This window comes from Microbacterium sp. BLY (assembly GCF_017939615.1).
Taxonomy (GTDB): Bacteria; Actinomycetota; Actinomycetes; order Actinomycetales; family Microbacteriaceae; genus Microbacterium.
Map to the genome: position 1 here is coordinate 1,165,824 of NZ_JAGKSR010000001.1, position 56,423 is coordinate 1,222,246.

Annotated in this window: 54 protein-coding genes (2 of these 54 cut by a window edge); 35 read left to right on the plus strand and 19 right to left on the minus strand. The window is 71.4% G+C overall.

Features of this window, described 5'->3' with window-relative positions; translation table 11 throughout:
- The 12 genes from KAF39_RS05915 to KAF39_RS05970 form a co-directional block, all read left to right on the plus strand.
- Positions 1 to 898, plus strand: the 3' portion of a protein-coding gene (locus tag KAF39_RS05915; protein ID WP_246878244.1) for a DUF998 domain-containing protein. Its footprint begins 191 nt before the window's first position; only the last 898 of its 1,089 coding nucleotides appear in the window; its start codon lies beyond the left edge, outside the window; the stop codon is at positions 896 to 898.
- A 145-nt stretch (positions 899 to 1,043) separates the two neighbouring features.
- Positions 1,044 to 1,271: a hypothetical protein gene (locus tag KAF39_RS05920; RefSeq protein ID WP_210676394.1), complete on the plus strand. Its 228-nt coding sequence runs from the start codon at positions 1,044 to 1,046 to the stop codon at positions 1,269 to 1,271.
- A gap of 68 nt (positions 1,272 to 1,339) precedes the next feature.
- A complete protein-coding gene (locus KAF39_RS16120; RefSeq protein WP_210676395.1) occupies positions 1,340 to 4,207 on the plus strand; it encodes a helix-turn-helix transcriptional regulator in 2,868 nt (955 codons plus the stop codon).
- Positions 4,208 to 4,281: 74 nt separating this feature from the next.
- Positions 4,282 to 4,485: a cold-shock protein gene (locus KAF39_RS05930; protein WP_025104028.1), complete on the plus strand. Its 204-nt coding sequence runs from the start codon at positions 4,282 to 4,284 to the stop codon at positions 4,483 to 4,485.
- Positions 4,486 to 4,718: 233 nt separating this feature from the next.
- Complete coding sequence (locus KAF39_RS05935) at positions 4,719 to 5,744, plus strand: iron-siderophore ABC transporter substrate-binding protein (RefSeq protein WP_210676396.1); 1,026 nt, start codon at positions 4,719 to 4,721, stop codon at positions 5,742 to 5,744.
- A 32-nt stretch (positions 5,745 to 5,776) separates the two neighbouring features.
- Positions 5,777 to 6,820: an iron ABC transporter permease gene (locus KAF39_RS05940; RefSeq protein WP_210676397.1), complete on the plus strand. Its 1,044-nt coding sequence runs from the start codon at positions 5,777 to 5,779 to the stop codon at positions 6,818 to 6,820.
- Positions 6,817 to 7,890, plus strand: a complete 1,074-nt coding sequence (locus KAF39_RS05945) for an iron chelate uptake ABC transporter family permease subunit (protein WP_210676398.1) — start codon at positions 6,817 to 6,819, stop codon at positions 7,888 to 7,890. Before KAF39_RS05940 ends, KAF39_RS05945 begins: the two co-directional genes overlap by 4 nt.
- A complete protein-coding gene (locus KAF39_RS05950) occupies positions 7,887 to 8,687 on the plus strand; it encodes an ABC transporter ATP-binding protein (RefSeq protein WP_210676399.1) in 801 nt (266 codons plus the stop codon). Before KAF39_RS05945 ends, KAF39_RS05950 begins: the two co-directional genes overlap by 4 nt.
- The gene (locus KAF39_RS05955) at positions 8,677 to 9,633 is read left to right on the plus strand and encodes a siderophore-interacting protein (protein ID WP_210676400.1); all 957 of its coding nucleotides are present in this window, start codon (positions 8,677 to 8,679) and stop codon (positions 9,631 to 9,633) included. The genes KAF39_RS05950 and KAF39_RS05955 overlap by 11 nt, the downstream gene beginning before the upstream one ends.
- A 1-nt stretch (position 9,634) precedes the next feature.
- Positions 9,635 to 10,474, plus strand: coding sequence for an ABC transporter ATP-binding protein (locus KAF39_RS05960; protein WP_210676401.1), 840 nt, complete (start codon positions 9,635 to 9,637; stop codon positions 10,472 to 10,474).
- 25 nt (positions 10,475 to 10,499) lie between these two features.
- Positions 10,500 to 11,531: an iron-siderophore ABC transporter substrate-binding protein gene (locus tag KAF39_RS05965; RefSeq protein ID WP_210676402.1), complete on the plus strand. Its 1,032-nt coding sequence runs from the start codon at positions 10,500 to 10,502 to the stop codon at positions 11,529 to 11,531.
- Positions 11,528 to 13,603: an iron ABC transporter permease gene (locus tag KAF39_RS05970; protein ID WP_210676403.1), complete on the plus strand. Its 2,076-nt coding sequence runs from the start codon at positions 11,528 to 11,530 to the stop codon at positions 13,601 to 13,603. The genes KAF39_RS05965 and KAF39_RS05970 overlap by 4 nt, the downstream gene beginning before the upstream one ends.
- A gap of 69 nt (positions 13,604 to 13,672) precedes the next feature.
- Here KAF39_RS05970 and KAF39_RS05975 read toward each other — a convergent pair whose 3' ends face one another.
- Positions 13,673 to 14,515, minus strand: coding sequence for an alpha/beta fold hydrolase (locus tag KAF39_RS05975; protein ID WP_210676404.1), 843 nt, complete (start codon positions 14,513 to 14,515; stop codon positions 13,673 to 13,675).
- Between the two features lie 95 nt (positions 14,516 to 14,610).
- Here KAF39_RS05975 and KAF39_RS05980 point away from each other — a divergent pair, with 95 nt between their 5' ends.
- Both KAF39_RS05980 and KAF39_RS05985 read left to right on the plus strand, forming a co-directional pair.
- Positions 14,611 to 15,186, plus strand: coding sequence for a TetR/AcrR family transcriptional regulator (locus KAF39_RS05980; RefSeq protein ID WP_210676405.1), 576 nt, complete (start codon positions 14,611 to 14,613; stop codon positions 15,184 to 15,186).
- Positions 15,187 to 15,252: 66 nt separating this feature from the next.
- Complete coding sequence (locus KAF39_RS05985) at positions 15,253 to 16,068, plus strand: TspO/MBR family protein (protein ID WP_210676406.1); 816 nt, start codon at positions 15,253 to 15,255, stop codon at positions 16,066 to 16,068.
- Here KAF39_RS05985 and KAF39_RS05990 read toward each other — a convergent pair.
- The 6 genes from KAF39_RS05990 to KAF39_RS06015 are packed head-to-tail and all read right to left on the minus strand — an operon-like array spanning position 16,065 to position 23,922.
- Entirely contained in the window at positions 16,065 to 16,736 is a 672-nt protein-coding gene (locus KAF39_RS05990; protein ID WP_210676407.1) for a response regulator, read from the minus strand. The two genes, KAF39_RS05985 and KAF39_RS05990, sit on opposite strands and share 4 nt — an antisense overlap.
- On the minus strand, positions 16,733 to 19,294 hold the full coding sequence (locus KAF39_RS05995) for an ATP-binding protein (RefSeq protein WP_210676408.1): 2,562 nt from the start codon (positions 19,292 to 19,294) through the stop codon (positions 16,733 to 16,735). The genes KAF39_RS05990 and KAF39_RS05995 overlap by 4 nt, the downstream gene beginning before the upstream one ends.
- Positions 19,291 to 19,896 (minus strand): potassium-transporting ATPase subunit KdpC, encoded by a 606-nt coding sequence (gene kdpC, locus KAF39_RS06000; RefSeq protein ID WP_210676409.1) that lies wholly within the window; start codon positions 19,894 to 19,896, stop codon positions 19,291 to 19,293. The genes KAF39_RS05995 and kdpC overlap by 4 nt, the downstream gene beginning before the upstream one ends.
- A gap of 20 nt (positions 19,897 to 19,916) precedes the next feature.
- Positions 19,917 to 22,154, minus strand: a complete 2,238-nt coding sequence (gene kdpB, locus KAF39_RS06005; protein WP_210676410.1) for a potassium-transporting ATPase subunit KdpB — start codon at positions 22,152 to 22,154, stop codon at positions 19,917 to 19,919.
- A gap of 2 nt (positions 22,155 to 22,156) precedes the next feature.
- Entirely contained in the window at positions 22,157 to 23,824 is a 1,668-nt protein-coding gene (gene kdpA, locus KAF39_RS06010; RefSeq protein ID WP_374093869.1) for a potassium-transporting ATPase subunit KdpA, read from the minus strand.
- Positions 23,825 to 23,832: 8 nt separating this feature from the next.
- Positions 23,833 to 23,922: a potassium-transporting ATPase subunit F gene (locus KAF39_RS06015; RefSeq protein WP_036292752.1), complete on the minus strand. Its 90-nt coding sequence runs from the start codon at positions 23,920 to 23,922 to the stop codon at positions 23,833 to 23,835.
- Positions 23,923 to 24,201: 279 nt separating this feature from the next.
- Here KAF39_RS06015 and KAF39_RS06020 point away from each other — a divergent pair, with 279 nt between their 5' ends.
- On the plus strand, positions 24,202 to 25,356 hold the full coding sequence (locus KAF39_RS06020; protein WP_210677969.1) for an SLC13 family permease: 1,155 nt from the start codon (positions 24,202 to 24,204) through the stop codon (positions 25,354 to 25,356).
- A 12-nt stretch (positions 25,357 to 25,368) separates the two neighbouring features.
- Here KAF39_RS06020 and KAF39_RS06025 read toward each other — a convergent pair whose 3' ends face one another.
- Positions 25,369 to 25,962 (minus strand): FMN-binding negative transcriptional regulator, encoded by a 594-nt coding sequence (locus KAF39_RS06025; protein ID WP_210676412.1) that lies wholly within the window; start codon positions 25,960 to 25,962, stop codon positions 25,369 to 25,371.
- Complete coding sequence (locus KAF39_RS06030; RefSeq protein ID WP_210676413.1) at positions 25,935 to 26,912, minus strand: DMT family transporter; 978 nt, start codon at positions 26,910 to 26,912, stop codon at positions 25,935 to 25,937. Before KAF39_RS06030 ends, KAF39_RS06025 begins: the two co-directional genes overlap by 28 nt.
- Between KAF39_RS06030 and KAF39_RS06035 the strand changes: the two genes are divergently transcribed.
- On the plus strand, positions 26,911 to 28,317 hold the full coding sequence (locus KAF39_RS06035; protein ID WP_210676414.1) for a PLP-dependent aminotransferase family protein: 1,407 nt from the start codon (positions 26,911 to 26,913) through the stop codon (positions 28,315 to 28,317). The two genes, KAF39_RS06030 and KAF39_RS06035, sit on opposite strands and share 2 nt — an antisense overlap.
- Before the next feature lie 6 nt (positions 28,318 to 28,323).
- Here KAF39_RS06035 and KAF39_RS06040 read toward each other — a convergent pair whose 3' ends face one another.
- Complete coding sequence (locus tag KAF39_RS06040) at positions 28,324 to 30,396, minus strand: APC family permease (RefSeq protein ID WP_210677970.1); 2,073 nt, start codon at positions 30,394 to 30,396, stop codon at positions 28,324 to 28,326.
- 101 nt (positions 30,397 to 30,497) lie between these two features.
- On the opposite strand from KAF39_RS06040, the gene KAF39_RS06045 reads away from it, so the two are divergent.
- The 4 genes from KAF39_RS06045 to KAF39_RS06060 are packed head-to-tail and all read left to right on the plus strand — an operon-like array spanning position 30,498 to position 32,873.
- Positions 30,498 to 31,559 (plus strand): VanZ family protein, encoded by a 1,062-nt coding sequence (locus KAF39_RS06045; RefSeq protein ID WP_210676415.1) that lies wholly within the window; start codon positions 30,498 to 30,500, stop codon positions 31,557 to 31,559.
- Between the two features lie 35 nt (positions 31,560 to 31,594).
- Positions 31,595 to 31,855, plus strand: coding sequence for a type II toxin-antitoxin system prevent-host-death family antitoxin (locus tag KAF39_RS06050; protein WP_210676416.1), 261 nt, complete (start codon positions 31,595 to 31,597; stop codon positions 31,853 to 31,855).
- The gene (locus tag KAF39_RS06055; RefSeq protein WP_210676417.1) at positions 31,852 to 32,115 is read left to right on the plus strand and encodes a type II toxin-antitoxin system RelE/ParE family toxin; all 264 of its coding nucleotides are present in this window, start codon (positions 31,852 to 31,854) and stop codon (positions 32,113 to 32,115) included. Before KAF39_RS06050 ends, KAF39_RS06055 begins: the two co-directional genes overlap by 4 nt.
- A 53-nt stretch (positions 32,116 to 32,168) precedes the next feature.
- On the plus strand, positions 32,169 to 32,873 hold the full coding sequence (locus KAF39_RS06060) for a GTP pyrophosphokinase family protein (protein ID WP_210676418.1): 705 nt from the start codon (positions 32,169 to 32,171) through the stop codon (positions 32,871 to 32,873).
- A 15-nt stretch (positions 32,874 to 32,888) separates the two neighbouring features.
- On the opposite strand, the gene KAF39_RS06065 is transcribed toward KAF39_RS06060, so the two are convergent.
- Positions 32,889 to 34,166 (minus strand): amidohydrolase, encoded by a 1,278-nt coding sequence (locus KAF39_RS06065; RefSeq protein WP_210676419.1) that lies wholly within the window; start codon positions 34,164 to 34,166, stop codon positions 32,889 to 32,891.
- A gap of 21 nt (positions 34,167 to 34,187) precedes the next feature.
- Positions 34,188 to 34,850 (minus strand): TetR/AcrR family transcriptional regulator, encoded by a 663-nt coding sequence (locus tag KAF39_RS06070; RefSeq protein ID WP_246878245.1) that lies wholly within the window; start codon positions 34,848 to 34,850, stop codon positions 34,188 to 34,190.
- A gap of 135 nt (positions 34,851 to 34,985) precedes the next feature.
- Between KAF39_RS06070 and KAF39_RS06075 the strand changes: the two genes are divergently transcribed.
- From KAF39_RS06075 to KAF39_RS06120, 10 genes are all read left to right on the plus strand, one after another.
- A complete protein-coding gene (locus KAF39_RS06075; RefSeq protein ID WP_210676420.1) occupies positions 34,986 to 36,647 on the plus strand; it encodes an ABC transporter substrate-binding protein in 1,662 nt (553 codons plus the stop codon).
- Between the two features lie 103 nt (positions 36,648 to 36,750).
- The gene (locus KAF39_RS06080; protein WP_210676421.1) at positions 36,751 to 37,575 is read left to right on the plus strand and encodes an ABC transporter ATP-binding protein; all 825 of its coding nucleotides are present in this window, start codon (positions 36,751 to 36,753) and stop codon (positions 37,573 to 37,575) included.
- Positions 37,572 to 38,378, plus strand: a complete 807-nt coding sequence (locus tag KAF39_RS06085) for an ABC transporter ATP-binding protein (RefSeq protein WP_210676422.1) — start codon at positions 37,572 to 37,574, stop codon at positions 38,376 to 38,378. The genes KAF39_RS06080 and KAF39_RS06085 overlap by 4 nt, the downstream gene beginning before the upstream one ends.
- The gene (locus KAF39_RS06090; RefSeq protein WP_210676423.1) at positions 38,375 to 39,463 is read left to right on the plus strand and encodes an ABC transporter permease; all 1,089 of its coding nucleotides are present in this window, start codon (positions 38,375 to 38,377) and stop codon (positions 39,461 to 39,463) included. The genes KAF39_RS06085 and KAF39_RS06090 overlap by 4 nt, the downstream gene beginning before the upstream one ends.
- Before the next feature lies 1 nt (position 39,464).
- On the plus strand, positions 39,465 to 40,604 hold the full coding sequence (locus KAF39_RS06095) for an ABC transporter permease (RefSeq protein ID WP_210676424.1): 1,140 nt from the start codon (positions 39,465 to 39,467) through the stop codon (positions 40,602 to 40,604).
- The gene (locus KAF39_RS06100) at positions 40,604 to 42,856 is read left to right on the plus strand and encodes a glycoside hydrolase family 3 N-terminal domain-containing protein (protein WP_210676425.1); all 2,253 of its coding nucleotides are present in this window, start codon (positions 40,604 to 40,606) and stop codon (positions 42,854 to 42,856) included. Before KAF39_RS06095 ends, KAF39_RS06100 begins: the two co-directional genes overlap by 1 nt.
- Positions 42,857 to 42,974: 118 nt before the next feature.
- Complete coding sequence (gene fdxA, locus KAF39_RS06105) at positions 42,975 to 43,301, plus strand: ferredoxin (protein WP_210676426.1); 327 nt, start codon at positions 42,975 to 42,977, stop codon at positions 43,299 to 43,301.
- Positions 43,298 to 43,504 (plus strand): hypothetical protein, encoded by a 207-nt coding sequence (locus tag KAF39_RS06110; protein WP_210676427.1) that lies wholly within the window; start codon positions 43,298 to 43,300, stop codon positions 43,502 to 43,504. Before fdxA ends, KAF39_RS06110 begins: the two co-directional genes overlap by 4 nt.
- Positions 43,501 to 44,037, plus strand: coding sequence for a flavin reductase family protein (locus KAF39_RS06115; RefSeq protein WP_174521465.1), 537 nt, complete (start codon positions 43,501 to 43,503; stop codon positions 44,035 to 44,037). Before KAF39_RS06110 ends, KAF39_RS06115 begins: the two co-directional genes overlap by 4 nt.
- 24 nt (positions 44,038 to 44,061) lie before the next feature.
- The gene (locus tag KAF39_RS06120; RefSeq protein WP_210676428.1) at positions 44,062 to 44,688 is read left to right on the plus strand and encodes a superoxide dismutase; all 627 of its coding nucleotides are present in this window, start codon (positions 44,062 to 44,064) and stop codon (positions 44,686 to 44,688) included.
- A 107-nt stretch (positions 44,689 to 44,795) separates the two neighbouring features.
- Here KAF39_RS06120 and KAF39_RS06125 read toward each other — a convergent pair whose 3' ends face one another.
- Positions 44,796 to 45,062, minus strand: coding sequence for a metal-sensitive transcriptional regulator (locus KAF39_RS06125; RefSeq protein WP_210676429.1), 267 nt, complete (start codon positions 45,060 to 45,062; stop codon positions 44,796 to 44,798).
- A 93-nt stretch (positions 45,063 to 45,155) separates the two neighbouring features.
- Here KAF39_RS06125 and KAF39_RS06130 point away from each other — a divergent pair, with 93 nt between their 5' ends.
- Positions 45,156 to 45,320, plus strand: a complete 165-nt coding sequence (locus KAF39_RS06130) for a hypothetical protein (protein WP_210676430.1) — start codon at positions 45,156 to 45,158, stop codon at positions 45,318 to 45,320.
- Complete coding sequence (locus KAF39_RS06135) at positions 45,317 to 46,951, plus strand: FAD-dependent oxidoreductase (RefSeq protein ID WP_210676431.1); 1,635 nt, start codon at positions 45,317 to 45,319, stop codon at positions 46,949 to 46,951. The genes KAF39_RS06130 and KAF39_RS06135 overlap by 4 nt, the downstream gene beginning before the upstream one ends.
- Before the next feature lie 104 nt (positions 46,952 to 47,055).
- On the opposite strand, the gene KAF39_RS06140 is transcribed toward KAF39_RS06135, so the two are convergent.
- The 3 genes from KAF39_RS06140 to KAF39_RS06150 form a co-directional block, all read right to left on the minus strand.
- Positions 47,056 to 48,063, minus strand: a complete 1,008-nt coding sequence (locus KAF39_RS06140) for a LacI family DNA-binding transcriptional regulator (RefSeq protein ID WP_210676432.1) — start codon at positions 48,061 to 48,063, stop codon at positions 47,056 to 47,058.
- 68 nt (positions 48,064 to 48,131) lie between these two features.
- Positions 48,132 to 49,793 carry a glycoside hydrolase family 13 protein gene (locus KAF39_RS06145; protein WP_210676433.1) on the minus strand — a complete coding sequence of 554 codons (1,662 nt, stop codon included), beginning with the start codon at positions 49,791 to 49,793 and terminating at the stop codon, positions 48,132 to 48,134.
- Between the two features lie 135 nt (positions 49,794 to 49,928).
- Entirely contained in the window at positions 49,929 to 50,825 is an 897-nt protein-coding gene (locus KAF39_RS06150) for an SDR family oxidoreductase (RefSeq protein ID WP_210676434.1), read from the minus strand.
- A 213-nt stretch (positions 50,826 to 51,038) separates the two neighbouring features.
- Between KAF39_RS06150 and KAF39_RS06155 the strand changes: the two genes are divergently transcribed.
- Entirely contained in the window at positions 51,039 to 52,295 is a 1,257-nt protein-coding gene (locus tag KAF39_RS06155) for a hypothetical protein (protein WP_210676435.1), read from the plus strand.
- 96 nt (positions 52,296 to 52,391) lie between these two features.
- Here the strand turns inward: KAF39_RS06155 and purQ are convergent, their stop codons facing one another.
- The 3 genes from purQ to KAF39_RS06170 form a co-directional block, all read right to left on the minus strand.
- Positions 52,392 to 53,099, minus strand: a complete 708-nt coding sequence (gene purQ, locus KAF39_RS06160; protein WP_210676436.1) for a phosphoribosylformylglycinamidine synthase subunit PurQ — start codon at positions 53,097 to 53,099, stop codon at positions 52,392 to 52,394.
- Positions 53,096 to 53,344 carry a phosphoribosylformylglycinamidine synthase subunit PurS gene (purS, locus tag KAF39_RS06165; protein WP_050304938.1) on the minus strand — a complete coding sequence of 83 codons (249 nt, stop codon included), beginning with the start codon at positions 53,342 to 53,344 and terminating at the stop codon, positions 53,096 to 53,098. Before purS ends, purQ begins: the two co-directional genes overlap by 4 nt.
- Before the next feature lie 146 nt (positions 53,345 to 53,490).
- Positions 53,491 to 54,021 carry an adenine phosphoribosyltransferase gene (locus tag KAF39_RS06170; RefSeq protein ID WP_210676437.1) on the minus strand — a complete coding sequence of 177 codons (531 nt, stop codon included), beginning with the start codon at positions 54,019 to 54,021 and terminating at the stop codon, positions 53,491 to 53,493.
- A 231-nt stretch (positions 54,022 to 54,252) separates the two neighbouring features.
- Here KAF39_RS06170 and KAF39_RS06175 point away from each other — a divergent pair, with 231 nt between their 5' ends.
- Both KAF39_RS06175 and KAF39_RS06180 read left to right on the plus strand, forming a co-directional pair.
- Positions 54,253 to 55,563 carry an ABC transporter substrate-binding protein gene (locus tag KAF39_RS06175; protein WP_210676438.1) on the plus strand — a complete coding sequence of 437 codons (1,311 nt, stop codon included), beginning with the start codon at positions 54,253 to 54,255 and terminating at the stop codon, positions 55,561 to 55,563.
- A gap of 79 nt (positions 55,564 to 55,642) precedes the next feature.
- Positions 55,643 to 56,423 carry the 5' portion of a carbohydrate ABC transporter permease gene (locus tag KAF39_RS06180; RefSeq protein ID WP_210676439.1) on the plus strand. The gene runs 260 nt beyond the window's last position, so only the first 781 of its 1,041 coding nucleotides appear in the window; it begins with the start codon at positions 55,643 to 55,645; the stop codon falls past the right edge of the window.

Here is a 56,423-nt window from a genome sequence, read left to right on the forward strand (position 1 = left end):
CACCAGCCGGCACCGGCGAGGGGAGACGGCGCAGATGCCGCGGTGGCAGCGCATCGTGTCGCACCTGTCCGCCGCCGCGCTCACCGTCGCGTTCGGCGCGGTCACGGCACTGGGCGTGCTGCTGACGACCGAGGTGCTCGCGGTCGGGCTGCAGGGACTCGCGCTCGGCGCGATCGGCGGCGGGCTGCTCACGGGCGTCGCGTCCGCGGTCGGCGGACGGCTCGCGTTCGGCGCGGGCATCGGCCTGCGCACGGCCGACCTCGCCGCGCTCCTGTTCGCCTTCCTCGTGATCGGCACCCTGTTCGCGATGGTGACGGCGGCGGACCCGCGGTGGTGGGAGCAGAACTTCTCGCAGCTCGGCGTCGGGTGGGCCTTCAACGGCACCCTCGTCGTGGCGGGGCTGCTGGTGGCCACCGTCGGGGCCTACATCGGTCGCGACCTGCACCGGCTGCGCGGGGACGCCGCTCTGCCCCGCATCGCGACGGTGGTCCTGCTGTGGGCGGCCGCCGGTCTCGCACTCGCCGCGGTCGGGCTCCTTCCGTTGTCGCGCGGACCCGTGCCGCACGACATCGCGGCCGTCGCGGCGCTGCTCCTGTTCCTCGCGGCCGCCGGTGCGACGACCCTCGCCGTCCCGGGGCGCCCCCCCGCTCTCGTGGCGACCTCCGTCGCCGTGGGGGTGCTGGTGGTCGTGGCCGTGCTGCTGTGGTGGCCCCTCGGGTTCTTCCCGGTCACCGCGGTGGAGGCGGTCGTCGTCGGGCTCGGTCTGCTCTGGATGACGACGCTCGTGCGGGTGCTCGCGATCCTCTCGCCGGACCGGTCCCGTCCCTCCGCGCGGAGCTCGCTGTGGCCGGGCAGGCGGTCGCGCGCGCTCAGGCCGGTTCGCGGCGCAGGAGCCTGAATCGGCGCGGGAGCCTGAACCGGCGCGCGGGCGTGTGGAGGTAGGGAGTCGAACGGGAGGGGGATGCGGAAGATAGGGCATCCGTCCGATGTCGAGGGGGCACCTCAGAGCGGAGTGTAGGGATACGAGCCGTCGAGGAGACATCATGTTCGAGCACCCCTATCTCACCCCGCAGATCACCGCCTTCGAGCAGGAGCGGATCGAGCGCGAAGCCGCCCGGCGGCGCCTGCTCATCGAGAGGGCCGATCAGATCGTGCCGCGCCCGGCGGGACCGCTCCGCCGGCTGCTGCAGCGGCTCGCCCGGCAGGGAGCGCGGCACGCGGCGCGTCCCGCGGCCGCCTCGGGCGCCGGCGAGCCCGTCGGCGCCCGATGACCGATGGTGTGATGCTGCCGTTCCCGGCCGGCCGTCCGGATGTCGGCGGCGAGTGGCACCATGGATCCATGGCTCCCGCCCCCAGTGCCGCGATGGTCGGGCGCGCTGCCGAGCTCGCCCAGCTGCATCGCCTGTTCGACGACGCGCGGGCGGGCGTGCCCGCCGCGCTGCTCGTCGAGGGCGAGGCCGGGATCGGCAAGTCGCGGCTGGTGCGCGAGTTCGGACTCGAGGTCGCGAACGCCGCCGACGTGCACGGCGGCTGGTGCCTCGACCTCGGGTCCTCCCGTGCCCCGTTCGGCCCGCTCCCCGGCATTCTCCGATCGATCGTGGGACGGCTGGGGGCCGAACGCGTGCGTGACGCGGTCGGCGTGGGGGTCGAGGCGCTCGGGGTGCTGCTGCCCGAGCTCGTCGACGCGCCCGCGGCCAGGGACCGCACCAGCCCGGAGCGCCTGCGCGACGCGATCGCCTCGCTCATCGAGGCGGCCACGGAACTGGCGCCGCAGGTCATCCTCATCGAAGACCTGCACTGGGCCGACGATTCGACTCTCGCGATCCTGTCCTTCCTGCTCCGCACCCTCGACCGCGGGCGGCTGCTGCTGCTCCTCACCTGCCGCACCGACGACGTGCGCCGAGGCGACGCGGTGAGCCGGTTCATCGGCGAGGCGACGCGCGCCCGGCTGCTCGAGCGGATGACCGTGTCGCGCCTCGACGACGACGCGGTCGGTGAGCTCGTCACGCAGATCACCGGGCGGGCGCCGACCGCGACGGCGCTGGCGCGGCTGCAGGTGCGTGCGGAAGGCGTGCCGTTCTTCGTCGAGGAGATTGCCGGCTGCGACCAGGGGCCGCTCCCGGAGAGCCTGCGCGACCTGCTGCTCGCCCGGTTCGACCGCCTCGGCGACGACGCACGGCGAGTGGTGCAGGTCGTGTCCGGTGCCGAGCGTCCGCTGACGGATCCCCTCCTCCGCCACCTCGTCCCGCTCTCGCAGGACCGCATCGAGGACGCGGTCCGCGAGGCCGTCCGCAGCGGCATCATCGTCGTGGGCGAGGACGACTACCGCTTCCGGCACGCGCTGCTGCGCGAGGCCGTGCACGACGACCTGCTGCCAGGGGAGCGGGCGCGACTGCACCGCGCCTACGCCGAGGCCCTGGAGGAGGCCGGGGGCGACGACGCCGCGGCGCTGGCGCACCACTGGCAGCTCGCGCAGGACGACCGCCGGGCCCTCACCGCCGCGGCGGATGCCATGCGGCAGGCCAAGGCCCAGTACGCGTTCGCGAGTGCCGCCCGCTTCGGTGAGCTCGTCCTCGAACTGTGGCCCCTCGTGCCGGACGCCGCGGAGGCGACGGGCTTCGCGCGCCTCGACCTCCTCCACCTGCTCGGCTCCGTCCTGCGCAACGCCGGGGACGGGGAGCGCGCGCTCGCCGTCGCCAACGTCGCCCTCAGCGAGGTCGATCCGGCGACGGTGGACCCGCGGCTGCACGCCCGGCTCCTGCGCAACAAGGCCCTGTACCTCGTCAATCTCGGGCGTCTGGGGGCGATCCCGCTGCTGCAGGAGGCGCTCGCGCTCGCGGAGCGCGTCGACGACGACGTCTTCCGGGCGGAGCTGCTGAACCAGCTCGCGAGCCGTCGCATGATCGCGGGGGATCGCGAGGAGGCGATCCGGCTGACGGACGAGGCGGAGCGCCGGGCGACGGGCGCCCCCACGACGGATCAGCTGTCGATCGCCGCGAACGTGCGCGGCGGATCGCTGGCGCACCTCGGCCGGGTCTCCGAGGGGGTGCGCGAGTACGCCCGCGCGCGCGACCTGGCGGAGGGGGCGACCGCGGAGATGCGGTACCGCGTGAACTACTCCGATCTGCTGACGCTGCTCGGCCGCTACCGGGAGGCGGTGGCCGTCGCGGAGGAGGGCCTGCGGCGGGCCCGCGAGCTGCGGGTCGAGCGCACGTCGGGTTCGATCATGGCGCAGAACATGATCGTGCCGCTGCTCGAGCTCGGGGAGATCGACCAGGTGGAGGACATGCTCTCCCGCGACTTCCTGCAGGGCACGCTGCGCGTCTTCCGGATGTACATGAGCATGACCCGGGTGCGCGTGCTCGCCTGGCGGGGCCGGGCGGCGGAGGCGGCGGAGACCCTGCGGGAGTGGCTGCCCGCGTTCGAGGAGACCGGGGGCTCGGAGCGGCAGATCTGGTACGACCGGATCACGATGCAGGTCGCCGTGGCCGAGAGCCGGGGCGAGCTCCGCGCGGCGCTCGACGCGATCCGGGAGATGGTGGAGGACGAGCGCCCGGCGCTCCTGCACCAGCGCCGGCTGCTGCTGGAGGGCGGAGCCCTCGTGTCCGTGCTGCGCGCGGACGGCGCCGATGCGGAGGGCGTGACGGAAGTGCTGCGGGCGTCCTGGGAGGCGCAGCCGGCGGAGTTGCAGGACGACGCCTGGTCGACCGTGCTGCATGCGCTGCTCGACCCGGACCCCGCGGCGGTCGACGCGGCCCTGCGGCAGGCCGATGGCGACGATGTGCCGGTGACCCTCCGGGTGGTTCTGCGGCTCGAACGGGCCCGACTCCACGTGGCCGACGGCGAGCGTGCGGAGGCGGCGAGCGTCCTCGCGGCGGCGACCGCCATCGCCGACCGCCTGGGGCATGTGCCGCTGCAGCACGCGCTCACGCGGTTCGGCGAGGCGGCCGGGCTGCGGCCCTCCGCCCCGCGCGGAGGGGCGGAGGGGGAGCAGCTCACCGCGCGCGAGAGGCAGGTGCTCGCGCTCATCGCCGAGGGGCTGAGCAACCGTCAGATCGGGGAGCGCCTGTTCATCAGCGTGAAGACGGTGAGCGTGCACGTCTCGGCGGTGCTGCGCAAGCTCGGGGTGAGCACCCGCACCGAGGCCGCTGTGGTCCATCGCGCCGACGGCGACGGGGCGTCCCGTCAGCCGGCCGTGGTAGCGTGACCGAGCATGCATGTCGGATCATCGGCATGATGCAGGCCGCGCGAGCGGCCGGTTCAACAGAAAGTAGAAAACACATGGCCACTGGCACTGTGAAATGGTTCAACGCGGAGAAGGGTTTCGGCTTCATCGCTCCTGATGACGGCACCGAAGACCTCTTCGCCCACTACTCGGCTATCGCCGGCTCCGGTTTCAAGGAGCTCCGCGAGAACCAGAAGGTCGAATTCGACGCTGAGCGTGGCCCCAAGGGCATGCAGGCGGCGAACATCCGCGCTCTCTGAGCGTGCGCTGACTTCCTGAAGCCGGTCGGATCCGTACGGATCCGGCCGGCTTTTCGCATGCCCGCCCGCTTCGAATCGCGCAACGGGCGGCATCCGGGCGCCGACTGGGACAAGGTGAGTGACTCGAGACGGGAGTGAGGTCGCCCTAACCTCCGTGTTAGATTAGGCGAGGCTTACCAAAGGCCTGATGCTCTCGCGTCGACACCCCATCTCCCACCCCGAAGGGAACGCCTGTGCGCACCTCTCGACTTCTCGCCCTCGGCGCGGCCGCCGCGCTCGCCGTGACGCTCTCCGCCTGCTCGTCCTCCGCGCCGGAGTCGACCGCGACCACCGGAGCCAACCCGGCCTCCGACGACGCGTTCCCCGTCACCATCGAGCACGTCTACGGCGAGACCACCATCGACGAGAAGCCCGAGCGCGTGGCCACCGTCGCGTGGGCCAACCACGAGGTGCCGCTGGCCCTCGGCATCGTGCCGGTCGGCATGAGCAAGGCGACCTGGGGCGACGACGACGACAACGGCATCCTGCCCTGGGTCGAGGAGAAGCTCGACGAGCTCGGCGGCGAGGCCCCGGTGCTCTTCGACGAGACCGACGGCATCGACTACGAGGCCGTGGCCGACACCGAGCCCGACGTCATCCTCGCCGCGTACTCCGGCCTCACGCAGGAGGAGTACGACACGCTCTCCAAGATCGCGCCGGTCGTCGCCTACCCCGACGTCGCCTGGGGCACGTCCGTCGACGACATGGTCGAGATGAACTCCAAGGCCCTGGGTCTCGAGGCCGAGGGCGAGGCGCTGATCGACGACCTCCACGCCGACGCCGACGCCGCCCTGGAGAAGTACAGCATCCTGAAGGACAAGAAGGTCCTCTTCACGTACTTCGACCCGAGCGACCTGAGCCAGATCGGCTACTACACCGCGGCCGACACCCGTCCCGGCTACCTGCACGACCTCGGCCTGCCGCTCCCCGCGATCGTGGAGGAGAACGAGGACAGCGATCAGTTCTTCCTGGAGGTGAGCGCGGAGCAGGCGCAGAAGTTCGACGACGTCGACGTGCTCGTCACCTACGGCGACGACTCCACGCTCGCCACGCTGCAGGCCGACCCGCTGCTGTCGAAGATCCCCGCCATCGCGGAGGGCCGCGTCGCGATCCTGCCCGACGCCACGCCCATCGCCGCGTCGGCGAACCCGTCGGCGCTGTCGATCCCGTGGGGTCTCGAGGACTACCTGGCCATCCTCGCCGCGCCGCTCGAGAAGTAAGCTCCGCGTCCGCCCCCCAGCGGAGACTCGTCGTGATCTCAGCACCCGTCCTCGCGCCGGACGCCGCCACCCTGCGGCGTCCGGCGGTGGTGCGCACCCTCTGGCTGCTCGCCGGGGTCGGGGTGATCCTCGTCCTCGTCGTGCTCTCCGTGTCGTTCGGGGTGCGTGCGGTCACGATCGATGACATCCTCGCCGGGCTCGCGGGTCACACGGACACGATCTCCGAGGCCGCGGTCGTCAAGCGCATCCCCCGCACGGTGCTCGCGCTCCTCGTGGGGGCGGCGCTCGCCCTCGCCGGGGCGACCATGCAGGCCGTCACCCGCAACCCCGTCGCCGACCCCGGCATCCTCGGGGTCTCGAACGGCGCCTCCTTCGCGGTCGTGCTCGGCATCGCGTTCTTCGGGTTGAGCAACCCCTACGGGCAGATGGCGTTCGCGATCGTCGGCGCCGCGGTGGCCGCCGTGTTCGTCTACACCGTCGGCTCGCTCGGCCGCGGCGGGGCCACCCCGCTCAAGCTGGCCCTCGCGGGGGCGGCGACCTCCGCCGCGTTCGCCTCGCTCATCAGCGCGGTCATGCTGCCGCGGGTCGACCTGCTGCAGACGTTCCAGTCGTGGCAGATCGGCGGCGTCGGCGGGGCGGAGTGGCCGCGCATCGCGATCACCGCTCCCGTCCTCGCGGTCGGCGCCCTCATCTGCTTCCTGTGCGCGCGGGGCATGAACTCCCTCGCCCTCGGCGACGACATGGCCACCGGGCTCGGCGAGCATGTGCTGCGCACCCGGATGCTGTCGGCCCTGGGCGCGGTCATCCTCGCCGGCGCGGCGACCGCGATCGCGGGGCCGATCGGGTTCGTCGGCCTCATCGTCCCGCACATGTGCCGGATGCTCGTGGGAACGGACCACCGCTGGCTGCTGCCGTTCTCGGCCCTGGCCGGCGCCGCGCTGCTCACCGCCAGCGACATCGTCGGGCGCGTGATCTCGCCATCCTCCGAGGAGATCCAGGTGGGCATCATCACCGCGATCATCGGGGCGCCGTTCTTCATCTGGATCGTCCGCCGACAGAAGGTGAGGGAGCTGTGAGCACGACGGAGCACACCCTCGTCCGCGGCGACGAGTCGGCCGCCGCCCGCATCGCACGGGTCATCGCCGGGCGCCGGGCGCGGCACCGCCGTCACGCGCTGGTCACCGTCGCCCTCGGCGTCGTGGTGGTCGTGCTGTTCGTGGTGGCGCTCATGGTCGGCAACACGTTCTACCCGCTGGACGAGGTCATCCGCGTGATCCTCGGCGAGACGGTGCCCGGGGCCTCGTTCACGGTCGGCGACCTCCGGCTCCCGCGCGCGGTCCTCGCCGTCCTCACCGGTCTCGCGTTCGGCATGGCGGGCGTCACCTTCCAGACCATGCTGCGCAATCCGCTGGCCTCCCCCGACATCATCGGCATCTCGAACGGCGCCGGGGCGGCCGCGGTCTTCGGGATCGTCGTGCTCTCGCTCAACGGCCCCGCCGTCTCGCTGCTCGCGCTCGTCGGCGCCCTCGTGACGGCGCTGGCGATCTACCTCCTCGCCATCAAGGGCGGCTTCGCGGGCACCCGCCTCATCCTCATCGGGATCGGCGTCGCGGCCATGCTGCAGAGCGTCATCTCGTACCTGCTCTCCCGGGCCGCGAACTGGGACATCCAGACCGCGATGCAGTGGCTCACCGGCAGCCTCAACAACGCCTCGTGGGAGCGGGTGCTGCCGATGGCCATCGCCGCGGCGATCCTCGTGCCGCTGCTGCTGTCGCAGGGGCGGGCGCTGGGGGCGCTCCAGCTCGGGGACGACTCCGCCGCGGGGCTCGGCGTGCGGGTCACCGCCACACGCCTCGTCTTCATCCTCGGCGCCGTGGCCCTCCTCGCGTTCGCGACCGCCGCCACCGGGCCGATCGCCTTCGTCGCCTTCATGGCCGGACCCATCGCCGCGCGACTCACCGGTCCCGGCGCCACGCTGCTGCTGCCCAGCGGTCTCGTCGGTGCGGTGCTCGTGCTCGGCGGCGACCTCATCGCCCAGTTCGCACTCGGCGCGCGCTACCCGGTCGGCGTCGTCACCGGCGTCGTGGGTGCGCCGTACCTGATCTACCTGCTCATCCGCACCAACCGCACCGGAGGCTCGCTGTGACCGCCGCCCACCGCCTGTCCGCCGAGGGGATCACCCTCTCGTACGGCGACCGCACCGTGGTCGAGGGGCTCGACCTGCAGATCGCGCCCGGGAAGATCACCACGATCGTCGGCGCGAACGGCTGCGGCAAGTCGACGCTGCTGCGTGCCCTCGCGCGGCTGCTGTCCCCGGCGAACGGCGAGGTGGTCCTCGACGGGAAGTCCATCCACGCCCGTCCGACGAAGGAGGTCGCCCGCATCCTCGGTCTGCTGCCGCAGTCGCCCGTGGCCCCCGAGGGCATCGCCGTCGCCGACCTCGTCGGCCGCGGGCGCCACCCCCACCAGCGGGCGCTGTCGCGGTGGAGCGCGCACGACTACGAGGTCGTCGCCGACGCCCTCGACGCGACCGGCATCAGCGACCTCGCCGACCGCAGCGTCGACGAGCTCTCCGGCGGTCAGCGGCAGCGGGTCTGGATCGCGATGGCGCTCGCGCAGGAGACCGACATCCTGCTGCTGGACGAGCCGACGACCTTCCTCGACGTCGCCCACCAGGTCGAGGTGCTCGACCTGCTCACCGACCTCAGCGTCGCCCGCGGCACCACGATCGTGATGGTGCTGCACGACCTCAACCTCGCCGCGCGCTACGCCGACGAGCTGGTCGCCATGAAGGACGGCCGCGTGCATGCGACCGGCGCCCCGCAGGAGATCGTCACCGCCGAACTCGTGCAGGAGGTCTTCGGCCTCCCCAACCAGATCACCATCGACCCGGTCTCCGGCAAGCCGCTGGTCACCCCCATCGGGAGGCATCATGTCCGCTGAGTCCACCACGACGGAGCGCCCCACCTACATCCTCACCCGCGCCGAGGTGCGCGCCGTCGAGCGCGTCTCCCCGTCGTTCGTGCGGGTGACCCTCGGCGGCGACGAGCTCAGCGACCTGGGAACGCCCGGCGAGGTGTACGACAGCCGCATCAAGCTCGTCTTCCCGCCCGCGTCCGGCGTGCTCGCCGAGATCGACCGGTCCACGGACGACTGGTGGGGCTCGTACCTGGCCGTCCCGGAGGAGGAGCGCGGCTCGATGCGCACCTACTCCATCCGCGCGCTGCGGATCGCCGACGACGGCCGCACGGAGGTCGACGTCGACTTCGTGCTGCACCTCGAGCCCGGCCTCACCGGTCCGGCCTCGCGCTGGGCGAGCACGGCCGCGGTGGGGCAGGAGCTGTGGCTCGTCGGTCCGCGGCGGGGTGTCCTGGCGCACGGCGGAGCGGAGTATCAGCCGGGGGCGGCGACCTCGGTCGTCCTCGTCGGCGACGAGACGGCGGCCCCCGCCATCGCCCGCATCCTGGAGGACGCCCCGCGCGACCTCCGCGGGGTCGCGTTCATCGAGGTGCCGTCGCCCGCCGACGTGCTGGCGATCGACGTGCCGGCCGGGGTGGACGTGCACTGGCTGCCCCGGGACGCCGGGGACCCCCACGGCCTGCGCCTCATCCCCGCGGTGCTCGAGTACCTGGGTGACGACGACGCCGCGGACGAGATCCGGGTCGCCGACATCGAGGGGGAGGACCTGCTCTGGGAGACGCCGGCGTACTCGGGACTCGGGGAGGAGATCGCCCGGGAGGACGACCCCGCCGGTCGCTACTTCTGGATCGCGGGCGAGAGCGGTGTCGTGACGACGCTGCGCCGGCACCTCGTGAAGGACCTCGGGGTCGACCGCGCGCAGGTCGCGTTCATGGGCTACTGGCGCCGCGGCGTCGCGATGCGGGGCTGAGATGACCGACACCATCGATCGCCACGGCCTGGCGGGGGAATCCCTCGTCCTCGCCTACGGCCGCACGCGCGTCGTGCACGACGTCTCCCTGCGCCTCGCGCCGGGGCGGGTGACCGCGCTGATCGGACCGAACGGCAGCGGCAAGTCGACCGTCCTGCGGGCCCTCGCGCGACTGCACCGCATCGAGGCGGGAACCGTGCGGATCGGCGGCGCGGAGTCTCGCGACGCCGCCGCCCTCTCCGCCAAGGAGTTCGCGAAGACGGTCGCGATGCTGTCGCAGTCCCGGCCGCACCCGTCCGGGATCGAGGTCGCCGATGTCGTCGCCTACGGCCGGCACCCGCACCGCGGACGCTTCTCCGGCGTGAGCGACGCCGACCGGGCCGCCGTGGCGCGCGCCCTCGCCCTCACCGGTCTGTCGGCCATGGCCGCCCGCCCGGTGGACCAGCTCTCGGGCGGCGAGCTGCAGCGCGTCTGGCTGGCGACCGCGCTCGCTCAGGACACCGGGGTGCTGCTGCTGGATGAGCCGACCAACCACCTCGACCTGCGGTACCAGGTGGAGACCCTCGACCTGGTGCGCGAGCTCGCCGACGACCACGGCACCGCGCTCGGCGTCGTGCTGCACGATCTCGATCACGCCGCCTCGGTCGCCGACGACGTCGTGCTGATGCACCGCGGGCGGGTGCACGCGGCGGGGGCTCCCGCCGAGGTGCTCACCGGCGAGAACCTGTCGCACGTGTACGGCCTGCGCATCGACACCGCCCTCGACGAGGAGACCGGACTGGTGCGGGTGCGTCCGCGCGGCCGCCATCACGGTCGCCTCCGCACTCCCTCCGCCTCCTGACCCCGACCCCCAGAAGGACCCCCCGATGAAGAAGACCCCCCTCGCCGCCCTCGCCCTCGGCGGTGCCCTCACCCTCGCGCTCGCCGGCTGCGGCACCACGCAGACGCCGTCCGCCGAGGGGTCGGACGCCCCGACCTCGACGAGCGCGGGCTGCGCCGACGACACCACGAGCACCTCGACCGGGGCGGTCTCCGTCACCGACGACCTCGGCCGCACGGTCGAGCTCGACAAGCCGGCCGAACGCATCGCGGTGCTCGAGTGGCAGCAGATCGAGGACGCGCTGTCGCTGTGCGTGACGCCGGTCGCGGTGGCCGATGCCGAGGGCTACAGCACCTGGGTCACGGCCGAGGAGCTGCCGGAGGGCGTCGTCGACGTGGGCACCCGTCAGGAGCCGAACCTGGAGACGCTGTTCGGGACCGACCCCGACCTCGTGATCGTCGAGGTCAGCGCCGCGGACGACCCCATCGTCGCGCAGCTCGAGGCCTACGACGTGCCCGTGCTCGCGACGGTCGGCGCCGATGCGAAGGACCCGATCGCCAAGATGCTGAACACGTTCGACCTCATCGCGCAGGTGACCGGCCGCGAGGAGCGCGCCGACGTCGTCACCGCGGAGTTCCAGGAGCACCTCGACACCGCGAAGGCCGAGCTCGCCGACCGCGATCTCGCGACCACCGACTTCGTGTTCTTCGACGGCTGGGTCGACGGCGGCAACGTGGCGCTGCGTCCGTTCGGCCAGGGCTCGCTCGTCGGTGAGGTGGGCGAGGAGCTCGGGCTGACGAACGCCTGGACCGGCGAGGTCGACCCCGTGTACGGCCTCGGCCAGACCGATGTCGAAGGCATGACGACGGTCGGCGACGCGAACCTCTTCTACACGGGCACCGAGGCCCCGGACTCCGAGAGCTTCGTCGACGCCCTCGCGGACAACCCCGCCTGGACGTCGCTCCCCGCGGTGGCGGAGGACCGGCTGACCGCATTCCCGGCCGGCATCTGGACCTTCGGCGGCCCGCGCTCGACCGGGCAGATCATCGACGGGTACCTCGAGGTGCTCGCGAAGTGACGGAGACCCTCCGCCTCGACACGACGGCGACCGCGGAGCCCGCCGGCCCGGCGTCCGCCGTCCCCGCGGAGGCGGAGGGGCAGAAGCCCGCGCTGTGGACGGGCGTCGGCGTGCTCGTCGCTCTCGCCGCGGTGCTGGTGGCGGTCGCCTGCTGGCACCTCACGCAGGGCACGAGCGGCGCGGTGTTCGCCGACACCGACGTCCTCTGGGGATCGCGGGTGCCGCGGCTCGCCGCCGGCGTCGCGGTGGGCGTCGCGCTCGGCGTCGCCGGCATGCTGCTGCAGTCCCTCGCCCGCAACGCCCTCGCGTCGCCGGACACGCTGGGTGTGACCGCCGGGGCCTACCTCGCCGTCACGGCGCTCGCCGCGTTCGGGATCGCCGTGCCGGTGTGGGCCTCCGGGGCGGTGGCGTTCGCGGGCGGCATCGTCGCCGCGGGCATCGTGCTCGGGCTGGCCGGCGGCGCAGGGTCGTCCACGACCCGCCTCATCCTCGCCGGCACCGCGCTGGCGCTCGCCTTCCAGGCCGCGACCTCGACCCTCCTCATCCTGTTCGACGAGGAGACCAAGGGACTGCTGGCGTGGGGGAGCGGGAGTCTGTCGCAGCTCGGACTCACCGCGTTCCTGCAGGCGGCGCCGGTCGTCGTGGTCGTCACGGTGCTCGCACTCCTGCTCGCGCGGCGCCTCGACATCCTGTCGCTGGGGGACGACACCGCGTCGTCGCTCGGGGTGCCGATCCGGTCGACCAGGGCCATCGGGATCCTCCTCGCGGTCACCCTGACGGCGGTCGCGGTGACCCTCGCCGGGCCGATGGGCTTCGTCGGGCTGTGCGCGCCGGTGCTCGCGCGCCTGCTGACCCGGGTGGTGCCGAGCCTGAACCGCCACGTGCTGCTGCTCCCGGCGGCGGGCCTGCTCGGTGCGCTCGTCGTCATCCTCGCCGACGCGCTCCTGCGTGCCCTCATCGGCGCCGAGGCCGCGATCCTCATCCCCACCGGGGTCGCGACGACGCTGCTCGGCGCGATCGTGCTCGTGCTCATGGCCCGGCGGCTCCGCGACGCCGGACCCACGCGCGAGCCTCCGCGGGTGCGCTTCGGAGTCCGCAGCCGTCGGCGCTTCCGGATCACCCTCGCCCTCGTCGCCCTCGGCCTGATCGGGGTGCTGCTGCTCGGACTGCTCGCCGGCCACACCTGGCTGCTCACCGGCGACATCGCGCTGTGGCTGCAGGGACAGGCTCCCGCGCCCATCGCCTTCGCGCTCGACGAGCGGGCGCCGCGGATCGTGGCCGCCGTGGTCGCCGGCGCCGCGCTCGCCCTCTCCGGCACCGTGATCCAGGGCGTGAGCCGCAACCCGCTCGCGGACCCGAGCATCCTCGGCGTCACCGGCGGCGGCGGGCTCGGCGCGGTGCTGGTGCTCACGAGCATCACGTCGTCGACGGGTGGGCTGATCGCGGGGGCGGTGACGGGCTCGCTGCTCGCCTTCGCCCTGGTCTATCTGCTCTCGTGGCGGGGCGGCCTGAACGCGGACCGGTTCCTGCTGATCGGCATCGGGGTGTCGTACTTCACGGTCTCCCTCACGACCTTCTTCCTGCTGCGCTCGAATCCGTGGGACACCCCGAAGATCTACACCTGGCTCTCCGGGACGACGTACGGCCGGGTGTGGGAGCAGATCGTCCCCCTGGCGATCGTGCTCGTGATCGCGGTGCCGTTCGTGGCGATGAGCCGCCGGGAGCTCGACGTGCTGTCGCTCGATGAGGACACCCCGCGACTGGTCGGCATCCGGCTGGAGCCGGTCCGGTTGACGCTGTTGCTGGTGGCGGCCGTCCTCGCGGCGCTGAGCGTGACGGCGATCGGGGTCATCGGCTTCGTGGGGCTCGTGGCCCCGCACGCCGCCCGGGCGCTGGTGGGGGCGCGGCATTCGCGGGTGATCCCGACGGCGGTGCTCCTCGGCGGGCTGCTCGTGGGCATCGCGGACACCATCGGCCGGACGGTGATCGCCCCCGCGCAGCTTCCGGCGGGTCTCGTGGTCGCCCTGATCGGCGCCCCGTACTTCGTCTGGCTGCTCTGGCGCTCCCGCTGACCCGCTGCGCATTGCGCGAATGGCTCCATCTCCGGGGGAGATGGAGCCATTCAGGCGATTCGAACGGGGTTACCGCGCCAGGAACTGCGTCAGGGCGGCGTTGACCTCGTCGGCGTGCGTCCAGAGGAGGCCGTGCGGGGCGCCCTCGACCTCGACGTACTCGGCCTCCGGGACGGCCTGGCGGAAGCGGCGGGCGGTCGCGTCGATCGGCAGGATGTTGTCCTTGGTGCCGTGCAGGATCAGGGTGGGCTTGGCGGCGGCGGCCACGGCCTTCACGTCGTCGCGGAAGTCCTCGATCCAGGTCGGCACCACGGCGTACGCGGCGACCGGGGCGCTGGTGACCGAGAGGTTCCAGTTCGCGTCGACGACCTGCTGGCTGATGCGCGTGCCGAGGTTCTCGTCGAGGTTGTAGAAGTCCTGGTAGAACTGCGTGAACCAGGCATACCGGTCGCCCTTGGCGGCGGCCTCGATCCCGTCGAACACCTCCTGCGGCACCCCCTCGGGGTTGTCGTCGCGCTGCACGAGGAACGGCTCGAGCGAGGCGAGGAAGGCGAGCTTCGCGACGCGCTCGTGCCCGTAGCGGCCGACGTAGCGGGCGAGCTCCCCGGTGCCCATGGAGAAGCCGACGAGCACGACGTCGCGGAGGTCGAGGGTCTCGAGCACCGTGTTCAGGTCGGCGGCGAAGGTGTCGTAGTCGTAGCCGGAGCCGACCTTGGACGACTGCCCGAACCCGCGGCGGTCGTAGGTGATGACGCGGTAGCCCTGGGCGAGGAGTTCGCGGGTCTGGCGCTCCCAGCTGTGGCCGTTGAGCGGATAGCCGTGGATCAGGACGACGGGCTGACCGCTGCCCTGGTCTTCGTAGTAGAGCTCGATCGGGGTGGTGTTCTCGGTGCCGACGGTGATGTAACCCATGATGTGTTCCTTTCGGTGTCGGTGAGAACGATCGTTCTCGCCTGATGTGATCAATCTAGAGAACGTTCGTTCTCGTGTCAAGTAGACTTCTGGACATGACCGAAGACGAGGCCCGCGAACGCATCCTCTCCGCCGCGGAGGAGCTCTACTACCGCAAGGGGTACGCCGCGGTCGGCATGGACGAGCTGCGGTCGGCGGCCGGCGTCTCGCTCCGCCGCGTGTACTCGCTGTTCCCGGCGAAGACCGACATCGTCGCGGCCGTGCTCACCCGCAAGCACGCGGAATGGGAGCAGGGCCTCACGGCGGCGGTGGCCGAGAGCGGCGACGATCCCCGCGCCCGGCTCCTCGCGGTCTACGGCTACCTGGAGGACTGGTTCTGCAGCGAGGGCTTCCGGGGCTGTGCGTTCATCAACGCGTTCGGCGAGCTGGGGGGCACGAGTCCCGAGGTGGCCGACATCGTCCGCGCGCACAAGGCGTCGTTCCAGCGGTACATGGCGGACCTCGTCGCGGCGACGGGGGCGCCGATCGGCCTCGCCGCACAGCTCTCCCTCCTCGCTGAGGGGGCGCAGAGCACGGCGGCGATCGGGGCTGATCCGGATGCCGCGGTCCACGCGCGGCAGGCGGCCGAGGTGCTGATCGATGCCGCGCTCGCTCGCGTTTCGCTAACCTAGTTAGCCAAACGCGCGCGCACTGTCAAGGCCATCCCCGTCCGCGCGGCCCGCCCGTATGGTGCAGGCATGGAGACCTCGACGAAGGGCATCGCCCGCCAGAGCATCGTGATCGCCGCCGCCGTGTTCATGCTGATCGCGGCGACCGTCGGCGCCGGAGCGTTCGGCGGCGAATCCGTCGACGAGCTGCAGAACGGTGCCCTCTCGGCCCAGGGCTCGTACCTCGCCCCCGCCGGACCGGCCTTCTCGATCTGGTCGCTCATCTACGCGGGACTGCTCGCCTACACCGTGTGGCAGGCGCTCCCCGCCCAGCGGCAGGACGAACGCCAGCAGGCGGTCGGCGGCTGGATCGCCGTCTCGATGGTGCTGAACGGCCTCTGGCTGGTGACCGCGCGGTACCTGACGCTCTGGCTCACGGTGCTCGTGATCGCCCTCCTGCTGGCCACCCTCGCCCGCATCATCGTGCTGCTGGGGCGCTTCCCCGCCCGCACCCTCGCCGACCGCCTCCTCACCGACGGAGCGAACGGCCTCCACTTCGGCTGGGTGACGATCGCGACGGTCGCGAACACCGCCGCCTGGCTCACCCAGACCGCCCCGGGGATCGGCGCGGGCGCCCCCGAGGCGTGGGCCGTGGCCGTCCTCGTGGTCGTGCTGGTGATCGGCGCCGCCTCGGCCTGGTTCACGGGGCGGGTCGTCCCCGCGCTCGCGACCGCCTGGGGCCTGAGCTGGCTCGCGGTCGGACGTCTCACGGGTGAGCCGGAGAGCACCCCGACCGCGATCACCGCGATCGTCGTCGCGGTCCTGCTCGTCGTCGTCGGCACCGTCGCGGTGCTCCGTCGCCGTCGCGTCGCCGGCACACGCGACCGCGCGCCGCTCGGCCGCTAGAGGACCAGCCGGTACCCCATGCCCGACTCGGTGAGCAGGTGCGCGGGGGCGGAGGGCTCGCGCTCGAGCTTCTTGCGCAGCTGCGACATGTACAGCCGCAGGTAGCCGGAGTCCGACACCTGCGCGCTGCCCCAGATCTCCTTGAGGAGGTCCTGCCGCGTCACCAGTGCACCGGGATGCCGGGCCAGGTGCTCCAGCATCCGCCACTCCGTCGGGGTCAGGTGCACCCGGGTCCCCGCGCGGGTGACGGTCTTCGTGGCGAGATCCACCACGACGTCCCCGAAGGCGACGACCGACTCGCCGTTCGCCGCGACCGCCCGACGGGACAGCGCGCGCAGCCGGGCGAGCAGCTCGTCCACCTGGAAGGGTTTGGTGACGAAGTCGTCGGCGCCCGCATCCAGGGCCTCGACCTTGTCGGCCGAGCCCGTCCGCCCCGACACGACGATGATGGGCACGTTCGTCCAGCCGCGGAGGGCCTGGATGACCTCGATGCCGTCGAGCCGGGGCATGCCGAGGTCGAGCATGATGAGGTCGGGATGCGCCTGCGCGGCCGCGGCGATCGCGGCGGCGCCGTCCGCGGCCACGACGACCTCGTAGCCGTGGGCCGCCAGCGTGATCCGCAGCGCCCGCACCATCTGGGGGTCGTCGTCGGCGATGAGGAGCTTCACTCCGTCCCCTCCGTGTCGGAAGATCCTGCGGCGAGCGGCAGGGAGATGACCATGGTGAGTCCGCCCCCGGGGGTGTCCTCCGGTGTCAGGCTACCGCCCATGCCCTCGGTGAAACCGCGCGACAGCGCGAGTCCGAGTCCGAGCCCGGTCGAGTTGTCCGTGTCGCCGAAGCGCTGGAACGGCTGGAAGACACGATCGCGCCGCTCCGGGGCGATGCCCTCGCCGCGGTCGATGACGCGCAGCTCAGCCCGGTCGCCCAGGCGGCTGGTCGACACGAGGACGCGGCTGCCCTCCGGCGCGTGCCGGTGCGCGTTGGCGAGCACGTTCACCAGCACGCGCTGCAGCAGCACCGGGTCGGCGTGCAACGGCGGCAGATCGGGGTCGAGTGCCAGCTCGACGTCGCCGGGGCCGAGGCCGAGCTCGTCCACCGCTGCCAGCACGGGCCCGGCGGCATCGATGCGCGCGGCCGAGACGGCGAGCACGCCCGCCTCCACCCGGCTCACGTCGAGGAGGTCGGTGACGAGCGTCGAGAGCGTCGCCAGGCTCTCGTCCGCCGTCGCCAGCAGCTCGGCGCGGTCGGCGTCGGACAGACCGTGGGCGCCGCGGAGCCCGCCGATCGCCGCCACCGCCGAGGCCAGCGGACGCCGCAGGTCGTGACTCACGGCGGAGAGCAGCGCGCTGCGCACCTGGTCGGTCTCCGCGAGCGACTCCGCCTCGCGCGCCGTCGCCCGGAGGTCGGTGTGCTCGATGGCCGCGGCGAGCTGCGCGACGATCGCGTCGAGCAGCCGACGCTCGGGGCCGGCGATCGGCTCGCCGTTGAGTTCGAGCATCGCGCGCGGCCCGCCGCCGGGCACCGTCCCGACCGGGATGGTCGTGGCGCGGCCGTCCGGCACCGGCTCGCCGTCGCTCGCCAGCACCTCGCCGGCGGGCGTGAGCAGCCGCACCCCGCTGAGCCCGAACGCCTCCCTGGTGCGGCTGACGAGGGCGAGCACGGCGTTGTCGCCGCGGAGCACGTTGCCCGCGACGGCCGCGAGCAGCTCGGCCTCGGCCGTCGCGCGCTGCGCGGTCCGTGCGCGGCGGGCGGCCTGGTCGACGATGACGCTCACGAGGATCGCGATGATGACGTACAGGGTGAGGGCGAGCACGTGCAGCGGATGCGCGATCGTGATCGTGAACAGCGGGGCGACGAAGAGGAAGTCGAGGGTGATGCCGGAGAGCACGGCCGCGAACACCGCCGGGCGGATGCCGCCGATCAGGGAGACGACGACCACGAGGAGCTGGTAGGCGAGCACCTCGGCCGTGATCGACTCCGGGCTGCGGAACGTGAACATGAGCCAGGACAGCAGCGGGCCGAACACCAGGGCGACGCCGAAGCCCAGCGCCTGCCGTCGCCAGCCGAGCGCCCCGCCGGTGATGCGGGGCAGCGCGAGCCGGCCACCGGCGGCGGCATGGGTGACGATGTGCACGTCGATGTCGCCCGAGCGGCGGATGACCTCGGCGCCGATCCCCGGTCCGGTGAGCGCGGCGGCGAGGCGGCCGCGGCGGCTCACGCCGATCACGAGCTGGGTGGCGTCGGCGCCCTGGGCGAATTCGACGAGCGTCGCCGGGATGTCGTCGCCGACCACCTGGTGGTAGGTGCCCCCGAGGGACTCGACGAGGGAGCGCTGGGCGGCGAGCGCGCCGGGGGTCTCGCCGCGCAGACCGTCCTGGGCGGTGACGTGCACCGCGAGCAGCTCGCCGCCGGCGGACCGGGCGGCGATGCGGGCCCCGCGGCGCAGCAGCGTCTCGCCCTCCGGCCCGCCGGTGAGGGCGACGACCACGCGTTCGCGGGCCTGCCACGCTCCGGCGATGCCCTGTTCGGCGCGGTAGGTGCGCAGCGCGCTGTCCACCTCGTCCGCGAGCCACAGCAGCGCGAGCTCCCGCAGGGCCGTGAGGTTGCCCAGCCGGAAGTAGTGCGAGAGCGCGGCGTCGATGCGCTCCGCGGGGTAGACGAGACCCGCGGCGAGGCGGTCGCGGAGCGTCTGCGGGGCGAGGTCGACGACCTCGATCTCGTCCGCGGCGCGGACCACCGCGTCCGGGATGGTCTCGCGCTGGGCGATGCCGGTGATCTTCTCCACGACCGCGTTCAGCGACTCGATGTGCTGCACGTTCACGGTGGTGACGACATCGATCCCCGCGTCCAGCAGCTCCTCCACGTCCTGCCAGCGCTGGCGGTTGCGGGAGCCGGGCGCGTTCGTGTGGGCGAACTCGTCGACGAGGGCGATCTCCGGAGCGCGGGCGAGCACCGCGTCGAGGTCGAGTTCGGAGAGCGTCACCCCGCGATGCGCGTCCTCCCGGCGCGGCACTTCGGGCAGCCCCGCCGTGAGTGCCGCGGTGGCGGCGCGGCCGTGGGTCTCGACGATGGCGATGACCACGTCGCGGCCCTCGTCGCGCAGCCGCCGGCCCTCCGCGAGCATCTCGAAGGTCTTCCCGACGCCGGGTGCGGCACCGAGGAGCACGCGCAGTCGCCCGCGCCGGGTCCTGTCCGTCGCGGGGCGCGGCGGCGGCTCTGCGCTCATGCACCCTCCCGGTCGTCGAGTGCGAGATTCAGCTCCGCGACGTTGATGCGCTCCTCGCCGAGGAACCCCAGGTCCCGCCCTTGAATCCTAGACTCCACCAGCGTCAGGACCTCGTCTTCGGGCAGGCCGCGGGCGGCCGCCACCCGCGGCACCTGGAGCAGGGCGTAGGCGACGCTGATGTGCGGGTCGAGACCGGAGCCGGACGCGGTCACGGCATCCGCGGGCACCCGGGAGGGGGCCACCCCCTCCCGGGCGGCGATCTCGGCCTTCCGTGCGGCGATCGCGGCGACGAGGTCGGGATTCTCCGGACCGAGGTTGCTGCCGCCCGAGGCCGCCCCGTCGTACCCGTCGCCGGCCACCGACGGGCGGGACTGGAAGTACTCCGGCAGGGCGTCGCCCTCGGCGTCCGTGAAGGACTGTCCGATGAGCGCGCTGCCGCGGTCGCCGGGGAGCATCGAGCCGTTCGCCTGTGCGGGGAGGAGGAGCTGGCCGATGCCGGTGACGAGCAGCGTGTACCCCACGCCGAGGACGAGGGTGAGGACGAGCATCGCGCGGACGGCGACACCGGCGGTGCGCATCGTGGTGCGGGTGGTGGACGACATGGCGTTCCTTTCGCGCCCGGTCAGAAGCCGGGGAGGAGGCTGACGAGGAGGTCGATGAGCTTGATGCCCACGAACGGGGCGATGACCCCGCCGAGGCCGTAGACGAGAAGGTTCCGCTGCAGGATCTGCGAGGCGCTCGCCGGCCGGTACGTCACGCCGCGCAGCGCGAGCGGGATGAGGAACACGATCACGAGGGCGTTGAAGATGATCGCGCTCGTGACCGCGGAGGCCGGGGAGTGCAAATGCATGATGTTCAGCGCCGCGAGGCCCGGGAACACGCCCATGAACATCGCCGGGATGATGGCGAAGTACTTCGCGATGTCGTTCGCGAGCGAGAACGTCGTCAGGGCGCCGCGGGTGATGAGCAGCTGCTTGCCGATGCGGACGATGTCGATGAGCTTGGTCGGGTCGGAGTCGAGGTCGACCATGTTGCCGGCCTCCTTGGCCGCCGACGTGCCCGTGTTCATCGCGACGCCGACGTCGGCCTGGGCGAGCGCGGGGGCGTCGTTCGTGCCGTCGCCGGTCATCGCGACGAGGCGCCCGCCCTCCTGCTCGCGGCGGATGAGCGCGAGCTTGTCCTCCGGGGTGGCCTCGGCGAGGTAGTCGTCGACGCCCGCCTCGGCCGCGATCGCCTTCGCGGTGAGCGGGTTGTCGCCGGTGATCATGACGGTGCGGATGCCCATGCTGCGCAGCTCGTCGAACCGTTCGCGCAGGCCGTCCTTGACGATGTCCTTGAGGTGCACGACCCCGAGGATCCGCGCTTCGACCGCCGGGGTCCCCGAGTCGGGGTGGGTCCCTGAGTCGGGGTGGGTCCCTGAGCCTGTCGAAGGGCCCTGCACCGCGACGACGAGAGGCGTGCCGCCGCCCGAGGCGACCCCGTCGACGAGGGCCGTGAGCTCGTCGCCGGGGGCTCGCCCGAGCCAGGCCGCGACGGCCGAGGCGGCGCCCTTGCGGATCTGGGTGCCGTCGGCGAGGTCGAGCCCGCTCATGCGCGTCTGCGCCGTGAACGGGACGACGACGGCATCCGCGGGGGCTGCCACCCGGATTCCGCGGGAGGCGGCGAGCTGGACGATCGACGCCCCCTCCGGGGTCGGGTCGGCGAGGGAGGACAGGGCGGCGGTGCGCAGCAGATCGTCCGCCTCCACGCCGGTCAGCGGCAGCACCGCATGGGCGCGACGGTTGCCGTGGGTGATGGTGCCGGTCTTGTCGAGGAGCAGCGTGGTGACGTCGCCGGCGGCCTCGACCGCGCGCCCCGACATCGCCAGCACGTTGCGCTGCACGAGCCGGTCCATGCCCGCGATGCCGATGGCCGAGAGGAGGGCGCCGATGGTGGTCGGGATGAGGCAGACGAGCAGGGCGATGAGGACGGGGATGCTCACCGGCGAGGCCGCGTACGACGCGATCGGGTTCAGCGCGAGCACCACCACGACGAACACGATCGACAGGCTCGCGAGGAGGATGTTCAGGGCGATCTCGTTCGGGGTGCGCTGCCGGCTGGCGCCTTCGACGAGGGCGATCATGCGGTCGACGAACGTCTCCCCGGGCTTCGATGTGATGCGCACGACGATCCGGTCGGACAGCACCCGGGTGCCGCCGGTGACGGCACTGCGGTCGCCGCCGGATTCGCGGACCACCGGGGCGCTCTCGCCGGTGATGGCCGATTCGTCGACGGTCGCGATGCCCGCGACGATGTCGCCGTCGCCCGGGATCAGCTCGCCCGCGGAGACGATCACGAGGTCGTCGCGCTGCAGTTCCGCCGACGACACCCTCTCCGTCCGCGCTTCGACAAGCTCAGTGACCCACGCGGACTCCTGGGTCCCTGAGCCCGCGCCCTGGGTCCCTGAGCCTGTCGAAGGGGCCATCACCCGCCGCGCCATCGTCTGGGTGCGGGTGTTCCGCAGGCTCGCGGCCTGCGCCTTGCCCCGCCCCTCCGCCACCGACTCCGCGACGTTCGCGAAGAGCACGGTCAGCCACAGCCAGATCGCGATGCCCCAGGTGAACGCCGCAGGGACGGGGGTGCCGCCGGAGGAGGCGGGCCCGCCGAGGAAGGGCTCGGCGATCGCGAGGACGGTCGTGAACGCGGCGCCGACCCAGACGAGGAGCATCACGGGGTTGCGTACGAGGGCGGCCGGGTTGAGCTTGCGCAGCGCCCCCGGGAGCGCCTGCACGAGCTGCGCACCCCCGAAGGAGCGCGGCGGCCGGGGTGTGGCGGACGCCGGGGCGTCCTGCTGTTCGGGAGGCGTGGTCAGGAGGGTCATGGTCAGAGTCCTTCGGCGAGCGGTCCCAGTGCGAGCACGGGGAAGTAGGTGAGGGCCGTCACGACGACGGTCACGGTGAGGAGCAGGCCGACGAACTGCGGCCGGTGGGTGGGGAGTGTCCCCGTGGTGGCGGGCACCCGTTCCTGCGCGGCGAACGACCCGGCGAGGGCCAGCACGAACACGATCGGGAGGAAGCGCCCGAGCAGCATCGCCACCCCCAGGGCGGTGTTGAACCACGGGGTGTTCGCGGTCAGACCGGCGAACGCCGAGCCGTTGTTGTTCGCGGCGGAGGTGAACGCGTAGAGCACCTCGCTCATGCCGTGCACGCCCGGGTTGAGGATGCTCGTGGACTCCACGTCCTCGCGGATCCCGGGGATCGCGAAGCTCAGGGCCGTGCCGCCGAGGACGAGCACGGGGACGACGAGAATGGAGAGGCTCGCGAGGGTCATCTCGCGTGGCCCGATCCGCTTGCCGAGCCACTCCGGGGTGCGGCCGACGAGGAGCCCGCCGACGAAGACCGCGACGATCGCGAGGACGAGCATGCCGTACAGGCCCGAGCCCACACCGCCCGGAGCGACCTCGCCGAGCATCATGTTGAGCATCGGCATCATGCCGCCGAGCGCGGTGTAGGAGTCGTGCATCGAGTTCACGGCCCCGGTCGAGGTCAGGGTGCTCGCGCTGCCGAACAGGGTCGAGCCGAGGATGCCGAAGCGCTGCTCCTTGCCCTCCATCGCCGCGCCGGCGAGTTCGGGGGCGGCACCGCGTCCGGCGAGCTCCAGGGCGGAGAGCGCGGCGAGCGAGGCGAGGAACAGGGTGCCCATGACCGCGACGATCGCGTACCCCTGCCGGTGGTCGCCGACCAGTCGCCCGAACGTGCGGGGGAGGGCGAACGGGATCACGAGGATCAGCAGCACCTCGAGGAGGTTGGCCCACCCGGTCGGGTTCTCGAAGGGGTGGGCGGAGTTGGCGTTGAAGAACCCGCCGCCGTTGGTGCCGAGCAGCTTGATGGCCTCCTGCGACGCGACCGGGCCGCCGGGGATCGTCTGCGTGCCGCCGGAGACCGTGGTGACGTCGGTGAAGCCGTTCACGTTCTGGATCACACCGCCCGCGAGCAGCGCCACCGCGCCGATCAGGGCGAGCGGGAGGAGCAGCCGCCCCAGGCCGCGGGTGAGGTCGACCCAGAAGTTGCCGATCGTCGCGGAGCCGCGACGCGCGAGCCCGCGGATGAGGGCGATGGCGATGGTGAGGCCGACGGCGGCGGAGACGAAGTTCTGCACCGTGAGGCCCGCGAGCTGCACCGTGTAGCCCATGGTCTGCTCGGGCGAGTACGACTGCCAGTTGGTGTTCGCGACGAACGACGCGGCCGTGTTGAACGCGAGTCCCTCGGGTACGGCGGGCAGGCCGAGCGACGCGGGCAGGAAGCCCTGGAGCCGCTGCAGCCCGTAGACGAGGACCAGTCCGACGGCGGAGAACAGCAGGACGCTGCGGGCGTAGGCGCGCCAGGTCTGCTCGGAGCGGGGGTCGACGCCGATCACCCGATAGAGCCCGCGCTCGACGCGCAGGTCGCGGCCGGAGGTGTAGACGTGCGCGATGTAGTCGCCGAGGGGGCGGTAGAGGAGTACGAGCACGACCACGACGGCCGTGATCTGGAGGACGCCGTACAGGACCATCGCGTCCATCAGAAGCGCTCCGGGGCGACGAGCGCGACGACCAGGTAGACGACCGCGGCGACGGCGAGGACGGCGGCGAGGATCTCGAAGACGATCATGCGCGGTCCACCGCCTTGGCGATGAGGGACACGAGGGCGAACAGCGCCAGGGTCAGCGCGAGGGAGATGATGTCGAGCACGTCACCGATCCAACTGCGCCGTCCCCGCGCCGCCGTCGATCCTCACGGTTCCCCTACGCCGTCGCGCCCGATGCATGCGGATTGCTCACGGACGGCCCTCGAACCGCGCATCTGGTCCCACACCCGCGGCCGAGGGAGCCGGATGCGCGATTCGAAAGGGCGCCGCCGGCCCTATGCTCACGAGGTGGGAATCAGAAGGATGCGGATCGGCGTCGGGGCGTGGATCGTCGCCGGGCTCGTGGTGGTCGCGCTCGTGTGCGTGCTCACGGGGTTCCTGCCGCGGGCGGACGCCGGTGCCCTCGGCGAGCGGATCGCCCCCGTGCTGGGATTCGTCGTCGCGATCACGATCGTCGCCGAGCTCGCCCGCGACGCGGCGGTGTTCGACGTCGTCTCCCAGCGCCTCGCGCGCTGGGGAGGCGGCCGCGTGCTGGTGCTGTGGGCGCTGGTGGTCGTGCTCGCCGTGGTGAGCACGGTGTTCCTCTCGCTCGACACGACCGCCGTGATCGTCACCCCGGTCGTCGTCGTCCTGGCGCAGAGCATCGGGGTCCCGCCCTTGCCGTTCGCCCTCGCCACCGTCTGGCTCGCCAACACCGCGTCGCTCGCGCTGCCGGTCTCGAACCTCACCAACCTGCTCGCCGCGCCCGCGATGGGGGAAGGCCCCGGGGCGTTCATCGCGCTGAGCTGGGCGCCCACCCTCGTGGGCATCCTGGTGCCCGTCGCGATCCTCACCGTCGTGCATCGGCGCACGGTCTTCGGCGCATACGAGCCGCCGGTGGCTCGCCGACCCGCCGACCCGATGTTGTTCTGGAGCGCGACCGGCGTCCTCCTCGTGCTGATGCCGCTGCTCGCGCTCATCCACGACGTGTGGGTCCCCGCCACGCTCGCCGCCCTCGCATTGGTCGTGCTGTTCGCCGTCCGTCGTCGCCACGCCCTGCGACTGTCGCTCGTGCCGTGGCAGGCGCTCGCGCTCGCCGCGTCGCTGTTCGTGCTCGTCGAGACCGCGCACGCGCAGGGGCTCTTCGACTTCCTGACCTCGCCGACCGCGACCGGCGACTCTCCCGGCGACCTGTTCCGGCTCGCGGCGCTCGGGGCCGTGAGCGCGAACGCGATCAACAACCTCCCCGCCTACCTGGTGCTCGAGCCGGCGGCAGGGGGCCCGGTCGCCCTGATGGCCCTGCTGATCGGCGTGAACCTCGGTCCGCTCATCACGCCGTGGGCGTCGCTGGCGACGCTCCTCTGGCACCATCGCGTGACGGCGCTCGGGGTGGAGATCCGCTGGGGTCGCTTCGCTCTCTGGGGGGTCGTCGCCGCGGTGCCCACCGTCGTCCTCGCGACTCTGGTCCTGGCCCTCTGATTCGAACCGGGGTCAGACCCGGCGCATCTCAGCCGCCAGGGCGGGGTGGACGGCGTCGAAGCGGGCGGCGATGCGCTCGCGCACCTCCGGCGCCTTGTTCTGGCTGAGCTTGGCGCGCGCGTCGAACCGGGCGACCCGCAGACGCAACCCCACCGTGCCCTTCGCGGCGCGGCGGGTGCCCGCTTCGTCCTCCGCGAGGCTCCGCCCGTGCGGGTGCTCGCTCTCGAAGTGGTCGGTGAGCCGGGTGAGCATGGCGTAGTTCTCCTCCGCGGTCAGGATCTCGGGGGTGCCGGAGAGGTGCGCGGTGACATGGTTCCATGTCGGGACGAGGTCTCCCGGCGCGTAGAGGCTCGAGGACACATAATCGTGCGGCCCCTGGATGATCACCAGGATCTCGTGGCGTCCGAGCTCGTGCAGCTCGTCGTCCGGACGCCCGAAGTGGCTGAGGAGCACGATGTCGTCCTCGTCCTCGTCGAGCAGCACCGGGTAGTGCGAGGCGACGAGTCCGGTGGAGGCCGGCGAGACGAACGTCGCCCACGGGTGGGCGCGGATGAGGCGCTTCACCTCGTCGGGGTCGGTCATGAGGTAGCGGGGGGTGTGACGCATGGCGCTTCCTGTCGGGTGGGGGTGGTGGTGGGGGTGGGACGAGAACTGCGGGTGCGGACGGCGAGCCCGGCGCACACGACGACGGCGAGCCCGCCGAGCACCGTGGCCGCACCGACGTCCTCGTGGAAGAGGAACCCGGCCCAGGTGATGCCCATGACGGGCTGCACGAGCTGGATCTGACTCACCTGTGCCATCGGCCCGATCGCGAGGCCGCGGTACCAGGCGAAGAACCCGAGGAACATGCTGACCGCGGAGAGATAGCCGAACGCGAGCCAGGCCGTGGGCGTCGCGACGGGTGGGACGGCGACCGCGGAAGAGGAGGCCACCGCGAGCATGACGGGAGCGGCGAGCACGAGGGCCCAGGAGATCGTCTGCCAGGCGCCGAGCTCCCGCGCGAGCAGGCCCCCCTCCGCGTAGCCGGCGGCTGCTGCGAGCACGGCGGCGAAGAGCAGGAGGTCGGCGGGGCGCAGCACGGGTGCGCCGTTCTGCAGGATCGCGAAGAGGACCGCCGCTGCCGCGCCGAGGAGCGCGAAGACCCAGAACGAGAGGGTCGGGCGCTCGCGGGTGCGGAGCACGACGGCTACCGCGGTCGCCGCGGGGAGGAGACCGATGACGACGGCGCCGTGGCTCGCGGGGGTCGTGGTCAGGGCGTACGAGGTCAGCAGCGGGAAGCCGGCGACCACGCCGAGCGCCACCACCGCCAATCGGGCCCACTGCACCCGGCTCGGCGGCCGTTGCCGGGTGGCGGCGAGGACGATCGCGGCGAGGGCCGCGGCGACGACCGCGCGGGCGGAGCCGATGAACAGCGGCGAGAGTCCGCCGCCGAGGGCGACGCGCGTGAACGGGAGTGTGAACGAGAAGGCGACGACTCCCAGCAGCCCCCACCCCGGACCGGCGGCCGGGGATAGCAGTGTCCGGCTCGAACGGATAACGCTACTCTGTTCTCTCATGAGTCAGGATAGCAGCGAGCGGATCGTCGCCGGTCTTCGTCACTGGATCGCGACCGCCGCACCCGGCGCCCGCCTTCCGTCGAACCGCGCCCTGACCGCGGAGTACACGGCGAGCCCCGTCACGGTGCAGAAGGCGATCCAGCAGCTCGCGCGCCTCGGGCTCGTCGAGGCGCGCCCCGGCGTCGGCACCTTCGTCCGCGCGGCGCGCACGGTCCTGCCGGCGGATTACGGGTGGCAGGCCGGCGCGCTCGGCACACCCGCCGTCCGCCTCGACGGCCTCTCCTCGGCGCAGCGCCCGTCGTCGCCGGACGCGATCGGCCTGCACTCCGGGTATCCGGCTCCGGACCTCCTCCCCGAGCGGCTCGTCCGGCAGGCCCTCGTGCGCGCCTCGCGGACGCCCGCCGCCCTCACCCGATCGCCCGCTGCCGGCGAGCCCGGGCTGCAGGAGTGGTTCGCGGCGGAGCTGGCCGCGTCGGCCCCGGCCGGGATCACCGTGCCGACCGCCCGCGACGCCGTCGTCATCTCCGGCAGCCAGAGCGGTCTGAGCTCGATCTTCCGCGCGGTCGTCGGCGTGGGGCGGCCGCTGCTCATCGAGTCGCCGACCTACTGGGGTGCCCTCCTCGCGGCGGAGCAGGCGGGCGTGGTGCTCGTGCCCGTCCCCTCGGGCCCGCAGGGCCCGGATCCCGAGGCGGTCGAGCGCGCACTCGCCGAGACCGGGGCCCGGGCGTTCTATGCGCAGCCCACGTTCGCGAATCCCACCGGCGCCCAGTGGCCGACGGCGACCGGGGAGGCCGTGCTCGATGCGGTCCGTCGGCACGGGGCCTTCCTCATCGAGGACGACTGGGCGCACGACCTGGGCATCGATGCCGACCCGCACCCGGTGGCCGCCGCCGATCACGACGGTCACGTGGTGTACCTCCGCTCGCTCACCAAGAGCGTGTCGCCCGCGCTGCGGGTGGCGGCGGTGATCGCCCGCGGACCGGCGCGCGAGCGCATCCTCGCCGATCGTGCCGCGGAGTCGATGTACGTCAGCGGGGTGCTGCAGTCGGCGGCGCTCGACGTGGTGACGCAGCCGGCCTGGCGCACGCACCTGCGGGGATTCCGGGAGCAGCTGCGCTCGCGGCGCGACCTGCTGCTATCGTGCCTGGCGGCGGAGGCGCCCACGGCACTGGTCGAGTCGGTGCCGGTCGGCGGGCTGAATCTGTGGCTGCGGCTGCCGGACGGGACGGACGTCTCCGCGGTGGTCCGCGAGTGCGCGGCGCGCGGCCTCGTGATCGCGCCGGGGAGCGAGTGGTTCCCCGCGGAGCCCTCCGGGTCCTACGTGCGGCTCAACTACGCGAGCGCCGACCCGTCCCGCTTCCCGGAGGCCGCGACGATCCTCGGCGCGGTCCTCTCCGGATCCTGACCGCCGTCAGGACTCGGACGGCGGCCCGGCGGGGCGGTGCGCCCGGCGACCGGCGACGACCACCGGCCGACCCGCGCGTTCCTGACCGGGGAGCGGCCGCGAGCGTCGGCCGTAGATGAGCTCGGACGAGTCGAGCAGCCACGGCACGAGCGTGATCGACACCCCGTGCACGAGCATGAGCTGGTTGGCGAGCCGGCGGGCGCGCCGGTTGTGCAGGAAGCTCTCCCACCAGTGCCCCACGATGTACTGCGGCAGGTAGACCGTGACGACGGACGAGCCGTGCTTCTCGCGGTACTGCGTGATGAACTGCGTCACCGGCTGCGCGAACGAGCGGTACGGCGACTCGACGATCACGAGCGGCACCGGGACGAGGTGGTCCGTCCACTCCTGCTGCAGTCGCGCGGCGTCCTCCTGCGAGACGGCCACGTGCACCGCGAGGGTCTTGTCGTGCTTGGCGGCGATGGCGTAGTCGATCGCCTTCATGACCGGCTTCTGCAGGTGGTTCACGAGGACGATGGCGACGTCGCCGGACGCACCGAAGCGGGTGGTGTCGTCGATGGCGATCTCATGCTCGACATCGCGGTAGTACCGCTTGACGCCCATCATGAGGAACGCGAGCACCGGGATGGCGAAGAACACGAGGTAGGCGCCGTGCGTGAACTTCGTGATCGTCACGATCACGAGCACGAGCACGGTGAGCGTCGCCCCGGCGGAGTTGATGAGCAGCCCCACCCGCGCGGAGCGCCGGTCCGCAGCGCCGTCGCCGTTCGGTGGAACCGGCGCGCGCAGCGCCCGTCGCCAGTGCCGCACCATGCCGATCTGGCCGAGGGAGAAGGAGACGAAGACGCCGATGATGTAGAGCTGGATCAGCGTCGTCAGTCGCGCCTGGAAGACCACGAGCACGGCGATCGCGGCGATCCCGAGGAGGATCATGCCGTTGGAGAACACGAGCCGGTCGCCGCGGGTGTTCAGCGACTTCGGCGCGTAGCCGTCGCGGGCGAGCACGGCCCCGAGCAGGGGGAAGCCGTTGAAGGCGGTGTTCGCCGCGAGCAGCAGCACGCAGGCCGTGGCCGCCTGCACGATGAAGAACGGGATGCTGCCGGCGCCGAACGTGGCCGCGGCGATCTGGGCCATGAGGCTGGGCTGCGGGGTCGTGCAGTCGAACCCGATGAGGTCACACGGGTTCTCGGCGTAGTGCACCCCGGCGATGAGGGCGAGCGCGGTGAGGCCGGAGAACAGGCAGATCGCGATCGTGCCCATGAGGACGAGCGTCGACTGGGCGTTGCGCACCTTCGGGGCCCGGAACGCGGGAACCCCGTTCGACACCGCCTCCACCCCGGTCAGCGCCGAGCAGCCGCTGGAGAACGCGCGGAGGATGAGCAGCAGCACGGCCGCCTGGCTCAGGCTCTCTGCCTGCACGGCGAACTCCGCGCTGGACGCGATCGGGGCGTCGCCGAGCGCCGTGCGGATCAGTCCGGTGGCGATCATCACGCCGACGGAGCCGATGAACACGTACGTGGGGATCGCGAACACCAGCGATGCCTCGCGCACCCCGCGGAGGTTCACGATGATGATGAGCACCACGAAGCCGACCGCCAGCTCCACCCGGAGCGGGTCGAGACCGGGGACCGCCGAGATGATGTTGTCGACGCCGGACGCGACCGACACCGCCACCGTCAGGACGTAGTCCACGAGGAGGGCCGCGGCCACGATCACCCCGGGGACCTCACCGAGGTTCTTCGACGCGACCTCGTAGTCGCCGCCGCCGGAGGGGTAGGCCTTGATGAGCTGCCGGTAGCTCAGCACCACCACGAGCAGCAGCACCACGACCGCCGCCGCCACGATCGGGGTGAACGACAGGAACGTGAGGCCGCCGATGAGGAGGATCATCACGAGCTCCTGCGGCGCGTAGGCCACCGAGCTCAGTGCGTCCGACGCGAAGATCGGCAGCGCCATGCGCTTCGGGAGGAGCTGCTCGTCGACCTGGGCGCTCGTCAGCGGGTCGCCGAGCAGGATGCGCTTGGCGCGCGGCGGCGCGTCGGGGGTCGGCCTCGTTTGTTCTGACACGTCCGGCGACACTACGCCGACCGGAGGCGTCCTCACGCGATCCTCACGGAATCCCTACGGCCCGGTGGCGCTCCCTCACGGAATCCTCACGGCCTCCCGGTATCCTTGCCCCAGTGGGGGATCAGGTGTTTCTGGGGGTCATCGCCGTGGCGATCGGCCTGGCCGTCGGCGTGGTGCTGTTCGTGCCCTTCGTCGCCATCAGCTATCGACGTCGCGGGCGGTTGACGCTCGGGCGGACGGTGCTCTGGCTCGCGGCGCTCGTGTACTTCTGGGCGATCTGGACGTACACGCTGCTGCCGCTGCCCGACCCGGACGCCATCCGCTGCGTCGGCATGATCACCGACCCGATGTCGGTGGTGCGCGACGTGCAGAAGGCGTTCGCCGCTCCGGGCAACCCGCTGCGCCACCCCGCCCTTCTCCAGCTCGTGTTCAACGTGCTGCTGTTCATGCCGCTCGGGGTGTTCCTGCGGGTGCTGGGCGGCCGCGGCCTCCCCACCGCGCTCGTCGTCGGCTTCGGGCTGTCGCTGCTGGTGGAGACCACGCAGCTCACCGGCGTCTGGGGCCTCTACCCGTGCGCGTACCGCTTCTTCGACGTGGGCGACCTGATGACGAACACGACCGGCGCCCTCGTCGGCTCGGTCCTCGCGCTCGTCGTGCCCCGATCGCTGCGCGGCGTCCAGGCGCGGCCGGACGCCGATGAGCCGCGCCCGGTCACCCGCGGCCGCCGCGCACTGGCGATGCTGTGCGACGGCCTCGCGAACACCTTCGTCGTCCTGGGCGGCGGGGTCGCGGTGCAGCTGTGGCTGGAATACGTCGTGCAGGACCATCAGGCCGTCCTCGACGGCACCCTCGCCGAGACGGTGAGCACCGTGGCCGCGTGCGCGCTGTGGCTCGTGATCATCCTCGCCACCGGCCGGTCGATCGGCGACCTGGCCGTGCAGCTGCGATACACCGGCTCCCGCCTGCCGGCCGCGCTCAGCCGGCCGCTGCGCTGGGCGGGCGGCATTGGCGGGCTCACGGCGCTGGGGCTGCTCGGCGGGGTCTTCGACGCGCTCTCGTCGCTGCTGATCCTCGTCGCCATCGTGCTGCTGTTCACCACCCGCCAGGGTCGCGGGCTTCCCGGCCTCCTCTCCGGCCAGCACCTCGAGGACGCCCGCATTCCCTCGCGGAGGTAAGCCCACATTATGTACATAAGAGGTATTCTGTACGCATGAACACTCTCAGCCGCAGCGTGCCGTCGAAGGATCTGCGCGATCAGCTCGCCGACGTTCTCGGCGGTGTCGCGTATGGGGCGGAGCGGGTCGGGGTGACGCGTCACGGCAAGCTCACCGCGGTGGTCATCGGCGTCGACGACCTCGAGCTCCTGGAAGAGCTCGAGGCTGCGCGGGATGCGGCGGAGTTCGGAGGGGCGAAGGCGGCGGACGACGGGGGTCGAGTCTCGCTCGATGACCTCCGTGCGGAACTCCCGTGACGCGGTACCGCGTCGAGTTCACCACCGCAGCGGCGAAGGAGGTCCGCAAGCTGGACCCTCAGCTCCGTCGGCGCATCCTCGCCGGGATCTCCGACCTCGAAAGGGAGCCCCGTCCACACGGCGTCCGCAAGCTCGCCGGGTTCGACAACGCCTGGCGCGTGCGGATCGCCGACTACCGTGTGCTCTACGAGGTCGTGGACGAGCGGGTGCTCGTCACCGTGGTCCGCGTCGCCCACCGGCGGGACGTCTACGACTTCTGAGGTCATCGCGAATCCACAGGGGTTTCCGATCACGGATCGATAACGTCGTCCCCATGAGCGTGATCCCCGTCGACGAGCACCTGATCTCCGAGGCGAAGGAGCTCCGCGACCAGCTGCAGCGCTTCCTCCGCGAGTACGAGTTCGGGATGCGCGAGGTGGAGACGAAGATCTCGATCCTCCGCGATGAGTTCACCCACGATCACGCCTACAACCCGATCGAGCACGTCAAGAGCCGGCTGAAGTCGCCGGACAGCATCGTCGAGAAGATCGCCAGGAAGGGTATCGACGACCCCGACTTCGACCGCATCCGTGCCGAGATCACCGACATCGCCGGAGTGCGGGTGACGTGCAGCTTCGTCGCCGACGTGTACCGGCTGTTCGATCTGCTGACCGCGCAGGACGACGTGACCGTCCGCACGGTCAAGGACTACATCGCGAACCCCAAGCCGAACGGGTACAAGAGCCTGCACGCGATCATCGAGGTGCCGGTGTTCCTCTCGACCGGGGCGCTGTCCGTGCCCGTCGAGGTGCAGTTCCGCACCATCGCGATGGACTTCTGGGCGAGCCTGGAGCACAAGATCTACTACAAGTTCGCCAACCAGGTGCCCGCGCACCTCGTCGACAGCCTCAGCGATGCGGCCGACGCCGCCGCCGAGCTCGACACGCGGATGGAGCGGCTGCACCGGGAGGCGCATGGCGTACCGCAGCGGCAGCTCGCCCCGCCGCCGCCACCCGCGCCCCGCGTCGTCGAGGTCTGAGCGCGCCCCGTCGGCTCAGGCGAGGAATTCCCGAGCGGCCGCCGACATCGCCGTGACGCCCACCTCGATCGTCGGGTGGATCTCCGGTGCGAAGAACGGCGAGTGATTCGTGGGGATGTCCTTCTCCACGGTCCCGGCCGCGACGGCCTCGACGAACCGGGCGGGGTCGACGCCGCCCCAGAACCAGAACACGAGCGGCACCTCGGCGTCGCGCGCGAACCACGAGACGTCCTCGCTGCCGGTGAACATGCCGGGGTCGACCACTGCCGACTCGCCGAGTGCACGACGCAGTGCCTCGGAGACCCGCGCCGTCGCCTCCTCGTCGTTGATCGTGGCGGGCAGGGTGTGCTGGGTGTGGATCTCGGGCTCGCGCTCCGCGCCGGAGGCCATCGCCTCGGCGCGCACGATCCGCTCGACGCTCGCGAGCACCTTCTCGCGCGCGTCCTCGTTCGGGTAGCGGAGGCTGAGCTCCAGCTTCGCCTCGGCCGGGATGATGTTGTTCTTGAGTCCGGCGTGGATCGAGCCGACCGTCACCACGGCCACGCCTTGCGGGTCGATCTCGCGCGAGGTGATCGTCTGCAGGCGCATCACGGTCGCCGCCGCCATCACGACCGGGTCGATCGTGGCGTGCGGGCGGGAGCCGTGACCGCCCCGGCCGTGCAGCGTGACGGTGAGACCGTCGGACGCGGCCATCTGGGTGCCGCTGCGCACGCCGATGATCCCGGCGGGGAGCGGGGTGACGTGCTGACCGAGCACCACGTCGGGCTTCGGGTAGCGGGCGAGCAGGCCGTCGTCGAGCATGGCCCTGGCGCCCGCGCCGTACTCCTCGGCAGGCTGGATGAGCACGACGAGGGTGCCCGACCACTCCTCCCGGTCGGCGACGAGCTTCTCGACGGCGCCGATCATCGCGGTGACGTGCATGTCGTGACCGCAGGCGTGCATCACCGGCACCGTCGTGCCGGCCGGGTCGACGCCCTTCGCGGTGCTCGCGTACGCCAGTCCCGTCTGCTCCTCCACCGGCAGCGCGTCCATGTCGGCGCGCACCCACACCACCGGCCGCGGGAACTCCTCCTTGGCCCCTGCGCCCTGGGTCCCTGAGCCTGTCGAAGGGCCTGAGCCCGTCGAAGGGTTCCGCAGCACGCCGACGACGCCGGTGATGCCGACCCCCTCCTCGACGTCGAGTCCGAGGTCGCGCAGGTGCTGGGCGGCGATGCCCGCGGTCCTTGTCTCCTGGAACGACAGCTCGGGGTGCTGGTGCAGATCGATGTAGAGCGCTTCGAGGTCGATGGGCATGGCCCGAGCCTAGCCCGGAGGTCAGGGCCGCGCGTAGGACTCCAGGGCCGGCCCCGGCCGCAGCACGCCGTTCACGATCGCCCGGATGGCGAACTCGCTCGATGCGCCGAGGGAGACCACTCCCGGGTGCAGGAGCCACTGGAGCTGCAGACCGTCCATCACGGCGAGGATGGCGGCTGAGGCGGCGGCGATGGTCGCAGGTTCGGTCACGCCCTCCTGGGCGCAGAGCTCCCCGAACGCCGCCGCCACCTCCCGGCGCAGGGTCGTGTAGCGCTCCTCGAAATACTCGCGACCGGGATGATCGTCAGTCACCGACTCGGAGGACAGGACCGTGTAGGCCTGCACGATGCCGGGCCGCTTCTCGTTGGCGAAGGCCGTGCGGACGAGGTGGAGGAACAGCTCCGGGCCGTCGGGGATGTGCTTCTCGGCGAGGTCGGCCACGTCGGCCTGGTCGCGGTAGGCGAGTACCTCGAGGAGGAGCTTCTGCTTCGAACCGAAGTGGTGCAGCACGCCCGCATGGGTGATGCCGACCTGCTCGGCGACGTCGGCGAGCGTTCCGTTCGCGGACCCCTTGTTGCCGAAGATCTCGACCGCCGCTTTGAGGATCTGCTCGCGCTTCTCCCGCGTCGCCGGGCGCACCCGCACTGCGTGCACGTCGTCCGTCATGAGCCCACCTCCCGTCATCCCGCTCTGCTTGCCAACCAACTTACTCCTCGGTAACCTCTCCCCAACTTACTTTCTCGACAGTAAGCAAAGTGTCGGTCGGTGGTGATCCCTCGGCCGCGACGCCGCACAAGGACCCGTGCCCAAGGAGAAGCAATGAAGCTCACGAAAACCCTGATCGCCGCCAGCGCGGTCGCCGTCCTCGGCGTCTCCGCGCTCGCCGGATGCTCGGCGGGCGGTGGATCCGGCGATGGCGCCGGATCCGCGTCCCTCACCATCGCGAAGCCCGACGGCGCGATCAGCACCGAGTCGAACAACCCGTTCGTCGGTGACTCCGCCGCGTCGAAGTACGGCTACGCCAAGGTGGTGTTCGAGACTCTGGCCCTGGTGAACCAGACCGGTGACCGCGGTGTGACGCCGTGGCTCGCCGAGAGCCTCGAGTGGAACGACGACTACACGCAGCTCACCGTCGTCCCCCGCGCGGACGTCACCTGGAGCGACGGCGAGCCGTTCACGGCCGACGACATCGTCTTCTCCTTCGAGACCGCCTCGATCCCCGCCCTCGACACCGCCGGCCTCAAGTACGAGGGCGCCGAGGTCGACGGCGACAAGGTCGTGCTGAGCTTCGGCGACTCCAAGTACGTCAACCAGGCACGCGTGCTGCACGTGCCGATCGTCCCGAAGCACATCTGGGAGAACTTCGACGACCCGGCCACCGACCCCGTCAAGGGCGACGACCTCGTCGGCACCGGCCCGTACGCGATGGCGAACTGGTCGACCGAGTCGGTCACGCTCGACGCGCGCGACGACTACTGGGGCGGCGACCTCGCCGTGCCGGAGTTGCACTACGTCTCGTACGGCGACAACACGGCCCTCACCACGGCCCTCGCGAACGGCGACGCCGACTGGGCGCAGGCGTTCATCCCGCAGATCGAGGAGCAGTTCCTCTCGGCCGACCCCGAGCACAACAAGTTCCTCGCCTCTCCGACCACCGGTTCCGCCACGCTGTTCATGAACCTGCAGCAGAAGCCGTTCGACGACCCCGCCTTCCGTCAGGCGCTCGCCTGGGTGATCGACCGCGACGCCTACGTCGACATCGCGCGCGAGGGTGCCAGCGAGCCGGTCTGGTCGGTCACGGGACTGTCGTCGATCCTCGAAGACGAGATCCAGCCGGAGTTCCAGGGCGTGGACTACAAGGTCGACACCGAGAAGGCGCGTGACCTGCTGGAGACCGCCGGCTACACGTGGAAGGACGACGCCCTGATCGACCCCGACGGCACGCCCGTCTCGTTCACGCTCTCCGTCCCGTCCGGCTGGAGCGACTGGAACACCGCGCAGGAGCTCATCGCCGAGGACGTGAAGGACGGCATCGGCGCCGAGGTCAAGATCGACATGCCCGACTGGGGCGGCTGGGCCGACCCCCGCGACAACGGCACGTTCTCCGCGATCATCCACTGGCTCGAGGACAGCGGCACGGCGTACGGCCTGTACACCTCGACCATGGACCCGCGGTGGATCTCGCCCGAGGGCAAGGCCGGCTTCAACTTCGGCCGCTTCGACGACCCGGAGGCGACGGCCGCGCTGAACACCTACGCCAACGCCTCGTCCGACGAGGAGCGCACGACCGCCATCGACACGCTGCAGACGATCTTCTCGGAGCAGGTGCCGGCCATCCCGCTGGGCGCCCACCCGCTGCTGGGTGAGTTCAACACGCGCAACTACGTCGGCTGGCCGTCGGAGACCGACACCTACGCGTCCGCCGATCCGACGCAGCCGAACATCGTGCAGATCCTCACGAAGCTGAAGCCCGCCGAGTAGGACTTCGACAGGCTCAGCCACCCAGGCGGGGCTTCGACAGGCTCAGCCACCCAGATGGGTCCCTGAGCCTGTCGAAGGGCCCGCCCCCACCGAAGGACACCCCATGCCAGATCCTCTGCTCACCGTGCGCGACTTCTCCGTCGTGTACGACGTCGATCCGCCCGTCGAGGCGGTGAAGAACGTGACCCTCGAACTGCAGCGCGGCGAGATCCTCGGCCTCGCCGGGGAGAGCGGATGCGGCAAGACCACGCTGGCCTACGGCGTGCAGCGCCTGCTGCGCGCTCCGGCCGTCATCACCGGCGGCAGCGTGACGTTCCACGACGCGACCGGCAGCGACATTGACATCAACGCGCTCGACGTCGGCGCGATGCAGCGATTCCGCTGGGACAAGGTGTCGATGGTGTTCCAGGGCGCGATGAACGCCCTCAACCCCGTGGCGACGATCGGCTCGCAGCTGGAGGACGTGTTCGAGATCCACCGCCCCGACATGAACCGCAGGCAGCGGCGTGCCGAGGCCGAGGAGCTGCTCGAGATCGTCAAGGTCGGCCGTCAGCGTGTGCGCTCCTTCCCCCACGAGCTCTCCGGCGGCATGCGTCAGCGCGTCATGATCGCCATGGCCCTGGCGCTGCGTCCGCAGCTGATGGTCATGGACGAGCCGACGACCGCGCTCGACGTGCTGGTGCAGCGGGAGATCCTCAGGCAGATCTCCCAGCTGCGGCGCGAGTTCGGCTTCTCGGTGATCTTCATCACCCACGACCTTCCGCTCCTGCTGGAGATCAGCGACCGGATCGCGATCATGCGCGACGGAGAGATCATCGAGCTCGATACGGCAGAGCGCATCTGGACGCAGCCGGAGCACGAGTACACGAAGACGCTGCTGTCGTCGTTCCCCCGGCTCACCGGGGAGAAAGGGGTGCTGGTGCGATGACCACGCTCGAATTCCGCAAGGTCACGAAGACCTACAACGTCCGCGGCGCCGGCCAGATCAAAGCCCTCGACGACGTGAGCTTCACCCTGACGTCGGGCCAGACGATCGGCCTGGTCGGCCAGTCCGGCAGCGGCAAGTCCACGATCGCGAAGATCCTCACCCAGCTCGAGACCCCGACCAGCGGCGAGGTGCTGCTCGACGGCGCGCCGATCCCGCGCCGCGGCAGGGGCCTGCGGACCTACCGCCAGCAGCTGCGGATGGTGTTCCAGGATCCGTTCGCCTCACTCAACCCGTACCACTCGATCCGCTACCACCTGGAGCGGCCGATCCGCCTCGACGACGTGGTGCCGAAGAAGGAGACCGAGAACGAGGTGCGTCGGCTCCTCGACCGGGTGCGCCTCGACGCGGATGCGGTGATCGACCGCCGCCCCCACGAGCTGTCGGGCGGTCAGCGGCAGCGTGTGGCCATCGCCCGTGCCCTGGCCTCGCGGCCCTCGCTCCTCGTCGCCGACGAGCCGGTGTCGATGCTCGACGTCTCCATCCGGCTCGGCGTGCTGAACCTGCTCGCCGACCTGCAGCGCGAAGAGGGGCTCGGCGTGCTCTACATCACGCACGACCTGGCGACCGCCCGGCACTTCAGCGACGAGATCATGGTCCTCAACCAGGGGCGCGTGGTCGAGTACGGCACCGCCGACGACGTGATCCTCGACCCGCAGGATCCGTACACCCGCGAGCTGCGCGCGGCCTCTCCCGATCCGGAGAAGCACTTCGCCGCGGCGGCATCGAACGGAGGCGCGCTGTGAGCACCGCATTCCCCCAGCTCGACGACAACGACCTCGTCGCCCGCGATGCCCTCGAGGTCGGCACCACGGCGACCACGGCGGAGCGCACCAGGCGGCCGGTGCCGTGGCGCTTCTTCGCCGGTCGGGCGGCGTTCTACCTGTTCACACTGTGGGCGGCGATCACGATCAACTTCTTCCTGCCGCGCCTCATGAAGGGCGATGCGGTCAGCTCGTACCTCGCGCGCAACCGCACCGTGAGCCCCGAGGCGGCGGACGCCCTGCGCGTGCTCCTCGGCATCGACACCGACAAGTCCATCTGGCAGCAGTACCTGGAGTACTGGGGGATGCTGCTGCGCGGCGACCTCGGCATCTCGACCCTGCACGGTCTGCGGCCGGTCGCCGAGGTACTCGCCGCCGCCCTGCCCTGGACGCTCGGGCTGGTCGGCATCGCGACCATCATCTCGTTCGCGATCGGCACGCTGCTCGGAGCCGTCGTCGGATGGAAGCGGGGCAGCCGGCTCGACGCGATCATCCCGGTGACGACGTTCTTCAACACGATCCCGTACTTCTGGCTGGGACTCATCGCGATCGCGATCTTCTCCTCGACCCTGAAGTGGTTCCCCTCCTCGCACGCCTACGACAAGGGCCAGTCGCCGGAGTGGAGCCTCGACTTCATCGGCCAGGTGATCATGCACGGCACGCTCCCGGCCCTGACCATCGTCGTCGCCTCGCTCGGCGGGTGGGTGCTCGGCATGCGCAACATGATGCTGACGGTGCTCGACGACGACTACATCACGGTCGCGCAGGCGAAGGGCATGCCCAGCAAGCGGGTGCTCTGGGGCTACGCCGCCCGCAACGCGGTGCTGCCGCAGATCCAGAGCTTCGCGCTGTCGATCGGCTTCATCGTCGGCGGCACGATCGTCATGGAGATGGTGTTCAGCTATCCGGGCGTCGGCAAGCTGCTGCTCGACGCGACCAACGCCAAGGACTTCGCCCTCATGCAGGGCGTGTTCCTCGTGATCACGCTGTCGGTGCTCGTGGCCAACATCCTCGCCGATGTCGTCTACGCCTACCTCGACCCGCGCACGCGCCAGATGGAGTCCTGACATGACCGTTCCCACCACCGCAGCGAACACGGCGCCCGACGGATCGGCCGTCGTCTCCGGCATGCCCGAGACCGCCACGCTGCGCACCCCGCCGGCAGGAGCGCCGCCGCGCAAGACCTTCTGGTCGCAGCTCGCGCAGGCGTTCGCGATGTTCCGCAACCCCAAGTCGATCGCCGGGCTCCTCATCCTCGGGGCGTTCGTGCTCATCGCCGTCTTCGCCCCCTGGATCGCCCCGTACGGGCCGACCCAGAAGGACCGCACGGCGCTCCGTCAGCCACCCTCCTGGGAGCACTGGCTGGGCACGACGCACATGGGTGAGGACGTGCTGAGCCAGATCATCTACGGCACCCGCGGGGTGATCGTCGTCGGCTTCCTCGCGGCGTGCATCGCCACGGTCATCGCGATCACCATCGGTGTGATCGCCGGCTACGTGCGCGGCTGGAAGAGCGAATCGCTGTCGGCGCTGACCAACGTGTTCCTCGTGATCCCCGGCATCCCGCTCATCATCATCATCGCCTCGCAGTTCGAGAACCCGCCGCTGATCGTGATCGCCGCGGTGCTCGGACTCACGGGCTGGGCGTGGGGTGCCCGCGTGCTCCGGGCGCAGACGATGTCGCTGCGCAACCGCGACTTCATCCAGGCCGCGCGCGCCAACGGCGAACCGCTGCGTCGCATCATCACGGTCGAGATGCTCCCGAACCTCATGGCGCTGATCGCCTCGAGCTTCGTCGGCACCGTGACGGCGGCGATCCTCGGCCTCACGACCCTGGCCTTTATCGGGGTGATCCCGGTGAGCAACCTCAACTGGGGGACCATCCTGTTCTGGGCGCAGCAGAACGGCGCCTTCCCGCGACTGTGGTGGTGGTACGTGCCGGCCGGACTCTGCATCGCGATCATCGGCGTCGCGCTCTCGCTCATCAACTTCGGCATCGACGAGTACGTCAATCCGAGGCTGCGGTCGGCCGGTGAGCGGGCCAGGGCGATGAAGAAGAAGGGGCTGAACGTGAACGATGCCGTCACGGCCGTCCGCAGCGTGCCCCTGCCGAAGAAGGCCCCCGATCCCGTATCGTCGGCGACCTCGTCCGACGACTCGGACCCTGCCGACTCCTCGAACCAGAACACGAACCAGAACACGAAGTGATGACCTCCCAGACTCTGACGACGCAGCTCCCGTACCACGACCCCGCTCTCTCGATCCCCGAACGTGTGGCCGACCTCCTCAGCAGGATGACGCTGGAGGAGAAGGTCGGGCAGATGCTGCAGCTCGACGCCCGCGACGACATCGACGACCACGTGCTCCGGCGGCACGCGGGGTCGATCCTGCACGCCTCGGACGAGCGTCTGCGGCGGGCCGCGGGCCTGGTCGCGCAGACCCGGCTCGGCATCCCGCTGCTCGTGGGCGAGGACTGCATCCACGGCCACTCGTTCTGGCCCGGAGGCACGATCTACCCCACGCAGCTCGGCATGGCCGCCTCCTGGGATCCGGCTCTCGTGGAGCGCGTCGCGCGGGCGACGGCCGAGGAGGTCGCGGCGACCGGCATCCACTGGACGTTCTCGCCGGTGCTGTGCATCGCCCGCGACCTGCGCTGGGGACGGGTGGGGGAGACCTTCGGGGAGGACCCGTTCCTGATCGGGGAGCTCGCGAGCGCGATGGTGCGCGGGTATCAGGGAGACGGCCTCGACGATCCGACGGCCATCCTCGCGACGGCCAAGCACTTCGCCGGCTACTCCGAGACGCAGGGCGGACGCGACGCCAGCGAGGCGGACATCTCCCCGCGCAAGCTGCGTTCCTGGTTCCTGCCGCCGTTCGAGCGGGTGGCGCGTGAGGGGTGCCGCACCTTCATGCTCGGGTACCAGACGACCGACGGGGTGCCGATCACGCTGAACGAGTGGCTGCTCAGCGACGTGCTCCGCGGCGAGTGGGGCTACACCGGCACCCTCATCACCGACTGGGACAACGTGGGCCGGATGGTGTGGGAGCAGCGGGTGCAGCCCGACCTCACCCATGCCGCGGCCGCGGCCGTGCGCGCCGGGAACGACATGGTGATGACCACGCCCGGGTTCTTCGAGGGGGCGCTGGACGCGGTCGCCCGGGGGCTGCTGCCGGAGGACGCGTTCGACGACGCGGTCTCCCGCATCCTCGCGCTGAAGTTCGAGCTGGGACTCTTCGAGGACCCGCGGCTGCCCCGCGACGACGTGTCCGCCGTGGTCGGCAGCGCCGCGCACGCAGGCCTCAACCTCGAGATCGCACGCCGGTCCCTCGTGCTCCTCGAGAACGACGGGGTGCTGCCGCTGGATGCCGCGGCACCGCTGCGGGTGGCGGTGACCGGACCGCTCGCGGACGATGCGCAGACGCAGCTCGGTGACTGGGCCGGCGGTTCGGGCCAGGCAGGATGGCTCGACGGACAGCCCCGCGAGATGATCACCACCGTGCTCGACGGACTGCGGGCGGTCGACGGGTGGAGCGTGACCTCGACGCGTGGGGCGGACATCCTCACGCTCGCCGACGACCCCCGCGGCACGCACTTCCCGGACAACCAGCCGCGTCCTCCCGTGGTGCAGCCGTGCCCGCCGGATCCCGCGCTGATCGCGGAGGCGGTCGCGGACGCGGAGGCCGCGGACGTCGTGGTCGCGGTGGTCGGCGATCGCATCGAGCTCGTCGGCGAAGGGCGGTCCACCGCCACGCTGGAGCTCATCGGCGGACAGAACGCCCTGCTCGACGCCCTCATCGACACCGGGAAGCCCGTCGTCGTGGTGCTGCTGGCCTCCAAGCCCCTCGTGCTCCCGGCGTCGGTGCAGCGCGCGGCGGCGGTGATCTGGGCGGCCAGCCCCGGGATGCAGGGCGGCCGGGCGCTCGCGGATCTCCTCTCGGGGGCAGTGGAGCCGTCGGGCCGGCTGCCGATCTCGTTCGCGCGGCATGCGGGGCAGCAGCCGACCTACTACAACCAGATCCGCGGTCAGCATGGCGACCGCTATGCCGACCTCACCCAGTCGCCCGCATGGGCCTTCGGCGAGGGGCGGTCGTACACGACCGTGGCATATGCCGACCTCGAGCTGGAGCGGGATGACCTGCGCCTCGGCGACACCGTGGTCGGGCACGTGACCGTGACGAACACGGGCGCGCGGCCGGTCCGCGAGACGGTGCAGGCCTACGTGCGGGACGAGGTGACGAGCGTCAGCTGGACCGACCGCGAGCTCAAGGCCTTCCGTCAGGTCGACCTCGCGCCGGAGGAGAGCGCCCGCGTGCGGATCGAGGTCCCCGTCGCCGACTGCACGATCGTGACCGCCGCCGGCGTCCGGACGGTGGAGCCCGGCGCCTTCACCCTCCTCGTCGGCCCCAGCTCCCGCGAGGAGCACCTCCTCCCCGCGCCCTTCGAGATCTCCCCTTCCTGATTCCCCGAGACCCCGCCGTTTCCGCGCAGTGGAGGCGGGGTCTCGGCGCTCGATTTGATCTCAAGTGCACTTGAGGTTTTACGGTGGAGGGCGTGAGTAGGACAGGGATCGAGTCGCGATGACGTACGTGATCGCGCTGCCGTGCGTCGACCTCAAGGACAAGGCCTGCGTCGACGAGTGTCCCGTCGACTGCATCTACGAGGGGGAGCGCACGCTCTACATCCACCCCGACGAGTGCGTGGACTGCGGCGCCTGCGAGCCCGTCTGCCCCGTCGAGGCGATCTACTACGAGGACGACCTGCCCGACGAATGGCAGGACTACTACAAGGTCAACGTGGAGTTCTTCGACGAGATCGGCTCGCCCGGAGGCGCCGCCCGCACCGGACTCCTCCCGCACGACCATCCCCTCGTCGCCGCCCTCCCCCCGCAGGAGGTGCACGAGTGAGCCCGCGCATCGCGATCGTCGACGCGGACCCGCCCCTGGACCTCCCGGGCGTGGTGGACTGGGAGGGATGGTTGCGCATCGACGAGGCCGAGCGCCGCGCCGGAGCCCTCCGCGGACGCGAGCGCACGAAGCTCGTCGACCGCGAGGCCATGCGCGCCCACGCGACACCCACCCCCATCCCTCTCGAGGAGAGCACCCGATGACCCCCGACCCGCACACCACCCCGCACCCCGCCGCCCCGGTGCCGACACCGGTCGGGGAGGGGCTCAAGGCGGCGTTCCGGACCCACCCCGCCGGCGTCGCCATCATCACGGCGCAGGGTCCGGACGGCCCCGTCGGCCTCACGGCGTCGAGCGTGTCGTCGGTCGCGGTCGATCCGGCGGCGATCGTGTTCTCGGTGACCAGGGCGACCGGCAGCGCCGGGGCCATCCTCGGAGCCGAGACCTTCGTCGTGCACCTCATCGACGACGAGCACTCCGCGCTCGCCCAGAGCTTCGCGGTGAGCGGTTCCGAGCGCTTCACGCCCGAGCAGGGCTGGACGACGCTGCCCACCGGCGAGCCGCACCTGGCCGAGGCCCGTGTCGCCCTGCGCTGCCGGGCGATCCAGACCGTGCCCGTCGGCTCGTCGACCGTGGTGATCGCGGAGGTGCTCGAGGTGCTGACGGGCCGCCCCGCCCGCCCGCTCGTGTACATCGACCGCCGTTTCCACGCCCTGTCCCACGACACCGCTCTCTGACCCCGTCACGAAAGGAACACCATCATGTCCACTCCGTACACGCTTCCCGAACTGCCCTACGACTACTCCGCGCTCGAGCCGCACATCTCCGGCAAGATCATGGAGCTGCACCACTCCAAGCACCACCAGGCCTACGTGACCGGCGCGAACACGGCGCTGGAGCAGCTCGCGGCGGCCCGCGACAGCGGCGACCTCGGAGCGGTGAACAAGCTCGAGAAGGACCTCGCGTTCAACCTCGGCGGTCACATCAACCACTCCGTGTTCTGGCAGAACCTCTCGCCCGAGGGTGGCGGGGCGCCGGAGGGTGAGCTGTCGGCGGCTCTCGCGGACTCGTTCGGCTCGATCGACGGCTTCCGCGCGCACTTCACCGCGACCGCGCTCGGAGTGCAGGGCTCCGGCTGGGCCGTTCTCGCCTGGGACTCCGTGGGCGCTCGCCCCGTGATCTTCCAGCTCTTCGACCAGCAGGGCAACGTGCCGCTCGGCGTGACGCCGCTGCTGCAGCTGGACGTGTGGGAGCACGCCTACTACCTCGACTACCTCAACGTCCGCGCCGACTACGTCAAGGCGTTCTGGAACCTCGTGAACTGGCCTGACGTGCAGCGTCGCTTCGAGACGGCGCGCACGGCGACCGCCGGTCTCATCGTTCCCTGACCCCCGCCGACCCGGCCCCTTGCGTGCCTCCCGGCCCCTTGCGTGCCTCCCGGCCCGTTGCGATCGTCCGCAACGGGCCGGGGTGGCCGCAAGGGGCCGGGTCGCGTTCAGGCGAGGGAGAGGAAGAGCTTCTCCAGGTCGGGGAGGGGAACCGCATCGTCCTGCGCGGGGTCTTCCAGGCACGTCTTCATCGCCGAGGCGATGATCTGGAACCCTGCCTTGTCGAGAGCCGAGGTCACGGCGGCGAGCTGGGTGACGACCGCCCGGCAGTCCCCACCGCTCTCGACCGCGGCGATGACGGCGCCGAGCTGTCCCTGGGCGCGCTTGAGGCGGTTGGCGATCTTGCGTTGCGTGTCGGTGTCGACGGTGGTCATGGTCACTCCCTGAAGGCCGGCTGTGTGCTCCACTATACCCCCGGGGGTATAGTGTCCGGATACCCACCGGGGTATCGAGTGAGGAGTGAACACATGTGTCGAGCAGCCCGATGCCGTACCTGCGGCAAGACCACCTGGGCCGGATGCGGCCAGCACGTCGACGCCGTCCGTCGCACCGTCCCCGCGTCGGACTGGTGCGCCGGCCACCCGAAGGGCGAGACCACGGGCGGGCTGCTGTCCCGGCTGTTCGGCCGATGAGCGCGCCGCTCCGTGTCGTCATCGTCGGGGGCGTCGCCGGCGGCATGTCGGCAGCGACCCGGCTCCGGCGACTCGACGAGTCCGCGGAGATCGTCGTCTTCGAGCGCGGGCCCGAGGTCTCCTACGCCAACTGCGGCCTGCCGTACTACGTGGGCGGTGTCATCGAGGAGAGGGACGCCCTGCTGTTGCAGACCCCGGAGTCGCTGCACCGCCGCTTCCGGCTCGACGTGCGCGTGCGCCACGAGGTCGTCGCCGTCGACACCGAGCGGAAGACGGTCGAGGTCATCGATCTCGACACCGGGCGCCGCAGCACCCATCCGTACGACCACCTCGTGCTCGCCGCCGGCGCCCGGCCCCGCCGTGACGAGCCCGGCGGCGCCCTCCCGACGCGGAGCCTGCGGACCGTGGCCGATGCCGATGCGATCGACGCCGCCCTCCGTCCGGGGCTTCCGGTGGTCGTCGTGGGCGGCGGCTACACGGGCCTCGAGGCCGTCGAGAACCTCGTCGCCCGGGGCGCGGCCGTGACCCTGGTCCAGCGCGGGGGCCAGCTGCTCGGACCTCTGGATCCGGAGATGGCGGCGCCGCTGACCGCGGAGGTGCGTCGCCGCGGGGTGGACGTGCGGTTCGGAGTCGAGGTCGTGGCCACCGGTGCGGACTCCGTGACCCTGAGCGACGGGACCTCCGTGCCCGCGGAGCTCCTCGTCGACGCCTCCGGGGTCGTGCCCGAGGTCGCACTCGCTCGCGCCGCCGGGATCCGCCTCGGCGAGACCGGCGGCATCGCGGTCGACGACGCCTGCCGCACCAGTGCCCCGGACGTCTTCGCGGTGGGCGACGGCGTCGAGAAGACCGACCTCATCGGCGGCGATGCGGCACTTGTGACCATGGCCGGTCTCGCCAACCGCCACGGGCGCATGGTCGCCGACGTCATCGCCGGTCGGGAGGAGTCGGCGCGCCCCGCCCTCGGCACCGGGATCGTGCAGGTGTTCGGCCTCGCAGCCGCGAAGACGGGATGGAGCGAGACGCAGCTCCGCGCTGCGGGCCGCGACTTCTCCGCCGTGCACGTGCGCCCCGGGTCGCATGCCGGGTACTACCCGGGTGCAGAGATCCTGTCGATGAAGCTCCTCGCCGATCCGGTGTCCGACCGCATCCTCGGGGCGCAGATCGTGGGGCGAGACGGGGTGGACAAACGGATTGACGTCATCGCGACAGCGCTGCAGGCGGGCGTCACGGCCTCCGGGCTCGCGCACCTGGAGCTCGCGTACGCTCCGCAGTTCGGCTCCGCGAAGGATGCCGTGAACATCCTCGGCTACGTCGCGGAGAACACGCGTACCGGGACCACCCCGACCGTCCAGTGGCACGAGCTCGACGACGCCCTGCAGGCGGGGGCCGCCCTCATCGACGTCCGTTCGGCGACGGAGCATGCGAGCGGCGCCATCCCGGGCGCTAGGAACATCCCGCTGGACGAGTTGCGCGACCGCCTCGACGAACTCCCGGACGGGCCGCTCGTCGTGCACTGCCAGGTCGGTCTGCGGGGGCACATCGCCACCCGACTGCTGCGCCAGCACGGGCGCGAGGCGCGCAATCTCGACGGCGGCTACCGCACCTGGCGGGATGCGACCGCGGAGTGCTGAGCTCGACGCGTTCACAACTCAGGAGAATTGGCGCACCTGCGCCCGTCAGGGCCGGAACCGCGGTCTCCGCGCGCCGTACTCCTGAGTTGTGAACGCCGAGCGGCTCAGACGAGCCGGGCGGTCGTGCCGCGCACGTTGAGTTCGTACGGCAGCGCGGCGGGCGGACGCACGGCGTCCGGGTCGGTGATCTTCGCCAGCACCGCGTCGGCCGCCCGCTCCCCCTGCCCGAGCGGGAACTGGTCGACCGTGGTGAGGCGGAAGAACTCGCCGAGCTCATGGCCGTCGATGCCGACGATGGAGAGGTCGCCCGGCACCGCGAAGCCGAGGTCGCGGGCGGCGAGGAGCGCCCCGATGGCCATCTCGTCCGACGCGGCGAACACCGCGGTGGGGCGCGGTCCGGGGCGTCCGAGCAGCTGCTTCGCGGCCCGGTAGCCACCCTCGACCGTGAAGTCGGCGGGCTCGAGGAACGCCGGGTTCAGGGGGACGCCCGCGGTCGCCAGCGCCTTCTCGAAGCCCAGCCGCCGGTTCGTTGGGATGTGGAAGTCGATGTCGAACTCGGGGTTCGCACCGATGTGGGCGATCTCCGTGTGGCCGAGTCCGAGCAGGTGCTCGGTCGCGAGCTGCGCCACGGCGACGTCGTCGACCGTGAGGGTGTCGAGCTTCGGGTTCGGCCCGCCGATCGCGATGACGGGCAGGCCGAGATCGAGGAGCTGCTGCGTCTCGTCCTCGTCCAGCTCGATCGACACGGCGATCACGGCGTCCACGCGCTGGCGGCGCAGGAACGTGTCGAAGACGTGTCGGCGCACGTCCTTGTCGGCGGTGATGTTGTAGAGCGTGATGTCGTAGCCCGCCCGCATCAGCGCCGCGGAGACCCCGGACAGTACGGTGCTGAAGAACCAGCGGTCGAGGAACGGCACCACCACCCCGATGTTGTTGGTGCGTCCGGACGCCAGACTCGAGGCGCGGGAGGAGACCACGTACCCGAGCGAGGCAGCGGCGGCCCGCACGCGCTCCCTGGCGGACTCCGACACGTGCCCGCGTCCGCTCAGCGCGCGGGAGACCGTCGCGGTGGAGACGCCGGCGAGCCGGGCGACCTCGTCGATGCTCGCCATCGTCTGTCCTTCGGGTCGGAGACGTCCGTGGCGCGCCCCTGGTCGAGGCGCGCCACGAGCGCAGGGTGTCAGGCCGTCGTGTACCAGACGGCGGTGTCGACGGGGACCTCGGGGCCGTCGAACGGCTGGCTGCGGAGCAGGATGACCGCGCCCTCCGGGAGGTCGAGCGGGGCCGTGCCGAGGTTCGCGAGCACGTGCACCTCGCCGCGGCGGAACGCGACGGCGTCGGGACCGGCGTCCTCCCACACGAGCGATCCGGTGCCGAAGCCGAACTCGCGGCGGCCGGCGAGCAGGCGCTTGTACAGCGCGAGGGTCGAGGCCGGGTCGACCTCTTCGACGTCCCGGGCGTAGGCCGCCCAGTCCGCGGGCTGCGGGAGCCACGAGAGCCCGGTGTCGTTGAAGCCGAAGGCGGGGGCCTCCGCCTCCCACGGCAGGGGCACGCGGCAGCCGTCGCGTCCGTAGCGCTCGCCGTTCGTGCGGAACCACGTCGGGTCCTGGCGGTACTCGTCCGGGATCTCCATCGCCTCGGGCAGTCCGAGCTCCTCGCCCTGGTACAGGTAGGCGGAGCCGGGGAGCGCGAGCATCAGCGTCGTGGCGGCGCGGGCGCGGGCCAGGCCGATCGCGGTGTCCGGCTTGTCGGGGGTGTTCGGGCCGATGCCCTCGCCCTGCGGGTTGTCGATCGTGAGGGCGAGGCGCGTGGCGTGCCGGACCACGTCGTGGTTGGACAGCACCCAGGTGCTCGGTGCGCCGACCGCGCCGAACTCGTCGAGCGACTCGCGGATCACGTCGCCGAGGGCCTTCGCGTCCCATGCCGTCATCAGGTACGGGAAGTTGAAGGTCTGGTGCATCTCGTCCGGACGCACCCAGAGGGCGGTCTCCTTCAGCGTCGGCATCCAGGCCTCGCCGCACAGTGCGCGGTCGCCGTCGTATTCGGCGAGCACCTTGTGCCAGTCGCGGTAGATCTCGTGCACGCCGTCCTGGCCCCAGTACGGCACGTTCGACTCGCCGCCGCCCATCGAGTCGGCGTCCGTCGGGGGCGTGTAGTCGGGCAGGCCCTCGGTCTTGATCATGCCGTGGGCGACGTCGACCCGGAAGCCGTCGACGCCGCGGTCGAGCCAGAAGCGCAGGATCGAGCGGAACTCCTCCTGCACCTCCTCGTTGTTCCAGTCGAAGTCGGGCTGCGTGGCGTCGAAGATGTGCAGGTACCACTGGCCGGGCGTGCCGTCGGCCTCGGTGACGCGCTGCCACATCCCGCCGCCGAACACCGACTCCCAGTTGTTCGGGGGCAGCTCACCGTTCTCGCCCTTGCCGTCGCGGAAGATGTAGCGCGCACGCTCCGGGCTGCCGGGGGCGGCCTTGAGGGCCTCCTGGAACCAGGGGTGCTGGTCGGACGAGTGGTTGGGGACGAGGTCGACGATGACGCGGATGCCGCGGGCGTGGGCCGCTTCCAGCATCTCGTCGAAGTCGGCCAGGGTGCCGAACAGCGGGTCGACGTCGCGGTAGTCGGCCACGTCGTAGCCGGCGTCGCGCTGCGGACTCGTCATGAACGGGCTCAGCCAGATCGCGTCGACACCCAGTTCCTGCAGGGCATCGAGGCGCTTCGTGATGCCGGGGAGGTCGCCGATGCCGTCGCCCGAGGCGTCCGCGAAGGAGCGGGGGTAGATCTGGTAGATGACGGCGCTGCGCCACCACTCGGAACCGGGGGCTGCGAACTGTTCGAGCTGTGCCATGCGATCAGGCTACTGCAAACGCTTACACTCCCGCCCCTCCCGCCGACCCACCCCTTTCCGTCCGACCCACCCCCTTCCGTACGGCCGGCACGGGCCGGAAGGAACGCAAGGGGGTGGGTCGACGGATGACGAGGGTCAGGGCGTGGGCATGCCGCCGTTGACGTTGAGGGTCTCGCCGAGCACGTAGCTCGATTCCGGGGAGGCGAGGAAGACGTAGGCGGGGGCGAGCTCGGCGGGCTGACCCATCCGGCCCAGGGGCGTGTCCTCGCCGAACTGCGCGATCTTCTCCTGCGGCTGCCCGTCGCTCGGCTGCAGCGGGGTCCAGATCGGTCCCGGAGCCACGGCGTTCACGCGGATGCCCTTCGGCGCGAGCTGCTGGGCGAGGCCCTTGGTGAACGCGTTGATGGTCGACTTCGTCGAGGCGTAGTCGACGAGGATGTCGGACGGCGAGTAGGCCTGGATCGAGGTCGTGTTGATGATCGTCGAGCCGGCGGGGAGGTGCGGGAGGGCGGCCTTCGTGATCCAGAACATCGCGTACACGTTCGTCTTGAACGTGTCGTCGAACTGCTCGTCGGTCACGTCGGTGAGCGACTCCTGGAACACCTGCTTGCCGCCGTTGTTGACGAGGATGTCGAGCCCGCCGAGCGCCGCGACGGCCTCGGCCACCAGCGTGCGGCAGTACTCGGGATCGCGGAGGTCACCGGGAATGGTGGCGACGGTGACACCCGCCTCGCGCAGGATGTCGGCGATGCGGCTCGCATCCTGTTCCTCCTCCGGGAGGTAGGAGATCGCGACGTCGGCCCCCTCGCGGGCGAACGCGATGGCCGTGGCCGCCCCGATGCCCGAGTCGCCGCCGGTGATGAGCGCCTTGCGACCGGTCAGTCGACCGGTGCCGCGGTACGACTCCTCGCCGAGGTCGGCCTTCGGGGTGAGATCCGCATCGAGTCCGGGTTCCCGCATGTGCTGCTTCTGCGGCTGGATGTCGGCGTAGAGCTCGACCGGGTTGGTGAACGTGTACTGATCGCGGGACATGGGTGTCCTTTCCGGGAGGTCGGGGACGGGACGACCATCGTGCGCGGCGTCTCGCCGGTCCGGCAAACGCCTTGCACCCTTCGGCACGCTTTGGTACACGCGCATGTGGACGAAAGACACTTCCCTCCTCCCGCCCTGTCATGACAGGGTTGCGAACATCCCCCGTGTCGCGTGCGGCATGTCCCCCGGGGGCGCTGCCGTCGAGAGGTCGTGATGTCCGCTTCCGCCCGCCGATCCGCGCCCTGGGCGCTCGCCGCCGCGCTCGTCGCCGGAGTCGTCCTGGTCGGCGCGGCTCCTGCCGTCTCGGACGCGTTCGCGGCACGGAACCAGCCGGCCGCGGACCCGGTGACGGATCCCGCCGCGTCGGTCGCGCTCGCGTACGAGTTCCTCGATGCGCGGGTCGACGAGTTCTGCGACGACGCCGGCCGGTGCCTTCCCCGGAGCTACGAGGGCGGCTTCTTCACCACGCCCACCTGGGACTTCACCCCCTCCTTCGTCTACGACGACGCGCTCGTCGTGATCGCCTACACCGCGCGCGGTCTGCCGGACGACCTCCGCCGTGCCCGGGCCGTCGCAGACACCCTGCTCTTCGTGCAGCAGCACGACCCGATCGGCGACGGCCGCGTCCGCACCTCGTACGAGCCGCACGGCATCCGTCAGGGGCGCGCGGAGATCACCGGACCCGGCACGTTCACCGGCAACCAGGCGTGGGCCGGCATGGCTCTGGCGCGGCTCTTCCATGCCACGGGGGAGTCGAAGTACCTCGACGGCGCGGTGCGCATCGCCGAGTGGATCCAGGACCACACGGCCGACATGATCCGGGCGCCCTACGGCTACACCGGCGGGGAGACCGACGCCGGAGTCCCGCTGGAATGGAAGTCCACGGAGCACAACAGCGACTGTGCCGGGTTCTTCACCCAGCTCGCTCAGCTCACAGGGGACGAGGTCTGGGCGGAACGCGCGACGGTCGCCGCGGGGTTCGTCGCGGCGATGCAGAGCGCCGACGGGCACGTCGACACCGGGACGCTGCTCGACGGCAGCACGATCAACACGCGTCCGATCCCGCTCGATGCGCAGACGTGGAGCCTCCTCGGCACCGGGGACGCCCGCTTCGGATCATCGATCGACTGGACTCTCGCGCACCTCATCGCGCAGGACGGTCCCTACCGTGGTCCCGCGATCAGCGACGTGGACGTGTCGAAAGTATGGTTCGAGGGCAGCGGACACCTCGCGCTCGCGCTGCAGGAGCGCGCGGCGGCCGGCGACCAGGCCCGCGCGGAAGACCTGCTGGCCGATATCCGCCTGGTGCAGCGCGACGCGGCGAACGGCGACGGCAAGGGCATCGTCGCGACCTCGACCGACGGACTCGACTCCGGCTTCGGCGACCTGTACTACGCGAGCCTGCACACCGGCACGACGGCCTGGTACCTGCTCGCGGCCATCGGCGACAACCCGTTCCGTCTCCCCTGACCTCGTCCGTCGACCCGGCCTCCTGCGGTCGCCCCGGCCCCTTTCGCGCGTCCGTACCGGGGTGGCACGCACACAGAGGGGTGGGTCGAGGAGGTGTCAGGCGGCGACGCGGGCGACGGCGGCGATCGCGCTGGTGAAGAAGTCGAGGCCGTCCACGCCGCTGCGCATCGCGGCGGCGGTGTCCGGGCCGAAGCCGGGCTCGGTGGCGTGCTCGGGGTGCGGCATCAGGCCCACGACGTTGCCGGCCTCGTTCGTCAGGCCGGCGATGTCGCGCAGCGAGCCGTTCGGGTTGACGCCGGCGTAGCGGAAGGCCACGAGGCCCTCGCCCTCGATGCGGTCGAGCGTCTCTTCATCGGCGATGTAGCCGCCGTCCGCGTTCTTCAGCGGGATGATGATCTCCTGGCCGGTGCGGAAGGCGTTGGTCCAGGCGGTGTCGGCGTTCTCGACCGTGAGCTTCTGGTCGCGGCGCACGAAATGCTGGTGGTTGTTGCGGATCAGGCCGCCGGGCAGCAGGTGCGCCTCGACGAGCATCTGGAAGCCGTTGCAGATGCCGAGGACGGGCATGCCCTTCGCGGCGGCGTCCTTGACCTCGGCCATGATCGGCGAGAGCGCGGCGATGGCGCCCGCCCGCAGGTAGTCGCCGTAGCTGAACCCGCCGGGGAGGACGAGCGCGTCGACGCCCTCGAGGTCGTGCGAGCCGTGCCACAGGGCGACCGGCTCGGCGCCCGCGATGCGCACGGCGCGCTGGGCGTCGACGTCGTCGAGCGAGCCGGGGAAGGTGACGACGCCGATGCGGACGGTCACTCCGCCACCTCGACGCCCACGACGTCCTCGATCACGGAGTTCGACAGCACCTCGTCGGCGAGGCGGCGGGCCTCGGCGAGCACCTCGTCGGTGACCTCGCCCTCGACCGTGAGCTCGAAGCGCTTGCCGATGCGGACGTCGGTGAAGCCCTCGACGCCCAGGCGGGCGAAGGCGCCGGAGACGGCCTTCCCCTGCGGGTCGAGCAGTTCGGGCTTCGGCATGACGTCGACGACGATGGTGGGCATGACGGCTCCAAGAGTCGCGGGCGGACGGGCGGGTTCAGTCTACCGCTCGCCGATACTCCGCCGAGACCCCGGACTCTCGCCCGGACCCCGCTGCCACGCCGGGGTGTCGGCGAGAAAGCGGGGCCTCGGGATCAGGAGTGTCGGGGTCAGGAGTGGAAGACCGTGTGGAGGTCGCCGATCGCCTCGCGGCCGCCGAGGCCGTCGATCTCGAACAGGACCGAGATGCCGGCGACGTGGCTGCCCAGGCGCTCGACGAGCTGCCGCCCGGCGGCGAGGGTGCCGCCCGTGGCGAGCACGTCGTCGATGAGGAGGACGCGGGATCCGGCGGGCAGATCGTCGTGCATCTCGATGGTCGCCGTGCCGTACTCGAGGGCGTAGTCGACGGACGCCGCCGGGCGCGGGAGCTTGCCCGCTTTGCGGATGGGGATGAGCCCGACGCCCGCGGCGATGGCGGCCGCGCCGGCGAGGATGAATCCGCGCGCCTCGATGCCCGCCACCACGTCGAACTGGCCCGCGAAGGGCTCGATGATCGCCTCGGTCGTCGCACGGAGGGCCTCGGCATCGGCGAGGAGCGGCGTGATGTCGCGGAAGATGATGCCGGGCTCCGGGTAGTCCGGGATGCTGCGGATCAGGGATTCGGCGCGGGTGAGGGCAGGGGAGAGTGTGGCTTCGGGCACCGGTCAAGGGTACGCCGCGTTCACAACTCAGGAGAATCCGTAGGCGATGGGCGGATAGCGGCCGAGAGGCGGGACGGGGCGCCGGTTCTCCTGAGTTGTGAACGCGAACCAGCCGGGACGGCACGTGCTTGACACTGTGGGAGCGCTCCCATAGAGTTCACGACAACGTGTGGGAGCGCTCCCATGCGATCCCGAGCACCACCACCGCACGAACCCACAAAGGAGTGAACCGTGAACTCACGTGCCCGCACCCGGATCCTGGCGACAGCCGCCGTGGCATCCGTCTCCGCCCTCGCCCTGGCCGGCTGCTCCGGCAACACCGGCGGCGACGGCGACGCCAACGCCGACGAGGACGTCACGCTGACCATCACCACCTTCGGCACCTTCGGCTACGAAGACCTCTACGAGGAGTACGAGAAGGCGCACCCGAACGTGAAGATCGAGGCGACCAACATCGACACCGGCGGCAACGCCCGCACCGACGCCTTCACCAAGATCGCCGCCGGCTCCGGCCTCAGCGACATCGTCGCGATCGAGGAGGGCTGGCTCGGCGCCATCATGGACGTCTCCGACACCTTCGTCGACCTGCGCGACTACGGCATCGAGGACCGCAAGGACGACTGGGTCGACTGGAAGTACGGCCAGGCCACCGACGCCGAGGGGCGCGTGATCGGCTACGGCACCGACATCGGCCCGAGCGGCATCTGCTACAACGGCGCCGCCTTCGAGGCTGCGGGGCTGCCCAGCGACCGCGAGTCGGTCGCCGAGCTCCTCAACGGCGACTGGGAGAACTACTTCCAGGTCGGCGCCGACTACACGGCCAAGACCGGCAAGGCCTGGTACGACCACTCCGGCTTCGTCTGGAACGCCATGGTCAACCAGCTCGACGAGGGGTACTACACGTCCGACGGCACGCTCAACGTCGAGGGCAACAAGGAGCTGCAGGAGCGCTTCGAGCTGCTCGGCGCCGCGACCGAAGGCGGCCAGTCCGCCGCGCAGACCGCGTGGGACTGGAACGGCGGCAAGTCGTTCGTCGACGGCACCTTCGCGACCTTCGTCTGCCCCGGGTGGATGCTCGGTGTCGTGCAGGGCCAGGTCGAGGCCGGCGGCGGCGACGCGTCGACCGGCTGGGACTTCGCGGATGTCTTCCCCGGAGGCGCGGCCAACTGGGGCGGCGCATTCCTCTCGATCCCGGAGTCGTCGGCGCACAAGGAGGCCGCGGCCGAGCTCGCCGACTGGCTGACGCAGCCCGAGCAGCAGGTGAAGCAGTCCGCCGCCGCGGGCAACTTCCCGTCGACGGTCAAGGCGCAGGAGTCCCTCGCCGCGGACGCCACGCCCAACGCGTTCTTCAATGACGCCCCGACCGGTGCCATCCTCGCCGAGCGGGCGAAGGGCGTGGTCGCGCAGTTCAAGGGCGCCGATGACTCGGTGATCCAGGAGAACGTGTTCGGCCCGGCGCTGAGCGCGCTCGACCGCGGTGAGACCGACACGCAAGGTGCCTGGAACCAGGCGATCGGCCTGCTGAACGACCTCGTCGGCTGATCATCTCCGCTTCGACAGGCTCAGCGACCCACAAGAGTTGGGTGGCTGAGCCTGTCGAAGCCCGGCTAAGGACACGCCCATGACCCTCACCGCCCCGCCCGCGGAGCAGCAGGCCGCCGCCTCCGCCGCGTCGGATTCCCCGCCGCGCCGCTCCTGGCGCACCCGCCTCTCGCGCTTCGACCACCGCGCGTCGCCGTACTTCTACATCTCCCCGTTCTTCCTCCTGTTCGGCCTCATCGGCCTGTTCCCGCTGCTGTACACGGTGTGGGTCGCGGTGCACGAGTGGGACCTGCTGAAGGGCGAGGGGCCCTTCGTCGGACTCGGCAACTTCGCCGCGATCCTCGGCGACGGCATGTTCTGGAACTCGATCCGGAACACGCTGAGCATCTTCCTGCTCTCGGCCATCCCGCAGCTCGCCGTCGCGTTGGTGATCGCGTACCTGCTGGACCGCGGGCTGCGCACTCCGACGTTCTGGCGGATGAGCGTCCTCATCCCGTTCGTCGTGACGCCGGTGGCCGTGGCCATCATCTTCTCCAGCATCTTCAACGAGGCGGATGGGCTGGCCAACAACCTCCTCAACCTCGTCGGCATCGCCGATCAGCAGTGGAAGCACGACACGTTCCTGTCGCACATCGCGATCGCCGTCATGGTGAACTTCCGCTGGACCGGCTACAACGCCCTCATCCTGCTCGCCGCGATGCAGGCCGTGCCCCGCGATCTCTACGAGTCGGCGGCGCTGGACGGGGCGGGGGCCGTGCGCCGGTTCTTCGCGATCACGATCCCCACGATCCGCCCGACGCTGATCTTCGTCATCATCACGGCGACCATCGGCGGGCTGCAGATCTTCGCCGAACCGCGCC

Coding starts and splice junctions, on each gene's coding strand:
- KAF39_RS05980 (WP_210676405.1), top strand. CDS start 14,611: ATGACCGAAGACGAGGCCCGCGAACGCATCCTCTCCGCCGCGGAGGAG.
- KAF39_RS06070 (WP_246878245.1), bottom strand. CDS start 34,850: ATGACGGGAGGTGGGCTCATGACGGACGACGTGCACGCAGTGCGGGTG.
- KAF39_RS06030 (WP_210676413.1), bottom strand. CDS start 26,912: ATGAGAGAACAGAGTAGCGTTATCCGTTCGAGCCGGACACTGCTATCC.
- purS (WP_050304938.1), bottom strand. CDS start 53,344: ATGCCCACCATCGTCGTCGACGTCATGCCGAAGCCCGAACTGCTCGAC.
- KAF39_RS06140 (WP_210676432.1), bottom strand. CDS start 48,063: ATGGCGAGCATCGACGAGGTCGCCCGGCTCGCCGGCGTCTCCACCGCG.
- KAF39_RS16120 (WP_210676395.1), top strand. CDS start 1,340: ATGGCTCCCGCCCCCAGTGCCGCGATGGTCGGGCGCGCTGCCGAGCTC.
- KAF39_RS06100 (WP_210676425.1), top strand. CDS start 40,604: ATGACCTCCCAGACTCTGACGACGCAGCTCCCGTACCACGACCCCGCT.
- KAF39_RS06145 (WP_210676433.1), bottom strand. CDS start 49,793: ATGGCACAGCTCGAACAGTTCGCAGCCCCCGGTTCCGAGTGGTGGCGC.
- KAF39_RS06120 (WP_210676428.1), top strand. CDS start 44,062: ATGTCCACTCCGTACACGCTTCCCGAACTGCCCTACGACTACTCCGCG.
- KAF39_RS06080 (WP_210676421.1), top strand. CDS start 36,751: ATGCCAGATCCTCTGCTCACCGTGCGCGACTTCTCCGTCGTGTACGAC.
- KAF39_RS06050 (WP_210676416.1), top strand. CDS start 31,595: ATGAACACTCTCAGCCGCAGCGTGCCGTCGAAGGATCTGCGCGATCAG.
- KAF39_RS06035 (WP_210676414.1), top strand. CDS start 26,911: ATGAGTCAGGATAGCAGCGAGCGGATCGTCGCCGGTCTTCGTCACTGG.
- KAF39_RS05985 (WP_210676406.1), top strand. CDS start 15,253: ATGGAGACCTCGACGAAGGGCATCGCCCGCCAGAGCATCGTGATCGCC.
- kdpA (WP_374093869.1), bottom strand. CDS start 23,824: ATGGTCCTGTACGGCGTCCTCCAGATCACGGCCGTCGTGGTCGTGCTC.
- KAF39_RS06085 (WP_210676422.1), top strand. CDS start 37,572: ATGACCACGCTCGAATTCCGCAAGGTCACGAAGACCTACAACGTCCGC.
- KAF39_RS05995 (WP_210676408.1), bottom strand. CDS start 19,294: ATGAGCGCAGAGCCGCCGCCGCGCCCCGCGACGGACAGGACCCGGCGC.
- KAF39_RS06115 (WP_174521465.1), top strand. CDS start 43,501: ATGACCCCCGACCCGCACACCACCCCGCACCCCGCCGCCCCGGTGCCG.
- KAF39_RS06060 (WP_210676418.1), top strand. CDS start 32,169: ATGAGCGTGATCCCCGTCGACGAGCACCTGATCTCCGAGGCGAAGGAG.
- kdpB (WP_210676410.1), bottom strand. CDS start 22,154: ATGACCCTCCTGACCACGCCTCCCGAACAGCAGGACGCCCCGGCGTCC.
- KAF39_RS06075 (WP_210676420.1), top strand. CDS start 34,986: ATGAAGCTCACGAAAACCCTGATCGCCGCCAGCGCGGTCGCCGTCCTC.
- fdxA (WP_210676426.1), top strand. CDS start 42,975: ATGACGTACGTGATCGCGCTGCCGTGCGTCGACCTCAAGGACAAGGCC.
- KAF39_RS05960 (WP_210676401.1), top strand. CDS start 9,635: ATGACCGACACCATCGATCGCCACGGCCTGGCGGGGGAATCCCTCGTC.
- KAF39_RS06150 (WP_210676434.1), bottom strand. CDS start 50,825: ATGTCCCGCGATCAGTACACGTTCACCAACCCGGTCGAGCTCTACGCC.
- KAF39_RS06025 (WP_210676412.1), bottom strand. CDS start 25,962: ATGCGTCACACCCCCCGCTACCTCATGACCGACCCCGACGAGGTGAAG.
- KAF39_RS06015 (WP_036292752.1), bottom strand. CDS start 23,922: ATGATCGTCTTCGAGATCCTCGCCGCCGTCCTCGCCGTCGCCGCGGTC.
- KAF39_RS06065 (WP_210676419.1), bottom strand. CDS start 34,166: ATGCCCATCGACCTCGAAGCGCTCTACATCGATCTGCACCAGCACCCC.
- KAF39_RS05920 (WP_210676394.1), top strand. CDS start 1,044: ATGTTCGAGCACCCCTATCTCACCCCGCAGATCACCGCCTTCGAGCAG.
- KAF39_RS05975 (WP_210676404.1), bottom strand. CDS start 14,515: ATGGGTTACATCACCGTCGGCACCGAGAACACCACCCCGATCGAGCTC.
- KAF39_RS06095 (WP_210676424.1), top strand. CDS start 39,465: ATGACCGTTCCCACCACCGCAGCGAACACGGCGCCCGACGGATCGGCC.
- KAF39_RS05955 (WP_210676400.1), top strand. CDS start 8,677: ATGTCCGCTGAGTCCACCACGACGGAGCGCCCCACCTACATCCTCACC.
- KAF39_RS05930 (WP_025104028.1), top strand. CDS start 4,282: ATGGCCACTGGCACTGTGAAATGGTTCAACGCGGAGAAGGGTTTCGGC.
- KAF39_RS06155 (WP_210676435.1), top strand. CDS start 51,039: ATGTCCGCTTCCGCCCGCCGATCCGCGCCCTGGGCGCTCGCCGCCGCG.
- KAF39_RS05965 (WP_210676402.1), top strand. CDS start 10,500: ATGAAGAAGACCCCCCTCGCCGCCCTCGCCCTCGGCGGTGCCCTCACC.
- kdpC (WP_210676409.1), bottom strand. CDS start 19,896: ATGTCGTCCACCACCCGCACCACGATGCGCACCGCCGGTGTCGCCGTC.
- KAF39_RS06135 (WP_210676431.1), top strand. CDS start 45,317: ATGAGCGCGCCGCTCCGTGTCGTCATCGTCGGGGGCGTCGCCGGCGGC.
- KAF39_RS06125 (WP_210676429.1), bottom strand. CDS start 45,062: ATGACCACCGTCGACACCGACACGCAACGCAAGATCGCCAACCGCCTC.
- KAF39_RS06020 (WP_210677969.1), top strand. CDS start 24,202: ATGCGGATCGGCGTCGGGGCGTGGATCGTCGCCGGGCTCGTGGTGGTC.
- KAF39_RS06130 (WP_210676430.1), top strand. CDS start 45,156: ATGTGTCGAGCAGCCCGATGCCGTACCTGCGGCAAGACCACCTGGGCC.